General features: G+C 37.3%; 56 protein-coding genes and 1 other annotated feature (1 of these 57 running past the window's edge). Of the genes, 7 read left to right on the forward strand and 49 right to left on the reverse strand.

The window, feature by feature from the left end; genetic code table 11:
- Positions 1–138: 138 nt before the first annotated feature.
- From BCR24_RS05240 to BCR24_RS05265, 6 genes are all read right to left on the reverse strand, one after another.
- Complete coding sequence (locus tag BCR24_RS05240) at positions 139–888, reverse strand: class I SAM-dependent methyltransferase (RefSeq protein WP_069639520.1); 750 nt, start codon at positions 886–888, stop codon at positions 139–141.
- 229 nt (positions 889–1,117) lie between these two features.
- Positions 1,118–1,705 (reverse strand): 3-isopropylmalate dehydratase small subunit, encoded by a 588-nt coding sequence (gene leuD, locus BCR24_RS05245; RefSeq protein ID WP_069639521.1) that lies wholly within the window; start codon positions 1,703–1,705, stop codon positions 1,118–1,120.
- Positions 1,705–3,081, reverse strand: a complete 1,377-nt coding sequence (gene leuC / locus BCR24_RS05250; RefSeq protein ID WP_069639522.1) for a 3-isopropylmalate dehydratase large subunit — start codon at positions 3,079–3,081, stop codon at positions 1,705–1,707. Before leuC ends, leuD begins: the two co-directional genes overlap by 1 nt.
- A gap of 1 nt (position 3,082) precedes the next feature.
- Positions 3,083–4,129, reverse strand: coding sequence for a 3-isopropylmalate dehydrogenase (gene leuB / locus BCR24_RS05255; RefSeq protein WP_069639523.1), 1,047 nt, complete (start codon positions 4,127–4,129; stop codon positions 3,083–3,085).
- A complete protein-coding gene (locus BCR24_RS05260; RefSeq protein WP_069639524.1) occupies positions 4,129–5,652 on the reverse strand; it encodes a 2-isopropylmalate synthase in 1,524 nt (507 codons plus the stop codon). The genes leuB and BCR24_RS05260 overlap by 1 nt, the downstream gene beginning before the upstream one ends.
- Before the next feature lie 671 nt (positions 5,653–6,323).
- Positions 6,324–7,604, reverse strand: a complete 1,281-nt coding sequence (locus BCR24_RS05265; RefSeq protein WP_069639525.1) for an O-acetylhomoserine aminocarboxypropyltransferase/cysteine synthase family protein — start codon at positions 7,602–7,604, stop codon at positions 6,324–6,326.
- A 145-nt stretch (positions 7,605–7,749) separates the two neighbouring features.
- Positions 7,750–8,009 (reverse strand) — a binding site (T-box leader).
- A 151-nt stretch (positions 8,010–8,160) separates the two neighbouring features.
- On the opposite strand from BCR24_RS05265, the gene BCR24_RS05270 reads away from it, so the two are divergent.
- A complete protein-coding gene (locus BCR24_RS05270; protein ID WP_069639526.1) occupies positions 8,161–8,517 on the forward strand; it encodes a hypothetical protein in 357 nt (118 codons plus the stop codon).
- Between the two features lie 32 nt (positions 8,518–8,549).
- Positions 8,550–8,711, forward strand: coding sequence for a hypothetical protein (locus BCR24_RS16820; RefSeq protein ID WP_167351665.1), 162 nt, complete (start codon positions 8,550–8,552; stop codon positions 8,709–8,711).
- Between the two features lie 378 nt (positions 8,712–9,089).
- On the opposite strand, the gene BCR24_RS05275 is transcribed toward BCR24_RS16820, so the two are convergent.
- From BCR24_RS05275 to BCR24_RS16660, 12 genes are all read right to left on the reverse strand, one after another.
- Complete coding sequence (locus BCR24_RS05275) at positions 9,090–9,524, reverse strand: hypothetical protein (RefSeq protein WP_069639527.1); 435 nt, start codon at positions 9,522–9,524, stop codon at positions 9,090–9,092.
- Between the two features lie 147 nt (positions 9,525–9,671).
- Positions 9,672–10,259, reverse strand: a complete 588-nt coding sequence (locus BCR24_RS05280) for an ATP-dependent Clp protease proteolytic subunit (RefSeq protein ID WP_069639528.1) — start codon at positions 10,257–10,259, stop codon at positions 9,672–9,674.
- Between the two features lie 382 nt (positions 10,260–10,641).
- Positions 10,642–12,126: a BglG family transcription antiterminator gene (locus BCR24_RS05285; RefSeq protein WP_069639529.1), complete on the reverse strand. Its 1,485-nt coding sequence runs from the start codon at positions 12,124–12,126 to the stop codon at positions 10,642–10,644.
- A 349-nt stretch (positions 12,127–12,475) separates the two neighbouring features.
- Positions 12,476–13,939, reverse strand: coding sequence for an MDR family MFS transporter (locus BCR24_RS05290; RefSeq protein ID WP_069639530.1), 1,464 nt, complete (start codon positions 13,937–13,939; stop codon positions 12,476–12,478).
- Between the two features lie 170 nt (positions 13,940–14,109).
- Positions 14,110–14,811 (reverse strand): YoaK family protein, encoded by a 702-nt coding sequence (locus BCR24_RS05295; RefSeq protein WP_069639531.1) that lies wholly within the window; start codon positions 14,809–14,811, stop codon positions 14,110–14,112.
- Between the two features lie 76 nt (positions 14,812–14,887).
- The gene (locus tag BCR24_RS05300; protein WP_069639532.1) at positions 14,888–16,054 is read right to left on the reverse strand and encodes an oxalate decarboxylase family bicupin; all 1,167 of its coding nucleotides are present in this window, start codon (positions 16,052–16,054) and stop codon (positions 14,888–14,890) included.
- A 506-nt stretch (positions 16,055–16,560) separates the two neighbouring features.
- Positions 16,561–19,272 carry a cation-translocating P-type ATPase gene (locus BCR24_RS05305; RefSeq protein WP_069639533.1) on the reverse strand — a complete coding sequence of 904 codons (2,712 nt, stop codon included), beginning with the start codon at positions 19,270–19,272 and terminating at the stop codon, positions 16,561–16,563.
- A 359-nt stretch (positions 19,273–19,631) separates the two neighbouring features.
- Positions 19,632–20,999 (reverse strand): bacteriocin secretion accessory protein, encoded by a 1,368-nt coding sequence (locus BCR24_RS05310; protein WP_069639534.1) that lies wholly within the window; start codon positions 20,997–20,999, stop codon positions 19,632–19,634.
- 17 nt (positions 21,000–21,016) lie between these two features.
- A complete protein-coding gene (locus BCR24_RS05315) occupies positions 21,017–23,167 on the reverse strand; it encodes a peptide cleavage/export ABC transporter (RefSeq protein ID WP_069639535.1) in 2,151 nt (716 codons plus the stop codon).
- A 26-nt stretch (positions 23,168–23,193) separates the two neighbouring features.
- Positions 23,194–23,946 carry a response regulator transcription factor gene (locus tag BCR24_RS05320; RefSeq protein WP_069639536.1) on the reverse strand — a complete coding sequence of 251 codons (753 nt, stop codon included), beginning with the start codon at positions 23,944–23,946 and terminating at the stop codon, positions 23,194–23,196.
- 10 nt (positions 23,947–23,956) lie between these two features.
- Positions 23,957–25,249 (reverse strand): sensor histidine kinase, encoded by a 1,293-nt coding sequence (locus BCR24_RS05325; protein ID WP_069639537.1) that lies wholly within the window; start codon positions 25,247–25,249, stop codon positions 23,957–23,959.
- A 42-nt stretch (positions 25,250–25,291) separates the two neighbouring features.
- Positions 25,292–25,432 carry an EntF family bacteriocin induction factor gene (locus BCR24_RS16660; protein ID WP_157804658.1) on the reverse strand — a complete coding sequence of 47 codons (141 nt, stop codon included), beginning with the start codon at positions 25,430–25,432 and terminating at the stop codon, positions 25,292–25,294.
- Between the two features lie 269 nt (positions 25,433–25,701).
- Between BCR24_RS16660 and BCR24_RS05330 the strand changes: the two genes are divergently transcribed.
- Genes BCR24_RS05330 through BCR24_RS05340 form a run of 3 tightly spaced genes read left to right on the forward strand, consistent with a single transcriptional unit; the run spans position 25,702 to position 26,325 of the window.
- Positions 25,702–25,950, forward strand: coding sequence for a hypothetical protein (locus BCR24_RS05330; protein ID WP_069639538.1), 249 nt, complete (start codon positions 25,702–25,704; stop codon positions 25,948–25,950).
- 17 nt (positions 25,951–25,967) lie between these two features.
- Positions 25,968–26,147, forward strand: a complete 180-nt coding sequence (locus BCR24_RS05335) for a hypothetical protein (protein WP_069639588.1) — start codon at positions 25,968–25,970, stop codon at positions 26,145–26,147.
- Positions 26,128–26,325, forward strand: a complete 198-nt coding sequence (locus tag BCR24_RS05340; protein WP_239574228.1) for a bacteriocin — start codon at positions 26,128–26,130, stop codon at positions 26,323–26,325. The genes BCR24_RS05335 and BCR24_RS05340 overlap by 20 nt, the downstream gene beginning before the upstream one ends.
- A gap of 73 nt (positions 26,326–26,398) precedes the next feature.
- Here the strand turns inward: BCR24_RS05340 and BCR24_RS05345 are convergent, their stop codons facing one another.
- Positions 26,399–27,607 carry a helix-turn-helix transcriptional regulator gene (locus BCR24_RS05345; RefSeq protein WP_069639539.1) on the reverse strand — a complete coding sequence of 403 codons (1,209 nt, stop codon included), beginning with the start codon at positions 27,605–27,607 and terminating at the stop codon, positions 26,399–26,401.
- A 128-nt stretch (positions 27,608–27,735) separates the two neighbouring features.
- Between BCR24_RS05345 and BCR24_RS05350 the strand changes: the two genes are divergently transcribed.
- Complete coding sequence (locus tag BCR24_RS05350; protein WP_069639540.1) at positions 27,736–28,710, forward strand: NAD-dependent epimerase/dehydratase family protein; 975 nt, start codon at positions 27,736–27,738, stop codon at positions 28,708–28,710.
- A gap of 66 nt (positions 28,711–28,776) precedes the next feature.
- Here the strand turns inward: BCR24_RS05350 and BCR24_RS05355 are convergent, their stop codons facing one another.
- The 29 genes from BCR24_RS05355 to BCR24_RS05485 form a co-directional block, all read right to left on the reverse strand.
- Positions 28,777–29,184 carry a hypothetical protein gene (locus BCR24_RS05355; RefSeq protein WP_069639541.1) on the reverse strand — a complete coding sequence of 136 codons (408 nt, stop codon included), beginning with the start codon at positions 29,182–29,184 and terminating at the stop codon, positions 28,777–28,779.
- A 13-nt stretch (positions 29,185–29,197) separates the two neighbouring features.
- Complete coding sequence (locus BCR24_RS05360) at positions 29,198–29,953, reverse strand: tRNA 2-thiocytidine biosynthesis TtcA family protein (protein WP_069639542.1); 756 nt, start codon at positions 29,951–29,953, stop codon at positions 29,198–29,200.
- Positions 29,954–29,980: 27 nt separating this feature from the next.
- Complete coding sequence (locus BCR24_RS05365; protein WP_069639543.1) at positions 29,981–31,816, reverse strand: LTA synthase family protein; 1,836 nt, start codon at positions 31,814–31,816, stop codon at positions 29,981–29,983.
- A 124-nt stretch (positions 31,817–31,940) separates the two neighbouring features.
- Positions 31,941–32,975: a Gfo/Idh/MocA family protein gene (locus BCR24_RS05370; protein ID WP_069639544.1), complete on the reverse strand. Its 1,035-nt coding sequence runs from the start codon at positions 32,973–32,975 to the stop codon at positions 31,941–31,943.
- A gap of 447 nt (positions 32,976–33,422) precedes the next feature.
- Positions 33,423–34,391, reverse strand: coding sequence for a sugar phosphate isomerase/epimerase family protein (locus tag BCR24_RS05375; RefSeq protein ID WP_069639545.1), 969 nt, complete (start codon positions 34,389–34,391; stop codon positions 33,423–33,425).
- The gene (locus tag BCR24_RS05380) at positions 34,388–35,125 is read right to left on the reverse strand and encodes a ThuA domain-containing protein (RefSeq protein WP_069639546.1); all 738 of its coding nucleotides are present in this window, start codon (positions 35,123–35,125) and stop codon (positions 34,388–34,390) included. The genes BCR24_RS05375 and BCR24_RS05380 overlap by 4 nt, the downstream gene beginning before the upstream one ends.
- Positions 35,126–35,267: 142 nt before the next feature.
- Positions 35,268–36,347 (reverse strand): Gfo/Idh/MocA family protein, encoded by a 1,080-nt coding sequence (locus tag BCR24_RS05385; protein ID WP_069639547.1) that lies wholly within the window; start codon positions 36,345–36,347, stop codon positions 35,268–35,270.
- 406 nt (positions 36,348–36,753) lie between these two features.
- The gene (locus tag BCR24_RS16825; protein ID WP_167351666.1) at positions 36,754–36,894 is read right to left on the reverse strand and encodes a putative metal homeostasis protein; all 141 of its coding nucleotides are present in this window, start codon (positions 36,892–36,894) and stop codon (positions 36,754–36,756) included.
- A 34-nt stretch (positions 36,895–36,928) separates the two neighbouring features.
- A complete protein-coding gene (gene rpsN, locus BCR24_RS05390) occupies positions 36,929–37,198 on the reverse strand; it encodes a 30S ribosomal protein S14 (protein ID WP_069639548.1) in 270 nt (89 codons plus the stop codon).
- Positions 37,199–37,348: 150 nt separating this feature from the next.
- Positions 37,349–38,218, reverse strand: a complete 870-nt coding sequence (locus BCR24_RS05395) for an AraC family transcriptional regulator (protein ID WP_069639549.1) — start codon at positions 38,216–38,218, stop codon at positions 37,349–37,351.
- A gap of 162 nt (positions 38,219–38,380) precedes the next feature.
- Positions 38,381–38,536: a hypothetical protein gene (locus BCR24_RS16830; protein WP_167351667.1), complete on the reverse strand. Its 156-nt coding sequence runs from the start codon at positions 38,534–38,536 to the stop codon at positions 38,381–38,383.
- Positions 38,537–38,558: 22 nt separating this feature from the next.
- The gene (locus BCR24_RS05400; protein ID WP_069639550.1) at positions 38,559–39,683 is read right to left on the reverse strand and encodes an ABC transporter permease; all 1,125 of its coding nucleotides are present in this window, start codon (positions 39,681–39,683) and stop codon (positions 38,559–38,561) included.
- Positions 39,680–40,828 (reverse strand): ABC transporter permease subunit, encoded by a 1,149-nt coding sequence (locus BCR24_RS05405; RefSeq protein ID WP_069639551.1) that lies wholly within the window; start codon positions 40,826–40,828, stop codon positions 39,680–39,682. Before BCR24_RS05405 ends, BCR24_RS05400 begins: the two co-directional genes overlap by 4 nt.
- On the reverse strand, positions 40,818–41,720 hold the full coding sequence (locus tag BCR24_RS05410) for an ABC transporter ATP-binding protein (protein ID WP_069639552.1): 903 nt from the start codon (positions 41,718–41,720) through the stop codon (positions 40,818–40,820). Before BCR24_RS05410 ends, BCR24_RS05405 begins: the two co-directional genes overlap by 11 nt.
- Positions 41,721–41,944: 224 nt before the next feature.
- The gene (locus BCR24_RS05415; RefSeq protein ID WP_069639553.1) at positions 41,945–42,946 is read right to left on the reverse strand and encodes a sulfate/molybdate ABC transporter ATP-binding protein; all 1,002 of its coding nucleotides are present in this window, start codon (positions 42,944–42,946) and stop codon (positions 41,945–41,947) included.
- Entirely contained in the window at positions 42,943–43,614 is a 672-nt protein-coding gene (gene modB / locus BCR24_RS05420; protein ID WP_069639554.1) for a molybdate ABC transporter permease subunit, read from the reverse strand. The genes BCR24_RS05415 and modB overlap by 4 nt, the downstream gene beginning before the upstream one ends.
- A gap of 9 nt (positions 43,615–43,623) precedes the next feature.
- On the reverse strand, positions 43,624–44,442 hold the full coding sequence (modA, locus tag BCR24_RS05425; RefSeq protein WP_069639555.1) for a molybdate ABC transporter substrate-binding protein: 819 nt from the start codon (positions 44,440–44,442) through the stop codon (positions 43,624–43,626).
- A gap of 25 nt (positions 44,443–44,467) precedes the next feature.
- Positions 44,468–45,442 carry a molybdopterin-binding protein gene (locus tag BCR24_RS05430; RefSeq protein WP_069639556.1) on the reverse strand — a complete coding sequence of 325 codons (975 nt, stop codon included), beginning with the start codon at positions 45,440–45,442 and terminating at the stop codon, positions 44,468–44,470.
- 15 nt (positions 45,443–45,457) lie between these two features.
- Positions 45,458–45,931, reverse strand: coding sequence for a MogA/MoaB family molybdenum cofactor biosynthesis protein (locus BCR24_RS05435; protein ID WP_069639557.1), 474 nt, complete (start codon positions 45,929–45,931; stop codon positions 45,458–45,460).
- Complete coding sequence (locus tag BCR24_RS05440; RefSeq protein ID WP_069639558.1) at positions 45,924–46,358, reverse strand: MOSC domain-containing protein; 435 nt, start codon at positions 46,356–46,358, stop codon at positions 45,924–45,926. Before BCR24_RS05440 ends, BCR24_RS05435 begins: the two co-directional genes overlap by 8 nt.
- Positions 46,359–46,363: 5 nt before the next feature.
- Entirely contained in the window at positions 46,364–47,329 is a 966-nt protein-coding gene (gene moaA / locus BCR24_RS05445; protein ID WP_069639559.1) for a GTP 3',8-cyclase MoaA, read from the reverse strand.
- 25 nt (positions 47,330–47,354) lie between these two features.
- Positions 47,355–47,855: a cyclic pyranopterin monophosphate synthase MoaC gene (moaC, locus tag BCR24_RS05450; protein ID WP_069639560.1), complete on the reverse strand. Its 501-nt coding sequence runs from the start codon at positions 47,853–47,855 to the stop codon at positions 47,355–47,357.
- A gap of 187 nt (positions 47,856–48,042) precedes the next feature.
- Complete coding sequence (locus tag BCR24_RS05455; RefSeq protein WP_069639561.1) at positions 48,043–49,245, reverse strand: molybdopterin molybdotransferase MoeA; 1,203 nt, start codon at positions 49,243–49,245, stop codon at positions 48,043–48,045.
- Positions 49,246–49,260: 15 nt separating this feature from the next.
- Positions 49,261–51,978, reverse strand: a complete 2,718-nt coding sequence (gene fdhF, locus BCR24_RS05460) for a formate dehydrogenase subunit alpha (protein ID WP_069639562.1) — start codon at positions 51,976–51,978, stop codon at positions 49,261–49,263.
- Between the two features lies 1 nt (position 51,979).
- Positions 51,980–53,278, reverse strand: a complete 1,299-nt coding sequence (locus BCR24_RS05465; protein ID WP_069639563.1) for a complex I 51 kDa subunit family protein — start codon at positions 53,276–53,278, stop codon at positions 51,980–51,982.
- A gap of 11 nt (positions 53,279–53,289) precedes the next feature.
- A complete protein-coding gene (locus tag BCR24_RS05470; RefSeq protein WP_069639564.1) occupies positions 53,290–53,778 on the reverse strand; it encodes an NADH-quinone oxidoreductase subunit NuoE family protein in 489 nt (162 codons plus the stop codon).
- Positions 53,766–54,359, reverse strand: coding sequence for a hypothetical protein (locus BCR24_RS05475; protein WP_239574231.1), 594 nt, complete (start codon positions 54,357–54,359; stop codon positions 53,766–53,768). The genes BCR24_RS05470 and BCR24_RS05475 overlap by 13 nt, the downstream gene beginning before the upstream one ends.
- Positions 54,346–55,155, reverse strand: a complete 810-nt coding sequence (locus BCR24_RS05480; RefSeq protein WP_069639566.1) for a formate/nitrite transporter family protein — start codon at positions 55,153–55,155, stop codon at positions 54,346–54,348. The genes BCR24_RS05475 and BCR24_RS05480 overlap by 14 nt, the downstream gene beginning before the upstream one ends.
- A gap of 17 nt (positions 55,156–55,172) precedes the next feature.
- A complete protein-coding gene (locus BCR24_RS05485) occupies positions 55,173–55,712 on the reverse strand; it encodes a molybdenum cofactor guanylyltransferase (protein ID WP_275579447.1) in 540 nt (179 codons plus the stop codon).
- 270 nt (positions 55,713–55,982) lie between these two features.
- Here BCR24_RS05485 and BCR24_RS05490 point away from each other — a divergent pair, with 270 nt between their 5' ends.
- A complete protein-coding gene (locus BCR24_RS05490) occupies positions 55,983–56,681 on the forward strand; it encodes a TIGR00266 family protein (RefSeq protein ID WP_069639568.1) in 699 nt (232 codons plus the stop codon).
- A gap of 70 nt (positions 56,682–56,751) precedes the next feature.
- Here the strand turns inward: BCR24_RS05490 and BCR24_RS05495 are convergent, their stop codons facing one another.
- Positions 56,752–57,671 carry the 3' portion of a DUF975 family protein gene (locus BCR24_RS05495; RefSeq protein ID WP_069639569.1) on the reverse strand. 25 nt of this gene lie beyond the right edge of the window, so only the last 920 of its 945 coding nucleotides appear in the window; its start codon lies beyond the right edge, outside the window — the gene reads right to left on this strand; its stop codon occupies positions 56,752–56,754.

Genomic DNA, 57,671 nt, shown 5'->3' on the forward strand with positions numbered 1-57,671 from the left:
GCTGCAGTCCCGTTCAATATCGCAAACGGATGACCGCATAAAAACCCGACCAAATTTCTTCGGTCGGGTTATGGTCTAACTATTGGGTCTCACTTCAGACGTAAGTCCTAAGCTCTTTATTGTTCTGTGTATCTTCTATTAAGGATGTTTATATGCCGTTATTCTAAGCCTACGATAATCAGCCTCCCAGTGATCGAATTTCCATAAGCTTGATTTCAACGCTCGCTCCAAATTTTTAAGAACCTGCTCTTTCTGCTCTTCAGATAATTCTCCTAACTCCGTAGCGTAAAATTGCTCCATCCATTCTCTCAAACCAGACCAACCGCCTTTTAGTGGTGTTGGTCGTTCATATTCCAAAATCTCTACAACTTCAAAATGATTTTTTTCAAGCAAAAGTTGATAATCTGCAATTGATGTAAAACAGAAAGGCTCCTCAAAAGGAATACTCAAAGCCTTTAACTCGCGCCCAAAAGCTCCTCTGATCGCCTGCACATTCCCAACTGCACCGAACTCACAAATCAACTGACCATTCGTATTTAAGTGTCGATTGATATTTTTTAATAACAAATCTTGATCAGGTATCCAATGAAAAACTGCATTTGAAAAAGCGACATCATACAGACCAATTTGATCGGAAGGATTTAAGATATCTTCCTGTAAAAAATTCAAATTAGGATAACTTTTTTTTGCTTGATCGATCATATTTACTGATTGATCGATTCCCGTCACTTCATGCCCCAGGTCCGCAATTTGACTCGTTAATGCGCCAGTCCCACAGCCAATATCCAACACTTTTTTCGGCTCTTTCGGTACTAACTCCAACAATCCTGCGCCATACTTAAAAACAAAATCATGTGTCGTATTATATTTTTTTGCATCCCATTCCATGGTTTTCACCCTCCTAACGATTTAATGAAAAGCAGGGTGTGGGACAAAAGTAAAAAGCACTTTTGTTTCACACCCTAAATATGAATAAACGGTGGGAGCAGAAGCAACCCTTTCGGAAATAAGCTGAAATTACTGTAAAACACAGTAAATATCATAAACTGATGTTGCATAGTACCTACGTGGTTCTCGGGGTTAAACACTCCTGTCCCAACCTCACTCTTACTATTTCTTATTGCCAATATGCTGGAATCTTCGCTTCATAAGCCGCAATCTCAGAATCATGCGTCAAGCTGATCGCAATCTCATCTAACCCATTCACTAATTTATGCTTCCAAGTGCTGTCAATTTCAAAAGAATACGTACCAATCGACGTCACCACTTGTTGAGCAGGTAAATCGATTGTAATCATTTCATCTGCTTGAAGCCCCGCCAATGCATCCAATTCTTCTCGCTTCAATACAATTGGCAATAGTCCATTTTTCGTCGCATTCATATAAAAAATATCACTGAAACTTCCTGCAATAACCGCTCTAAAACCATAATCATCCAACGCCCAAGCCGCATGCTCTCGTGATGAACCTGATCCAAAGTTGTCACCAGAAATCAGAATCGTCGCGCCTTTGTATTGTGGTTCATTCAAAGTGAATTCTGGATTTGGTGTACGGTCCGGCAAATAACGCCATTCATCAAATAAAAACTCGCCAAACCCTGTTTTTTCGATTCGTTTTAGAAATGATTTTGGAATGATTTGATCGGTGTCGATATTGTCATTCATTAGTGGAACCGCAGTTCCTGTATGTTGTGTAAATGCCTCCATTATGCACCAAGCTCCTCTCTAATGTCTCTAAACGTTCCTTCAATCGCAGCTGTTGCCGCCATCGCTGGGCTGCAAAGATGGGTTCTTGCCCCTTTGCCTTGGCGTCCCTCAAAGTTTCGGTTCGAGGTTGAAGCACAGTGAACACCCGCTGGTACTTGGTCTGGATTCATGCCTAGACACATGGAGCAGCCTGGTTCACGCCATTCAAAGCCTGCTTCGATGAAGATTCTATCCAAGCCGATTTTCTCTGCTGCTTTACGAACAGGTCTTGAGCCTGGTACTACGATTGCGGTAATGCCTTCTTTGACTTTTTTGCCTCTTACGATACGAGCCGCTTCTTCTAAATCGGATAGTCGGCCGTTGGTACATGAGCCGATAAAAACGTAGCCGATTTCGATATCTGATGGGCGTTGTCCTGGTTTTAGATCCATGTAGTTATAGGCACGTTCGTCGTTCATGTCTTTGATTTCTGGAAATGTCCCTGTGATTGGGATGCCCATTTCTGGATTCGTTCCCCATGTAATGAAGGGAACCAGTTCATCTGCGTTTAATTCTAGATCCACATCATAAGTTGCGTCTGGATCACTTGGCAGTTTTTTCCAATCAGCGATTGCCGCTTCCATATCTTCTGGTGCATATTCTCTGCCACGTACATAGTCAAAGGTTTTTTCATCTGGCGCCATCATCCCCATTTTTGCGCCGCCTTCGATGGCCATGTTACAGATGGTCATGCGTTCTTCCATCGTTAGATTTTCAATCGTTTCACCGTAAAATTCAACCGCATGTCCAACACCAAAATCAACCCCATATTTTGCGATCAAGGCAAGAATAATATCTTTGGCATACACGCCTTTGGCTAGTTTTCCAGTAATTTTAACACCCATTGATTTTGGCTTATTTTGCCAAATGCATTGTGTGGCAAAAACATGTTCCACTTCACTGGTTCCAATACCGAATGCCAAGGCTCCAAATGCGCCGTGAGTTGCTGTATGTGAATCCCCACAAACGATGATTTTCCCTGGTTGTGTCAAGCCTGTTTCGGGTCCCACCATATGCACGATTCCCTGACGGTCACTGCCGTTATCACAGAGCGTTACACCGAATTCTTCACAGTTTTTCTGCAAGGCTTCGATTTGTTTTTTTGCCACCAAATCTGTGATGTTAAAAATATCTTGTGTTGGTACGTTATGATCCATCGTCCCAAAGGTTCTATCTGGTCGGCGGACTTTTCGGCCTGCTTCTCTTAGTCCTTCAAAGGCTTGTGGTGAAGTGACCTCGTGGATCAGATGCAGATTGACGTATAGTAGTTGTGGTTCTCCGGCAACGCCCGATACCACATGTTGTTCCCAAAGTTTATCAAATAGAGTTTTTCCCATATTAAGCACCTCTCAATTCTGTTATTATAGCTTCTGTAAAGTCTGTTGTTGTCGCTTTACCACCTAGGTCAGTGGTTAGGATTCCTTGATTCATGACACGATCGCAAGCCTCTTCGATTTTCTTTGCTGAATTTTCTAAGCCAAATGATTGACGTAACATCATCGCTACTGACAAGATCATCGACATTGGATTGGCGATATTTTGATTAGCAATATCTGGTGCTGAACCATGGATTGGTTCGTATAATGAGGGACCAGATTCGCTGTGACTGGCGCTTGGCATCATCCCTAGTGAGCCTGGAATCACCGATGCTTCATCACTTAAGATATCGCCGAATAGATTTTCTGTTACAAGTACGTCAAAGGCTTTTGGCTTTTGGATCATGACCATCGCCGCTGAATCGACTAATTGATGTTCTAAGGTACAATCTGGAAATTCTCGTGCGACTTCTTCGGCTGTTTGACGCCACAATTTGCTGGTCGCTAGTACATTGGCTTTATCAACAGATGTGACTTTTTTATTTCTCGTTTGGGCGATTTCAAAGGCTTTTCTGATAATACGTTGGATCTCAGCTTTTGAATAGGTGCATAGGTCTGAGGCTTCTGTTTCCCCTAGCTTTTTTTCACCAAAGTAGATACCACCTGTTAGTTCACGAACGACCACAAAATCAACGCCTCGAACGTTTTCTTCTTTTAATGGCGATAAATGAACGACTGCATCTGGCACAGAAATCGGACGGATATTTGCAAAAAGTCCTAAAGCTTTTCTTAACCCAAGCAAGCCTTGTTCGGGACGTTTTGGTGCATTGTCCCATTTTGGACCGCCAATGGCACCTAGTAAGATCGCATCAGCTTTTTCACAAGCGTTTAGGGTTCCTGCTGGTAAGGGATCACCTTGTTCATCAATACCAGCGCCGCCAAAGGCAAAACGTTCAATATCAAAATCCAGATTATCTTGCACCATGATTTCGGCTAAAATTTTTAGTGCGCTATCCATGATTTCTGCTCCGATGCCGTCACCCGGCAATGCTACAATTCGTTTGCTCATTAGGCTTTCCCCACTTCTTTTTGAAATTGTTCACTGGCTTTGACGTAAGCTTTCGCTGATGCTTGTAAGACATCGAAATCGATGCCGATACCGTTGAATTGCTTGTTGTTTTCAGTATCTGCTAAGGTTACATGCACTTCTGCTTGGGCATCTTCACCGCCTGTGATGGCTTTAATGTAATACTCTTGTAGTTCTGGTTTTTGGTCGAATATTTTATCGATCGAATTATAGATCGCTTGGATACTACCAGAGCCGATCGCCGATTCTGTTTTACTTTCGTTTTCACCTGTATTGATGGACACGATTGCTCCTTGACTGCCGTCAGAAACGTATTGTAATTGGACACGTTCTAAGCGATAATCTTCGCTACATTCTTGCGATTGTCCAACCATTAGCGCGATCAAATCGTCTTCTGTGACTTGTTTCTTTTTGTCTGCCAATGATTTGAAGCGTTTGAAGGCGTCTTTTAGTTCGTCATCTGTTAGTTGGTAGCCTAGTGCTTCCATTTTTGTGGCAAATGCATGACGCCCGGAAAGTTTCCCTAGTGGCAATGAGTTTTCATTTACCCCAACAAGTGATGGTGTAATGATTTCGTAGGTATCTGGATTTTTCAATACGCCATCTTGATGGATACCTGATTCGTGAGCGTAAGCGTTCGCTCCGATGATTGCTTTATTTCTTGGCACTGCCACGCCTGATAGACGGCTGACGAGATCGCTGGTCCTTTTGGTTTCATTCAATGTGATGTTGCTTTGGGCTTCGTAGAAATCTTTTCTGATGTATAGCGCCAACGCTACTTCTTCAAGCGCCGTATTGCCAGCTCGTTCGCCGATGCCATTGATTGTTCCTTCTACTCGACGAGCGCCATTTTCGATCGCTGCTAAGGCATTGGCCGTCGCCATTCCTAAGTCATCGTGGCAATGAGAAGAGAAAATAATTTCTTCATCGCTTTGGATATTTCCGATCAGAAATTTAAATAGTGCGCCGTATTCTGTTGGATTGGAATAACCAACCGTATCAGGAACGTTGATGATTGTTGCACCTGCATCAATGGCTGTTTGAACTGCTTTTAGTAGAAATTGTTTGTCTGTTCTGGTTGCATCTTCTGGTGAAAACTGAACTTTCTCAAATTTGGTTCTAGCGTAGCTAACGTGTTCTTTAATAGAAGCGATTACTTCGTCTGGTGTCATTTTTAGTTTAAATTCCATATGAACCGGGCTAGTTGCTAGAAATACATGGATTTGTGAGTGCTTGGCATTTTGCAACGCTTCATGAGCGCGATCGATGTCAGCTTTTTGGCACCGTGCCAAACCTGCGACGGTCATTTTTTCAGCATTTTCTGCGATGGCTTTAACTGCTTCAAAATCACCAACTGATGCGATCGGAAATCCTGCTTCGATCGTATCGATACCCCATTTTTCTAGTTGTTTGGCGATTTGAACTTTTTCTTTGGTGTTGAAATTTACACCTGGTGTTTGTTCGCCGTCTCTTAGAGTGGTGTCAAAGAATTGGATAGTGTTCATTTTTCATACTTCCCTTCTGAATTGAGTTAATGGTTTTCTTCATTTTTTTAGGTTAGGGGACACGAATAAAACTTCTCTCGCTTCGCTCGCCAAGTATTGTGCATCATCAGCTCTGCAAGCAGTCGCTGTGTTTTAGACGAATGAAACTTCTCTCGCTTCGCTCGCCAAGTATTGTGCATCATCAACTCTGCAAGCAGTCGCTGTGTTTTAGACGAATGAAACTTCTCTCGCTTTGCTCGCCAAGTATTGTGCATCATCAACTCTGCAAGCAGTCGCTGTGTTTTACAATAAAAAAGCACCCCACGATATGGGATGCTTGTCATCCCGTTCATGCAATGCGAAAACAGGACTCTCAACGTCTGATAAGAAAAAGCTGTGCTGCAGCTGGTTTCTAGAAATCAGTGTGATGAGTCCTTCAGTAATAATAAGAATGTAATTGTCGTTGTCTGCTTGTTCATCTTCCTCAACATCCTTTATTGTCAGAATTTTTGAATAATTCAAACTATAATATTAAAGATACAAAAGTTTTTAATCAAAGTCAACAGTTTTATGAGATTTTTTTAAGAAAGTGAACGGGACATAACTCTTTGAATCATATCCCACTCACATGGAATCCGTATGAACGGTAGGGATGGAGCAGAAGCACTTCCTGTCCCAACCTTTTCATTTTTTTATAGTTTATTCAATGCTTGCCCCAAGTCAGCAATAATATCTTCAATATTTTCAATTCCAATGGATAGACGAATCAATTCTGGCGCTGTTCCTGAAGCTTTTAATTCATCTTCACTCAACTGTGAATGTGTTGTTGAAGCTGGATGAATGATCAATGATTTCGCATCACCGACATTTGCTAATAGTGAGAACAGCTCAACATGATCAATCAAATTTTTTCCAGCTTCGGCCCCACCTTTTACTCCAAAAGTAAAGACTGAGCCTGCTCCTTTTGGTAAGTATTTTTCTGCTAGTTGATGATATTGATTGTTCGGTAAGCCTGGATAATTAACCCACTCAACTTTCGGGTGCTTATTTAAAAATTCCGCTACAGTCTGCGCATTTTTTACATGTCGCTCTATGCGCAAAGATAATGTTTCTAGACCTAGAATCAATAAAAAACTATTGAAGGGTGAAATCGCTGCCCCTGTATCTCTTAATAAAGAAACGCGTAAGCGTGTGATATAAGCTGGTGCACCAACATCTTTTGTATAGGATAAACCATGATAGCTTGGGTCTGGATCAACAAGTTTAGGGAATTTACCATTTGCCCAGTTGAATTTGCCAGAATCAATGATAACACCTCCCAAAGCAACACCGTGCCCACCAATGAATTTTGTTGCGGAATATACGACGATATCAGCGCCAAAATCAAAAGGACGATTCAAATAGGCCGTTGCAAAAGTATTATCCACGATCAATGGTAACTCATGTTTATGTGCAATTTCTGCAATGGCTTCTAAATCTGCAACATTCGTAATTGGATTACCAATCGTTTCTACAAAAATCGCTTTGGTATTTTCTTTGATGGCTTCTTCAAAATTACTTAACTGATCTGGCTCAACAAAGGTTGTCGTGATCCCAAATTCTGGCAATGTATGAGCAAATAAGTTAAATGTTCCACCATATAATGTTGAAGCTGAGACAATATGATCACCGCTGCTTGCAAGGTTTTGAATGGCATAAGTGACAGCCGCTGTTCCTGAAGCTACTGCTACCGCTCCAACACCGCCTTCTAATTCATTCAACCGGTCTTCCAATACTGCTGTTGTCGGATTTGTGATGCGTGTATAGATATTTCCTGCTTTAGATAGTGCAAATTTCTCGGCTGCATCTTGTGTGTCGTCAAAGGTATAAGATGTTGTTTGGTAAATAGGTACGGCTCTAGAATTCGTCTCTTTGTCGGGTTTGTGTCCTCCATGGATTTGGATCGTTTCAAATTGATAGTTAGAGTTTGTCATTATGCGTCATTCCTTTTCTATTTTTTATTTTATTGATTTTTTTTATATCGCCAATCCACATATCACCTTCTTGCATAATGACCGCCTCTTTCTGTTTATTCTCATTAAAAGGAACAAAAAAGCCGTCCCTACTAGCTTTATACTAGTAAAGGGCGACTGTCGCGGTACCACCTTTATTGGAAATCACTTCCATCTCAACCCAAACGTCGAATCACTTCTTGATTTGGTGCCTTGTTAACGGTAGCTGCCGTAAAAATCAAATTGATTTTTCCTCTCCAAGATCATTTTCGACAAGGGATCATTACTTTCTTGCACCAAACGAAAGCTCTCTCGCTCCAATAACTGATCACATTAATTCACTGGATATAATGTCTGCTTGTGTACTCTTCTTTTCAATGAGTTTTAGTATTGGTCATAATATTAGAGCATTCTCATTTTTTTGTCAACGTTTTTTTCTTTATTTTTCATTTTTTATAAATATTACTCTTCTATTGAGTGTCCTATTTCTCTTTCTTCTACTTTTTTATTATAATTAAGAAAATTGGAGGTCGATTTAATGTCAGCAAGTAATGAAAAAGTGGAAATACTCTTATCTTATTTATCTGAAATCCATACAAAGAGCTTAACTTTATACGATTTAGTCACCAGCCGCCCACGCCCTGAAGATACTCGAATTCTTTTAAATATCAATGAAGTCTTCACCTATTATCATAGTGTACGTGTTTTTTACTACAGTAATAGTGAACTAACGGCCTCAGAGGTTCACCCCTTTTTTAAAGCCTTTGAAGATTTCTATTTTGAATTGAAGCAGGTCTTTTTTCTTGAAGAGGATGATAGCATCCTACTTTATAATAAGTTAACGGCTATGAAAGATTCTTTTGAACAGTTGACGAATGATTTTAATGTTCTATAATAGAGTAGACAACAGGTAAAGAAGGTGCCCAAATGGATCAAAGTGAAGTCGTAGAGCGCTTGCGCGAAGAGTTGGAGATTCCATTTTTTAATGGAACGATTGAAGAACGTGAATACACAGAAGCTGAATATCAGAAGATCAAATCTGATCTGATTCAGTATTTTGATGATTATGTGCGTAATGTAGAAAATTAATACGGAATAGTCACATGAAAATCTAAAGATCTAAAACAGACTGTAATGTTTCTGTTTTAGATCTTTTTCTATGTCTTTAAAAGCAAGTCTCTTTTCTTTGCTTAAAACAGACAAAAAATAACATTATGTATGTTAAAATTAAAAAGATAAAGATATATTATTAATATGATATTTATTTTCAAAAACGTATAAATAAAAAACCATCGGCGGAAAAGGCCGATGGAAAAGGAGTATTACTCAATAAGAGTAAAATGAAAAATAAAAAGGTTGTTGTTGGTATGATCATATAATACAACAGTTTTTTTCTTTTGTCTACTAAAAATAACATTAAATTAAAATGAAATCTTACTATTTTTTGTCATTTTTCCATTTATTTTTTTATTTATTTAATAAAAGGTTGCTCATTCGTGTGATAGCAAATGAAATGTCATCTGTTGCTTTATCTTGCTTTTCTTCTGAATGATTGAACAAATCAACATCGATCCCTTTTTCCGGATCTAAAGATAAAATCATTTCGTTACAACCAGCTAAATATTCGATGTATGAACGTTCGAATTTCTTATGGATTCCCATAACACGGGCAGGTGGACGCAATTGAGTTACTTTTTCAAGCATAATTGTATATTCCTTGGTGCCATCTTGGAAAATGCGTTGAATCTCAGCAATTCTTTCTGGAGCCAACTCCGTTACTTTGCCGTTATCGATTGCTTTACGAACTTCCTCGTAATAGTCGTTCATTTTTTCTCCGACTTCTTCTGTTTCTTTAACAATATCATTGATGTTTTGAACATAATAGCCTAAATTTGGTTTCACAATCTTTCCTACTTTCTTTTAGTAATCACTCAATTTTACCCTGTTTGATAGGCAGATGACAAGAAGAATCTGCAAAAATACAATTTTACCCTGATTCTTCTTATAAAAAAACTGCAAACAGATTTTTTGTTTGCAGTTTTTATGTTTTTATTGAATTTCGTCACTTGTTTTGATGATTTTAGAAATCATGCCATACTCTTTGGCTTCGTCAGCTGACATCCAGAAGTTACGGTCTGTATCTTTTGCGATTTTTTCGTAAGTTTGACCTGTCGCTTCAGCGATCAAGCGATTGACACGTTCACGCATACGGATGATTTCTTTGGCTTCAATTTGAATCTCTGTACTTTGTCCTTGCACACCGCCAGCAGGTTGATGGATCATATAGCGTGTATTTGGTAAGCTATAACGATTCTTCGCTTCAGCAGCTAAGTAAATCGTAATACCAGCACTTGCAACCCAACCAGTTCCGATCACGATCACTTCTGGTTTTACAAATTTGATCATGTCATGAATCGTATCTCCCGCTTCAACATGTCCGCCTTGGCTATTGATAAAGATTTTGATAGGCTCATCACCCATTGCAGCTAGCAACAATAATTGAGATGTTACTTCTCGTGCTAAATCTTGATTGATTTCTCCGTAAATCAAAATTGTTCGCTCTTCAAACAATTTTTTCATAAACGCATTTGGTTGTTGTTTTTCTTCTGTTTCTTCATTTTCATCTAAATAGTTCATCACGACTAACCTCCATATTTTAAAGCTAAATCTCTATATTAATAATACCGCAATATGAAAATTTGTCCACTTTTTTGACTTGTTTTGACCTTAAAAACTATTTTTCAAACATCAAGGATCCATCGATACTTAAAAGTAATCTATTGTTTATTTTTATCTGAGACATAACACTACGAGTCACATCCCCTACTCCAGGAATTCGAATTACTAGTGAAATCAGAAGTAACTTCGCGAGAATTGCTGAGAAACCCAGTGAGGTACAGGGCGACGTCACACTGGATCTATTTGATTCTCATCTGTCATAAACCATACAAAACTTATGCTGCATTCTTTGCCTTAACATTCTTCGTCTTTTTGCCAACTAATAAGTAAAAATAGATTATCACTTTACCCCATTAATATAGGAAGTATTATGAACTTCCATAAAGTGTTGATAAGGCTTCATACACACTAACAAAAAAGAATGATCTAATAACATATCTACAGAGATTGGAATGATATGAGGATGATCTTCTAACACCGATGGAATCAGGGCCTCTTCACAAAAGATATATTCATTACGAATCGATTGGTCATATCCTTCAACTTCGTATATGGAACGGTAAAATTTATTCTCTACCACTATATCGAAAACATTAAATTCAGAGAATTTACTTTGATACAGTAAAAATTTTGAATCAGAATCGGTTACGATTTTCAAATGGAAGAACAGTTTTTCTTGCATTAAAATAGGGCCCGCTTCTTCAATAAAACGATAGATTAAATTTGTATCAATTACAAGAAGATTTTTAATTCCTTGTCCCCATTTAAATAAAACTTTGACGATTCGTTGAAACAGCTCTTTATTTTTAGGATGCAGCGTATAAAAAGAACCGTGGACTAAAACTTGATGATTATACCAAGCATTCCTTGTTAAACGGATAACCCCTTCTTCAAAACTAAAATCCCCTAATAAAATTTGATCAAATTCTTCTTCAAAATATTGGATTAGTCGAATAATATCTGGACGACCAACTAAAAACGTACTACGTAATTTCTCATGGTCTTCAAATAAATTCTCTAATTGACTAAAAGAATACTCACAAGAATTAAAAAGAGACACCACATAAACAATTTCATGTTCTGGTAAAAAGCGCTCCATATTCAAACTTTTCCATGCTTGTTCGACTAACTTGAAAATGGGGCGTTTTTTTAAATCGACGATGACCTTTTCTTCTAATTCAAGCTTTTCTTTATCTTGACGTGAATAGGCAATATTCATTCCTTGTAAAATAAAATAACGACTTTCTTCCGTATAAACTCTGGTTGAAAACTCGTGTTCAATCAAATCGAGCATGTCCTCGCACGCTTCTTCAAATTCAATCGTCTGATTTGTTTCATAATTGATGTCAATTTTTGTTAGATAGTATAAATATAAGAACCTCGTTTCAAATTCTGAACTATTCAACCGTTCATTTTCACAGTCCAGATGACAAGCAGAAAAAAAAGCTTCCGCTTTTTTCTTCAAATTATAAGCTTTACTAACTGAAATAAATTCTTCTTCTACTAAATCCAAGTAATTAAACTGTTGTTCCAAAAATTTGGTACACGTCTTTAGAAATAATGATTGCTGATAGATGATTTTGCGAATTTCAAATAATGGAATATCTTTATTAAATTCTACATAAAAGTATTTTTTTTGTTTCTCATAACTTAATATGTACATATCTAGTATCTGAACTAAATCTTCCAAATCATTTTGTACTGTTGTTGGAAATGCTTCGAATATTTCTATATAATGCGTAATGTCAATTTTTTCATATTTGTATAGTGCTTCAAGAAGAACAATTTTTCTATAAATATTTTTTTCTAAATACTTTTCTAACATCTATTCCCACTCTTTGCATAGTTGATTTCTCAATTATTTTATCAGTAATTGAGTTTAAAAATAGATGCGATGACTTACTCTACTAAACTTTTTTATTAAGTAGCCTATCGTTATAGATATTTCATAAACATAGCTAACTTAATTATTGCCGAGTGGAAGTCATCACACTATCAATAAATATACTCCATTTCAATTTTTAATATACACGCAAATGAGTAGATAGAAAAGTAATAAGTATTTCTATAAAAAAACTTAATTTTTTCACTAGATATCTGTTTAACCGGTAATTCATTTTTGAAAGAGTGGGGATTATCACTTCCTTATAAACGTCTATAAATAATTCAAATGATTACTCTTTCTTTTCTCTCTTTTTAGTATTCGATCCTTTTTTACGAAAAATAATTAAGGAACTAATTAAAGCAACGATACAAAAAACAAAAGCCATCGCAAACGCATGACGATAATCGGTAACCTCCAATGATTCTTTTATAGCAAGTGTGGAGCTTCCAATTGCCAATGATTGTGTAGGAGTAGCTTGGGCATGACTAGATAGAAACGTAACTAATACAGCAGTCCCAAAGGAGCTAGCAATTTGCCTTAATGTATTATTCGTTGCGGTCCCATTACTGATCATGTCATTGGGTAAAGCATTCATTCCCGTTGTTGTCACTGGCATCAAGACCATTGATATTCCCAATAAACGAATAGCATAGAAAATAGCTATGAAAAGAATTGGGGTTGTCTCAGTAATAAATAGAAATGGAAATGTCCCTAAAGACAATAACGTCAAACCAATCGGGATTAAAAAACGTCCACCAAATCGATCAAATAATTTTCCTGTAACTGGATTCATTAATCCCATCACAATACTTCCAGGCAATAAAATCAACCCCGAATCAATTGGACTTTCTAGATGAACCTTTTGAATATAGTCTGGTAAAATAGATTCAAATCCAAGCAAGGCTATATAAGAAATGGCACTTAGAAACACAGAAACTGAAAAAGTTGAGTAGCTAAACACTTTTAAGTTCAATAGTGGATTTGAAATTTTCAACTCTCGTACAATGAAAGAAATAATCACAGCACATCCTATAAACAAAAGAACAATCACTTCTTTAGACAACCAGCCTTTAGTACTGGCTAAACTAATGCTGTATAACAAACTACCAAATCCAATGATCGATAAAAAAACAGAAGGAATGTCTAACTTACTCTGTTTTAAGGGTATGCTGACTTTAAAAAACAGCAAAGCCCCTATTTCAGATAGAAGAATCAACGGTATTGTAATAAGAAATAATGTTTTCCAATTAAAATAGGTAATAATATATCCAGATAGCGTTGGCCCTATCGCGGGAGCTAACGCAACTACTAAACCAACAAACCCCATAGCAGTTCCACGCTCGTTTTTTTGGAACAGCGTTAATACAATCGTCTGAATCAAAGGAAGCATAATTCCAGAAGCAATTCCCTGTAATAATCGTCCAAAAAGCAAATACTTGAATGTTGGACCGAAATAACAAATAAGCACGCCCATTAAAAATAAATTCAAGGCAGTTAAAAATAGATATTTAGACTTGATTTGTTTCATTAAATAAGCAGACAAAGGAATAGTAATACCTGATACTAAGAGAAACAACGTTGTTAACCATTGAACGGTGCTTAAACTTATATTCAGGTCTTTCATAATCGTTGGGTAGGCTGTGATCAACAGCGTCTGATTCATAATAATACAAAATGCGCCCAGTAGAATAACAACCATAAGAGCACTTCGATTATAGCGTACCCCATCATAGGTTTCTTTGTTTTTATTCATCCATTCACGTCCTTAAATAATTACACCGATTTTCCCATTTACCAATCTGGAATAACACAGAAAAGAAACACTCATTGAGCTATTTCGTTTTCTGCGCGACTGAATCTTCCTCTACAGTTCCTTACTGTCTAGTCTTTGAAAACTGATTCAAGTTCACTAATTATTTACTACTAAACAGGATCAATTTTAATTGCTTTCTCCTCTACTTTGATCATTTTTGAATAGAAGGCAATTCCCACTAAAACAATTGCTGTAAACCATAAAGATTTTTCACCATAAGCTTTTGTCAAAATAGTCCCGATTAGTCCGCCACCTGCAAAACCAATTAATACAGAAAAATATAACCAACTATTTTTCCATGCATCTTTTGCTCCGGTAAAAGCTTGAATAATATAATTGAACGCTAATTGTACCACTAATGTCACGGCAACATTTCCATAAAGCATGCCATCTATTTTATGAAATGCATTCCCTTGCATTCCAGCTAGAAAAGAAACAAGCATACATATCTGTAGGATGGTAAAAACACTATTAATTGATGAAAAACCTAAGCCAACTAAAACGACTGCTTCTATAAGTAAAATTTCAAATGCCCAGATTTTCTTCATTTTAATGCCCAACACTTCAATAATTCCTGTCGTCATCGCACCTAATCCAAAACATAAGATGGTTAGTGCCACTGTAGCTAAATGCTGCCAGTCTTTTGTTGCAATTGTTTGTCCTAATAAAATGATATTTCCTGATTGTACTGTGCTAAATGCTTTTCCTACAAAGTAGGTATACCCGTCCATTGAGCCAGCCGCAATCGCTAGAAAAAAAGCAATCCAAGGTAGTTCCATTACAGGATAAGTCGGTACTTTACGATTATTCACTCTCTATTCCTCCAATTTTTGATAGTAAAAAGCCTAGAAAATTTTCCTATTTATTTTCTAGGCATTGAAACAAAAACTATTCTGGTTTTTTAAACCAAACAACAGGTTGTGGCTTTTCTGGATTTGGTAGTGACTCCGCAAATTGTTTCGTAACGTTTAAATGATCCGCTACCATTTGCGATGGGGAAGAGCCTAACCATTTATTTAATGAAATATCAGAATACTCACCATGCTTGAAGACTTCTACAAAAATCAAGGGTTCATCACCAATATTTTGTACGTAGTGTCCAGCTACGATTGGAACGACACCTACGTCACCTGCTTGGAAATCAAACGTTCTAGAAACACCAGCAGAGTTAAAAACTGTCATGCGAGCTTTCCCTTGAATGTAGTATTGCCATTCTGCAGCTTTAGGATGCCAGTGAAGTTCGCGCATTCCACCTGGCTCTACTTCCACAAAAGCAGCCGAAATTGTTTTCGCTACAGGAAAAACGTTTTGATCGACGATTCGTACACGACCAGCTTCTGATTCAATCGGTTTAATTGTATCCATATGAAATGTAAATGGCGATGGAACTTTCCCATTCACATTTGGACGTTCGACTTCTTCAATAGAACCAGGAATATTTGCTTTAAAAATATATTTTTCTTTAGCAGGGAAACTTTCAATTTCCTCTGTTGATTTTTTAAAGTTTGCCGCAACCACTTCAGGTGGCGTATGTGCCAACCAATCCGATAATAAGAATGTATTGTTTTCAGAAAAATCAGCTTCACTGAAAACTAATAAAAATTCACAGCCTTCGTCTAACGCTTGAATAGAGTGAGGAACTCCCGCTTCAAAGTTCCATAAATCTCCGGCTTTAATGTCATCAATGAAGGAGCGTCCGTATTCATCAATACCCGTCACACGAGCATTTCCATAGAGCATCAAGCCCCATTCAGCTTCCTTATGCCAATGCATTTCTCGATAAGCACCGGGTTCTAAGCTCATGTCTACGCCAGCAACATCTTGTGAAATGGGAAAATCACGGTTTGTGATTTCTCTTGTCCATCCGCCTTCTTCCAAGCGTTGATGTGAATCAGAATAACTAAATCTTAAATTCGCCATCGTTCCATGGTCAGTAGCAGGTGGCACTAGAATATCTGGATTTTCTTCATCACGACTAGTATTTCTAGGTCCATGATCAATCCACCCTTTCCCATCGGTGTGTCTGTAAGGCTCAAGTTTTTTTTCTTCTGACATATCCAATCACTCCTTAAATTTAATATGTATTGATTGTCTCATGAAAATCGATTTTTAGACAATGATATACTTATGATTGACTTTTTACAAAAAAATTAGAATTTTATTGATTTCTATCCCTTTAAATGCTGATCCACCGATTCTTTATACGTTTATGCCCATAATTCTTTTCTTCCTTTCCTATCGCAGCAAGTGACAACTGTTCATCAAAGTTTCCTGTTTACTCTTTGATAATAGATAATATACAGCAAATAAGTATTCACTTTTTTTTTATTATTCAAAAATAAGAGCTGTTTTTTTTTGAAAAAAAAATAAAAGCCTCTAAAATAAGCTTAATCCCTGTTTCTCTTTTCAGTAAAACTAAATCGAAATAGTTTGAGAGTCTTTTTACATTGATTTAATTAAAAAAAATACAAAGACCAAAAATCTTTTTCATGATTTTTGGTCTTCGTATTTAGTTGACTTTAAACTTATTTATAAGTCTATTCATTTTTTTCGATTTGTTGTTAACTTTTTCCCATTCTACGTTGAACAAATTTTACAATTTCAACGATTGGGATAATCGCAAATGACGTTCCAGCAACGATTGCCCATTGGTAAGCATCTAATGACGTTACGCTGAACAAGTCATTGAATCCTGGAATTAGAATCGTTGCTGCTAGTAACAAGAACGATACTAAGATAGCCCAGTTAAATGATTTGTTTCTGAACAACCCAACTTTAAAGACAGATTGGTAAATAGATTTCACGTTGAATGCGTGGAACAATTGAATCAATCCTAATGTTGCAAATGCCATTGTCAACGCATCACCATGTTGTAAATCATATAAGGCTGCTGCTGATAAGTTTGGCATATTCGCTGCTGTGTGCGCTGGGAATTCGATCGCCATTTTATACACGATCAGCGTCAACGCACCTTGTGTGATCCCTTGATAAATTACACTACTCAAGACACCGCCAGAGAAGAAGTTTGATTTCTTCCCACGAGGCGCATGGCTCATCACGTCACGCTCAGCAGGCTCTACGCCCAAAGCAATTGCTGGGAATGTGTCGGTTACTAAGTTGATCCACAATAAGTGAACTGGTAGTAAGGTATCCCACGCTAACATTGTTGCAATAAAGAGTGTCAATACTTCCCCTAAGTTAGCAGAAAGGAGATATTGAATCGTTTTTTGGATATTTGAGAAGACTTTACGTCCTTCTTCAACGGCTACGATAATAGTAGAGAAATTATCATCCGCTAAGACCATATCAGAGGCACCTTTTGATACTTCTGTACCAGTAATCCCCATGCCGATACCGATGTCAGCTGCTTTCAAGGCTGGTGCATCATTCACACCGTCACCTGTCATAGCAACGACTTTACCTTCTTGTTGCCACGCTTTCACGATACGAACTTTATGTTCAGGTGAAACACGAGCATAAACGGAATAATGTTCAACGACTTTTGCAAATGCTTCATCCGATAATTCATTTAATTCAGCACCTGTAATTACAGCATCGTCGTCACCTTCTTTAATGATACCAAGACGTGCAGCAATTGCTTCGGCTGTGTCTTTGTGGTCACCTGTGATCATGATTGGACGAATGCCAGCTTCTTTGGCTACTTTTACCGCTTCGGCTGCTTCTTTACGTTCTGGATCGATCATGCCGACAAGACCTGCAAATACTAAGTCTTTTTCAACTAAATCAGAATCCATTTCCGCTGGAACCGCATCTACGATTTTATAAGCCATTCCTAAAACACGTAATGCTTGTTTGGCTAATTTTGTATTAGTCGCTAAAATTTCTTGACGTTGTTTGTCATCCATTGCTGGTGTTTGACCCTTTAATAATGCTTGATTACAACGTTTTAGTAATTCGTCTGGTGCACCTTTGACAGCAACTAAGAATTTACCATCTGCTAATTGGTGAACAGTTGTCATCAATTTACGATCTGAATCAAATGGAATTTCAGCAACACGAGGTTCAGCAGCAACTTTTTCCGTTACGTTAAAATCGTGATCTAAACCGTATTGAACAAGTGCTGTTTCAGTTGGATCACCAATCAATGAACCGTCTTGTGCAATTTTTGTATCGTTTGTGTAGTTCATGATTTTTAAGGCCATATTATCCATAGCAACAGCATCTGTTGCAGGTTTTACTTCATTATCTGTGTAAAGAGCTTCAACCGTCATTTGGTTTAATGTTAACGTCCCAGTTTTATCTGAACAGATAATATCTGTGCTTCCTAATGTTTCAACCGCTGGTAATTTGCGGACGATGGCATTTTTCTTCGCCATTTTTTGTGTACCTAAAGCTAAAATAATTGTAACGATAGCTGGCAATCCTTCTGGAATCGCTGCAACGGCTAATGAAATTGATGTTAATAACATATCGATCCATGTACGGCCGTTCATCATACCAACAACAAACATCACTGCTGCAATCACTAAAATAGCGATCGTCAACATTTTACCTAATTGGTTTAAGTTTTGTTTCAATGGTGTTTCAGTTTCTTTTTCGTTGGCTAACATCCCTGCAATCTTACCGACTTCGGTGTTCATCCCTGTGCCGACAACCACACCGATTCCGCGGCCATAAGTCACGTTACTGTTAGAATACGCCATATTGATCCGATCACCGATTCCGATGTCATCAGATTTACCTTCTAAAACAATAGCTTCTTTTTCAACTGGTACAGATTCACCTGTCAAAGCTGCTTCTTCGATTTTAAGACTCGCAGCTTCCAATAAACGTAAGTCTGCAGGAACAACATCTCCTGCTTCTAATAAAACGATATCTCCTGGTACTAGTTCATCACTTTTCACTGTGATCACGTGACCATCACGACGGATATTCGCATTCGGCGAAGACATTTCTTTTAAAGCTTCAATCGCTTGTTCTGCTTTGGCTTCTTGAATCACACCGAAGATCGCGTTTAAAATAACCACGAGTAGAATGATGATGGAATCAACAAAATCACCTGAGAAGACTGCGGAAATTACTGCAGCAAATAGTAAGACAATGATCATAAAATCTTTAAACTGTTCAAAGAATTTTACAACGATTGATTTCTTTTTCCCTTCATCTAAAGCATTAGCCCCATAGCTTTCTAATCTTTTCTTGGCTTCTTGATTGGATAGTCCTTCGACTGTCGTATCAAACTTTTGTAAGACTTCTTCATCTGACTGCGTATAAAATGCTTCAGATAATTGAACCTTTTTCTCTTCTGACATGTTCTTCCTCCTCTGTAATGTGCAGCTACTTAAATCTATTTTACTTCATATTAGCGAAACGAACACGCTTTTGGACTTAATGTTCGTAGCAAAAACGAAAAAAAATAGACCTCTGTATGCTAAATAGAACATACATAAGTCTCACCGTTTAAGACAACACCAGAAATTTCTTTCGGAGTTGGTGATGTTGCCGCAGCTAGCGCCGCCAGTTACTCCCTCATGAAATAATAGTGGTGACAGATCAATATCCTTCACCAATTATCATTGATGAACTAATTATACCTGTTCTTTTAGTGTTTTTCAAATGAAATCGTCTTGATTTTCAGAAAAATTTCTGTTTAGTTTGAAAAAGTTGTAGTTTATTCTTTGTTTAATAGGATCTCTTTAATTTGTTGCCAATATGTCTTAGTCCCAACAATGAGAGATAGCTCTCCTGTGAGCCCATACCGATTTTTGAATTTTCTTGGCAATCGTAATTCTCCTTTAATGGTAAAAAAAGTTCCTTGTTCACTTGTCGTACTTGTTTCTGAAATTTCTGTTAAAATGCCATCAACCGTTGTTGTTTCTCTGTTCTTATCTAATTTGAAGTGAACATTCATTCCTTTTTCTATACGATTAATTTCATTTGTAGGCAATAGTGCAGTGAACATCATATAATCGTCCTGCAAGATTGGATAAATCTCCGCTAAAAGCGTTCCTTGTTGAACAACTTTTTGCCCACTTACTTGTTCAGTTAAGTGAACCCTTCCATCGATCGAAGCCCTTAGAGTACCTTGTTCGATTTGTTCATTCAGCGTCTTGAGTGCAGTCGTATTTTTCTGTTGAGTATTCGTTAATTCAAGCAAACTTTGTCTGGTAGTTGCTACCGTCTGTTCTATCTTTTGTTTGGCTTTTTTATGATAACTATTGACTTCATTATCAGAGTTAGCTGGTATAACCAGTTTAGCTAGTTCTCCTTGTACTTGCTCTATTTCCTTATTTAGTTGTGCAATCTGCTCTTCGATTTCAACTAAGACAGTTGTCCGTACTTGATTATTTAGTTCTTCTGAAGTATTTGATAACTGAGATTGCCAGAATTGATATTTAGCCATGATTTCTGTAGCAAAACCTTGGACTTCTTGCTGATTATTATTCCACGCAGAACGAACTTGCTCCCATTCATTCTTTTGGCTTTGTCTTTCATTCAGCTGTTGAGACATCTGCTCTTTGTTTTTCTGATACATCTCAAGATTCTTTTTAGTTATTTCTATACTTTGTTTGGACATATACTCATTGGATTCATTTTCTGCTACTAAGCTTTTCAATTGATTACTGTAACCATATATATCTTCGCTTTCAAAAAGATCACGCTCTTGAGTTAAACTATCAATAAACGTTTGAGCTGCTTTCTTTTGCTTTTCAATTGTTTTATTTTCTTGTTCAAGCAGTTTTTGTTCATTCGACAACACTTCTGTATCAAAAATTATTAAAGAATCACCTCTTTGTACTCGTTGGTTTTCATGTAACTTATTTTCTAGTATTTTAGCATCTATAGGAACCTGGACTTTCTCTGTTTCTGTGCCAATTAACTGTGCTGTCGTTTGTATGACTACTTCTTTTTTGGCGAAAAATAAAAAGAGTCCTAACAACAAAAATAGGATGATAACTGGATACACTATCCAACGATAAAAGGTATTGTGTTGTTGACTATAAATACTGGAGTGGTCAAGCCAATCATTCTTTGCCATTGTCAATCCTCCTTTTACTATATTTCCCACAACTGCTGGTAAATTCCTTGGTTAAATCGTAATTTATCATGAGTTCCTTGCTCAACTAATTGTCCTTCATGAAGAACAAGAATTTGATCACATTCTTTCGCAATTGATAGATGGTGAGCGATAAAAAGAAGTGTCTTATTCTCAAGTTGTAGTAAATACTCTAAAATTTTATGTTCTAATATAGTATCTAATCCACTGGTTGCTTCGTCTAAAATCAGAATGTCTGCATCTTTTAATAACGCTCGAGCAATAGCTAGACGCTGACGTTGTCCGCCCGAAAGATTCACCCCACCTTCTTCCAAAACTGTTTCCAAGCGCAAAGGTTGCTGGTTAATAAATTCATTTAATTGGACAGCTTTACAAACTTCTAAAATACGTTCAAAACTTGGTATTATAGATAAACCAAAAGTCAAGTTCTCTAAAATTGTTCCACTGAAAAAAAAAGAGTCTTGCGGGATATACGTCACATTTTCTCTTAGCTGTTTGTATTCAATATCTAGATGGTTTACCTGTCCATAACTGATTGTTCCTTCTGAAGGAGAATAAAAATTTACTAGTAATTTTGCTAAAGTAGATTTTCCCGACCCGCTAACGCCTACTAATGCAACTTTACTATGAGCAGGAATCCAACAGGAAATCGCATTTAGCGTAGGTGCTTTCATATGATAGGAGAATGAAACCCGCTCTAAAGAAATGCCTTGCTGAAAGTTTTCTACAGAAATAGTTTTTTCTATTGAGGTATTCACTTGTTCAGGTTCAATGTCAAAAATTTCATTTAGTCGTTTATTGGCCACTTGAGCTGTTTGCATTTTTACTTGAAGGTTTATGATATTTTGTAAAGGATCCGTAAAAAACACAAGTAATGCGTTATATGCAATTAATTGACCTAAGCTAATGGTTCCATCCATCACAAAATATGAACCTAGCCACAGAATCAAAGCACTACTGATCAATTGAATGGTATGTTTTATTCCTTGTTGTACATTATCCAAGGTTACAGTCTGAAATGATTTTTTCATAAGTTTGATAAATTCTCTATCAACGCGATCATACACCTGATTTTCTCCACTATAAGCTTTAATTGTTTCTATCCCTTTCAGACTTTCGATAATATTGGCGTTTAGCGTAGCTCCAGCAGTCATTTCTTCTTGATTCGCTTTTTCGTAGCTTTTAACAAATGCTAAAATTGCTATGAGGTAAAATGGTAATGATGCCAGTGTGATTAAAAAGAGTGTGCTATTTTGAATGGCTAAGGTAATTCCCACTAATAGCACCATTCCAATATCTAAAAAAACAGAAAGTGTGGCGCTAGCAAGAGCATCAATAATCTTATTCGCATCTAAAAAACGAGAGATAATCTCTCCTGATTTACGTGTTGCAAAAAAAGTCATTGGGAGTGTTAACACATGTTTAAAGTAAGTCAACATAATTGCAATACTCATTCGTTGCCCTAATATAATTAATAAATAACTGCGACTATATTCAAAAAACACCCGAAAAAGATAGACAATAATCAATCCACTAGACACAATATTAAGCGCCGAATGTGCTTGATATGGAATAAAATAATCTAGGAGACCCTGAAAATAATAGGAACTTCCAATGCCAAATAAAGTAATAAAAAATGAGGCTAATACAATATGAAAAACCAATTTTTTCTGTTGCCAAATTATTGGTAAAAACGAACTTAATCCATTAACTTTTTCCTTAATCGGTCGATAGGATTTCTTTGGTGTAGGTAAGATCAAAATACCTGTCCATTCTGCTGAAAATGCTTCAATTGACTTTTTTACTTTTCCTTTGGCTGGATCTGCAAGTGATAACGAGGCTCCTTTTTTATCGTACACAACGACATAATGCATAAAACTATTGTCGACTAACACATGAGCAATTAAGGGAAATGGCAATTCTTTTTCCTGCCAAATTTCATTATCTGCTTGAATAGCTAAACACTCAAAATCTAAATTTTCCAATGTTTTTTTTAAGCCAAAGGCAGAAGTTCCTTCCAAATCGGTCCCTGATAATTCTCGTAATTTATGGATAGGGATTTCTGTTTTATAATAGTTTAGAATCATGGCTAGACAAGCCACACCACAATCTTTTTCATCTTGTTGTTGAATATAAGGAAATGGTTTCATATATTATTTGATATCCTTTCCAAAAATTAGTTAAGAATTTTTTGAAACCGTTCTTTAATCCTATTGGTTTTTCCAATAGCAAATGTCCTTGTTAATTCTGCATTAAAATAAATCAAACGTTTTTTGAACTCTATTTCTCTAACGTTTTTAGGATTAATCAAACAAGAACGATTGATTTTAAATAATACCGGGTATTTCTTTTCTATATCTGTTAATTTCCCATAAAATTCATATTGACCGTTTTTTGTGTAAAGTGTCACTCTATGAGGTAGCGCTGAAGGTTCTAGTAAGTATATTTCTTGTAGATCAAGTAGAAACGTTTGTGAACCAATCGAAAAAACAAACGCATTATTTTGCTCTATTTTCAAAGAGTCAATTCTGTGCTGGGCAAGAGCTAACAACTCTACGATTTCGGCTCGGTAACTTTCTAATGATTGATCCTTTACCACAAAACCCAATGTTTCTATCCGACGTTTTATCGTTAAAGGAATCATTTCATCGTGAGTTGTAATAAAAATAATCTTTGCCTGTACATCATGTGATCGTATCTCCTCTGCAAGTTCGATCCCATTCATTTTATGATTTAAATCAATATCCAGAAAATAAATTCCCTGCTTTGGTTTAAATTTATGCAGGTATTTTTTTACTTCTTCTGGACTCTGTGTTTTTAATGTAATTTGAAAAAGATTATTATGAAAGAGAATAAAATTCTGAATAATAGTCTCAATTTGATTTAATTGGATAATTTGATCTTCACAAATAATAATCGGATAACTCATACTGCCTCCCTTACTCCCAAATCAAGATGATCTGAGTGGAAAATTTATATTGATCTTTTTGGTATTGAACAAACATATTCTTATTCTTTTTGTTTATATCCTTAATTGTACTCAATCCTAAACCTTGATGATTTCCTTTAGTTGTAAAGCCTTTTTTTAGTAGAGAGTTTAGAGGAATATCTAGATCTTGAAAAGAATTTTCAATATAAAATTCCAGTTGATAATTATCTTGATGAATCATAAACGATATTGTACGTTCTTCATTTTCACTTGTCGCTTCGATTGCATTATCAAGAACAATACCTAAAACACGAATACAATCAAAAATCGGCATCGGAATTTTTTCGACTACTTCATAGCACTCAAATTTAAAGTAAACTTGTTGTTTCTTTGCTTCATGAAACTTAGAGATAATCAGACTTTTCAAATACATATTTTTAATATTTTGGCAGTGACCGTAGTTCAAATCCGATGTTGAAATGTAATGATTCGAATAGTTTTCCAACTCTTGCACTTGCTCAAAGAACACCTGATTTTCACTATTCGCTGAAGCCTCTTTTAGACTTAGTAAAATATTTTTATAGTCATGTTTGAATTTTGATAATTGTTCTTGATTCTGTTCTAATTGGTCTGTATAATTTTTTAAATTAATCAATTCTTGTTTTTCTAATTGTTGTTCGTATTTCTCTTTTTGCCTTAATGTGATTCGGATAAAAAATAAGATAACAAATATAGTTTGAACAATAATGAAACCCGTCACTCCCATAATAAATTGATCAAATGCCTCATAATAATGAGCCGCATATGAGACAAGTAAAGAAACTGCAAATAGATAAATCATCAGAACTGATGTTAATTCGGAGCTATAATGCTCAATTACTGAGTTAACATGTAATTTTTTGTATAACATGATAAAAAGTGATAGTAGAAACAATTTCAAAATCAATTGAATAAAAATATACGTGTACCCTTTTATTCCACCATGTGAAAACCCAAAATACATAATAATTGAGCTTACGATTGATGAAACGTCATTTATAAGCATACATAAAGTAAGCTTGTTTAAAAGAATATGATTAAATTTCCCGTTTCTTTTTAATAAAAAATAACTGCTCAAAATAGGAATCATATCTGCCAGACCACTAAATAATTGGAAAATAAAGGTTATTGGTAGGAAAATAAAGATGATCGCTAATTTTTTCTTAGTGTAGTCATTTTTATTAATATAAAAAAGTAACCCGTATAAATAAAAAAGATCCACAATCATCCTTAATATGTAAGCTTTTGTATTAATATTAATCAAGTGATCCCCTCCTGATTAAATTATATCAAAAAGAATCACTATTTAACATTTCTTGAAAAAAGAAAACACACACTGTGCAACATTAGAAATTGGTTTTCCATTATATAAATTAGTTCCTCCTCTTACAACCAATAATTGTTTATCGGAACATTTTTTTACATTCTTAATTTTTTTGATATCCATTTGTTTTCCCTCCCTATATGAATTTACTAAATTTAGTATGACACAATTTCTATATAACATAAAAAAACTTCCTGAACCACGGTTAAATCGTTCTCGAATGAATGAAAAGTGCTATTTAGCTCATTCAAGAATGAAATCAATAGTATTCAGGATCTTTTTAACACAAATTAAATAAGCCACTATATAATCAAGTATGTAGTAAGGTCTCGCAAAAAAAAGGGTCGTACCAGTATGAAGAATCAACGATCGTCGAAAGGAGAACAAAACAATTGAAAAAGACTTCTAACGAAAGGATCAGGATAATAAAAATAGTTGAAAAAGGAATTGACATAGCTTCTATTACTGAAAAAACAATAAGTGTCATAATCAGTTACATTATTGCGGATTGGATTAATGATACAGTATCGATTTATTTTAGAATCGATAGCTTTTTATTAACGAATTTTATCGGAATTACAATAATCGTTTTAACTTTGACTCTCTACTTTTATTGGAGAGGAAGTAAAAATAAAAAATGAAAGAAAGAGGTAAGAAAATGATCAAAAAAGAATTGAACGAGCAAGAATTAAAAAAGATTTGTGGTGGAAGTAATGATGGTTTTTGGGAACGTTATGGCGTTGGCCTAGGAGCCTATACGAAATGTTCATTATCTTCTTTAAATTTTGCGAATCCTGTTTGTACTGCAAAAGGAATCTATGGAGCAATCAAAGGATAATTTGAAAGGAATGATTATTTTGAAAAAAGTGATTTCAGAAAAAAAACTAAAAGATATTAAAGGTGGCATTGGGCCAGCAGCTTTATTAATTCCTATCGGTGGTTATCTTGCCAAACAAGCCTTTGAACACTCCGACCAAATTGCCAAAGGCTTCCTAAAAGGTTGGAACGGAAAATAAATTCGTTCATTTAATGTGAAAAAGACAGAGTAAGTAGTTGATTTTTAGAAACTAGTTATTCTGTCTTTTTCTTCTATTTATTAGTCAGCAGTTCTTTATATTTTTTCGGCGTATTGCCCCAAAAAGTTAAAAAATTCCGGTTGAAGGTGCGAATCGACTGATAGCCACAGGCTTCAGCGATCTCACTGATCTTTTTAGATGAGCTCAATAAAAGAGAACGGGCAAATAACATTCGATTATATTCTACCAACGCATTAAAGGTCATTGAAAACTCATCCAAGACGATTTGATCGATTTTAGTTGGGCTAGAATAAAAATATTTAGCTGCGGTTTGAATTGAAATTGGTTCACTATAGTGTTGATTAATATACGTATAGATTTCAAAGGGGAGACTGTTTTGAAAACGAAACGAATTCATTTTCTTATCAGTTGCTCTAATTTTTCTAACTTCTGTAGGTGAATAACCTGTCATAGCCTTAAATTGTTTATTAAAACTAGGAACTGACCGATAGCCGATAAAATCAGCAATAAAAGCGATATCTAGCTCCTCAAACTTTAACATTGCTAAAGCATTATTGATGCGAACGTCAATCAGATTTTCTACAAATGTTTTTCCCGTTAATTTCTTTAGTCCTCGATTGATCGTTTGCGGTGTACTTTTAAATTTATCCGCTATTTCGTTGAGTAGCAACTCTTCTCTATAATGAAAATGAACATATAACAAAATTTTGGAGCTGATCTCACGAATTGGTTTTTCACGAGTCCATTGATGTCTTGCCGTTCGTTCAAACCAGACAATTACTTGATATAAATCCGCAAGCAACGATAGATCGTAGAGTCGCTCTTGTTGCTCATATTCTTGCAGTCCATGGGTAAAAATCGTTAATAAATACGTAAAGTCCTTCTCTTCACATTTAAGAACAGGTGTGTCCCAATATTCAAAAAAACTCATATGCTGTTCAACCGAACGGGTAGTCAAGGAGGACAACATTAAAACATTTAAAGAAAGGTCAAAAGTGATGGCTTGGATTTCTTCATAAATTTCAACAAAATGATACACATGATATGAAAATAGCCAAAGTACACTCCCCTTTTCCACTAGGTATTCTTGATTATTGATCTGAACTTTTCCAGAACCGTTTTTTATAAAAAGAAATTGAACAGTCATACGGCTCGTCTTAGCCGTTGCAGTTTTGTACCGTTCGTTTCTTACAATAAAATCAGCTTTTGTTAATTCAAAACCATAGTAACTAGTTCCAGTATAAGGAAGACTTGCTTTCATAACACCACTCCTTTGTTCATTTAGGATAAGAATTGTATTTCTCGCGTCCAACATTTCCTCTTCATTACGATTATACTATAGTTGTACATGTGATTCATATCACAAATAGATTTTAGGAGGTTTTACTCATGAGTAAAAAAGTTTTTGTGTTAGGTGGAACTGGTTTTTTAGGGTATTATACAACGGAAGAATTATTGAAAAAAGGCTATGAAGTCGCTACGATTTCTTTACCGCCAATGCCAGCTGAGGATTTATTTTCTAGTGATGTTTCAGTCACTCTGGGAAATATCAATGATATGACGGATGAAGCAATCTTAGCCATGCTTGAAGGTTGTGTTGGTTTTATTTATGCAGCTGGAGCAGACGAACGTGTCGTTCCGAAAAAACCTGCGTCTAAATTTTTCTACGAAGCAAATGTATTGCCTACTCAACGTTTAGCTTACTTGGCTAAAGAAGCTGGTGTGAAAGATTTTGTTGTTTTTGGCTCTTACTTTGCTGAATTCGCTGAGCGTTTGCCTGAATCAAATTTAACACTTGAGGCTTACCCAATGATGCGCTTATTACAAGAACAAGTAGCTTTTGCAGAAGGTGACGGCAGCATGACTGTAACCTCTTTACGTCTGCCTTATATTTTCGGTACAATGCCAGGCCGTGAACCGCTATGGAAAATGTTTACAGAACAAATCAAAGGTCAAGATGTTTTCCCAGCACTAAAAGGCGGCACTGCAATGGTAACTGTTGAACAAGTTGCTGAGGCCGCCGTTGGTGCCATGGAAAACGGGACACACCGCAGCACGTATGCAATTGGTGATACCAATATGAAATATCAAGAATTTTATCAAATGATGGTCGACGCTTTAGGACAAGATACAGCAGTCCCAGTCGTTTCTTATAATGATGTCAAAGCCATTTACGAAGGTATTGATGCTGAAGCGGCAAAAGCTGGTTTGGAACATGGTATTCATTCGACAAAATCAGCGATGATGCAGGAATATGATTTGTATCTAGATCCTAATGATACCTTCCCTACGTTGAATGTGAAACATTATGATGTGGTTGCCTCTATTAAGGAAACACTAGCAAAATGCGTCGATCCCTCATAAACACAAAAAGGCCATCTGATAGATATTCAGGTGGTCTTTTTGTGTTTCAATAGTTTGCAGTTCCTGCTATTCTTTGTAGATCAGCTCTTTTTCATATTGGTTTGTTTCATCACCAGTTTCAAAGGTATAAACAACTGTCACTTTGATTTTATTGGTACCAATTTCCGACAGTTCTTTGGTAAGATCGTATTCGTACACTTCTTTACTTAACACATTGTACGTAATTGAAAGCGAACCTGAAATTTGATCGATCGTCTGCCATTTTCCCTTTTCTTCTATAGAATAGGTTGTATCAGTTTCTATCAATGTCATAATCTTTTCCGAGTGATTCGTAATGAGCAATTTTTTCCCTTTAAATTCAAATTCGACTTGTTTGCTTTCAATTGCTTTAGGGTTTACTTCTTCAGTTTTCGATGGCTCTATTTTCGAACAACCACCAAGTACCAACAAAAACAACACAATAATTTTTTTCATAGTACTCCTTTTTTCACTCAGGTGATAGCAGTGACTTTGTCCAAAAATTTTCAGATGTCCCTTGCTCCAACCCCATGATAAATTTCTCTCGAATATCAGGGTAACTTTGGGCTAACCCACTTACAAGATGTTTGATTTCTTCCCGTTTGGTTTTCTTATCAACAGGACATGGATTGAAAATCACAGGGAGCTCTTCTCTTTGAACAAACTGAATGATCTGTTTTTCTTCTAGATAAAGTAAAGGGCGAATCAAGGTGATATCTGTTTTGGATAAATAGCTCATCGGATCAAAGCTAGCCATTTGACCGTGAAATAGAAAATTCATAAAATACGTTTCGATAGCATCATCTAGGTGATGACCTAAAGCCACTTTATTGCAGCCAACTTCTTTGGCACGCTTATACAAAATTCCTCGACGTAATTTGGCGCAAAGCGAACACGGTGAGCGTTCTTCTCGGATATCAAAGACAACTTGGGCAATATTAGTCGGCACAATGTCCAGCTCATACCCTAATCCTTCCACAAATTCCTGCAAAGGGCTGATATCCATATCAAACCCCATAGCTAATGTGATCGGCACGATTTCAAATTCAAAGCCTAAGCGTTTTTGCTTGCTGATCATATCTAGAAAATACAACAAGCTTGTGCTGTCTTTGCCACCACTCATCCCAATTGCAACTTTATCACCTGGTTGAATCATTTGGTGGTTCAACACGGCACGACGAATCGGATTATAATACGTTTGATTATCTTTCTTTTTAAAGCTCATCGTTTACTCCTTTTCACCTCATTTGTTTCATTTAAAAAAATCTGTTTTTAAGCTATAATTTTCTCCAGAAACAATATCATATTGAATCAAGCGATAGTCTTCGTATAATTCTTCTTGTGCTTTATTTAGAGCAAGTGTTTTATTCCATTGTTTATCCTTATAATAGAAGCTTTTCTCAAAAGCTGGAACTTGTTTTTCTAATTCAGATAGCAATTGATAAAAACCAGTCATTTGCATGCCGCTTTGTTCAAATAATGAAGGCGTAAAGTAAAAAGGACTTGTAACTGCATCATGTATGTTTCTCTCGCTAAGTTTTCCTTGATTGTCATACATTAAGAATTCCGTTTGGTGTATTTTTACTTCATCGTTAGCCGATTTGATCTCATCTGAGTAAATACTAGGCAAATGATCACCCCAAAAAACAACTAATGTCCGTCTTTTGAGCTCCTTCAATGAACTTGTAAATTGTTTCAATGCTTCACTGCTATAGGCAACATCTTGCATGTAGCTATCGATTGCTTTTTTGTTTCCTAAACTTTGTGAAGAGTAATCTGAGCTCTTGTATTTATCGCTATATGGCATATGCGTTTGCATCGTTACCAAATGAACGAATTGCGGCTTTTGATCCTCTTTTAATAAATCGAATACTTCTTTATATGCCGACTCATCAGAAATATAAGGATTATTTTCAAGTGTTTCTGTGTATTTCATCGTATCTTCACTGATAAACTGATCGAAGCCCATCGTCTGATAGACATCTTTACGCTTATACATCGATGTATTATAAGGATGAATCGCGGTTGTTTGATAGTCCTGCTGATTCAATAACGAAACAATCGACGGAACTTCCTTCATTTTAGGGATCAGCATTGTGTATGGCGTTGTCAGTTGAGGATTGAATAATTCCATGGAGAAACTGGTCAGTGCCTCAAATTCAATATTCGCTGTTCCCCCACCATAATTCTGCGAGAGCATTTGACCACTATAGGTTGTTTTTGCAATATCATAATACTCTTTTAAAGGATCTTTATTGACGGTCACACCGTTTAAATTTTGCGGATTTGAAAAACTTTCACTCATCACAAAAATAATATTTGGCTTTTCTTCAGATAAACTGTTTGTTGCTTGAGCTGTTTTTGTGTATTTAGTCGTGATGTCTTCAATGGTCTTTTTTGAGTAGTTTTTTGGTTTATCCATGGCATCAACTTTTAAGTTATACAAAAATCCACCCATAAATCCAGTATTGTAATAATTCATTTTTTGACTATAGGGAATCCATAACGCTGTTTTGTTATAGGCTTTCCTTAATAAATTATTTGGGTTGTTAAAATCGCTGACATACAGCAATAGTGCTGCTGTGATAACTATGCCTGAGATTCGTATGATCTGCCATTTTTTCGATAACAGACGGCTTTTATAAATGGCTCTGCCGAAAAAGAATAAACCGATTGCTGCAATCAATATAATAATAACAAAAGGAATCGTTCCAATCATTTCTCTTAATAAACCAAATTCCGTAATCATTTTTAAATCATCTGGATAAATCGGCTCAGTTCGGTAAAACATTTTTTGATAATCTGCAAAGCCTAAAATTCCGATCGTAATTACATACAGGACACTTCCAAGTATTAGTGAACCTGCTACACTACATAGAAATAATAAAAATAGCAACAAGACTAGACTACCTAAAATAAATTTTTCAGTATGCCAAGAAAAAGCAAATTTAGCTACTAAATCAAATGATAATTCGTTTTGACACCACTGTAAGTATAAGTTGCTGATAAAAACCAACAAAATCATTCCAACTATGATCAATGAATACTTAATTGGTTTCTTTTTAAATAATTGTAATTTTTTTTTCACAAATACTCTCCCTTTTCTTCTTCCTAAATCCGCTCTTTAATATTTTATGCTTAGTCTAAAAAAAAGTAAAGTACCCTATTTAGGGAACTTTACTTTTAGGATGAAGCTATTTCGTTCATTTGATTCATCTTTTTGCTGCTTTAAAGATTTCTTCGATCAGAACCATCACTTGACGGACTTCTTCATTTTTAACTACGGGTTCTGCTTGTTCCCTAACAACTTTGTAAAAATTTTTATAAAATGTGTCATATTCTGCAGTAATCTTGGGTAATGCTACCGTCTCGGTTGCTTCTTCTGATGGTGGCGCCATGGTTTTAGTCAAACCAACGCCTGCTTGAATTGGTTTTGGTGCTTGGATATTTTTCTTGCCTGAATCAACGATCATCTCACCAGAAAGATCCCAATCTTGGATGACGGCTGTTCCTTGGGTTCCTTTTAAATACCAGCGAGGTAATTTTGTATAATTAGTTGTCCCAACTTCGATAATTGCTCGAATGCCATTTTCAAAAATAATATACGTGATAAAGCCATTATCCACCTCATCGCCAAGAATATAGCTTAAATCGGCAGATACTTTTTCGATTCGGCTATCCACTAAAAATAATAGTTGATCTAATAAATGGACACCCCAATCTAAAAGCATACCGCCGCCATGTTTTAACTCATGACGCCAATCACCCGGGATGCCATTTGCTCCTTGAACGCGTGATTCGATTTGGAATAATTCTCCGATTTGTTGTTTTTTGTATAATTCTCGTGTGATCAAAAAATCAGGGTCCCAGCGTCGGTTTTGATGAACCATAAAGGTTTGACCTGTCTCTTTAGCGACCTTTAGCACTTCGTCCAATTCTTCTACATTCATGGTGACTGGTTTTTCACAGACAACATGTTTTCCAACTTTCAAAGCTTGGATTGCTAGATCTTTATGTGAATCATTTGGCGTAGCGATCAACACTGCTTCGATCGTTTCATCGGTTAGGACTTCTTCTAGTGAATGGTAGATTTTATGCTTGTGTTGACTGGAAATTTTTTGACGTTCGCCTGAAATATCGTAAGTTCCAACGACATGGATTCGTTCGTTTTCATTAGGCATAATATTATGGATATGGTATGAACCCATCCCGCCATAGCCGATTACGGCAAAATTGATTGCTGTCATTTTTTGAGTCCTTTCTATTAAAGAAGGTAATTTTTGTAGGATGGGGAGAAAATTGATCAGAAACAGTCGCGTTCTTCTCTTTGACGTCTAGCTTTGCAGGCTAGACTTTTCGACAGTAGATAAGAAAAATCCGCGATAAAAAGCATCGCTATATTTTTCTCATTCTACTGCTCAAAGTCTGAGCAGCCTACTCAGCTTTTGTTTCATCCAGCTTCACGAAGCAGCTCTCCAGGAAAATAGACAATCTTCATATGGAACAAAAAGCGTTCCACATTCAGATTCCTAATTGCTGTAAAACACAGTGAATGCAATGAACTGATGTTGCTCAGTACCTACTTGGTTTCTTGAGAGCTAAACGCTTCGTTCAGCTTTGCTGTGAACCACGAGGAACACAGTGAGTCGATGTTGAACAGTACAAGGCTACTATATGGAGCGTTGTTTCCTTAATTATACCCACCACATTTCCGCAGGTTGTTCTTTAATCATAATACTTTTCAAATTAGTAATCGCTCTGTTTAAGCCTTCTTCTGTTGACATGATCGGGTCTTCATGTTCAATACTTAAAACATAATCGTATCCATAAATTCTAAGTGCGCTAATAATGTCTGACCAAACTTTTAAATCATGACCGCATCCAACTGAGCGGAACGTCCACGCACGGGTTTTGACATTCCCATATGGCTGCATATCCGTTAGTCCATGCATATTGATGTTGTCTTGATTTAAATACGTATCTTTCGCGTGGAAATGATGAATTGCACCCGCTTCTCCTAAAATTTTTACTGCAGCTACTGGATCGATGCCTTGCCACCATAAATGACTTGGATCTAAATTACAGCCGATTGCTTTGCCTGTGGCTTCACGGAGTTTTAACATCGTATAAGGTGTATGACATAAGAAACCGCCATGCAATTCGATGCCGATTTTCACTCCAGCATCTTCTGCGATGGTATTGATATTTTTCCAGTAAGGGATCAATTTCTTTTCCCATTGGTAATTGTAGTTATCATCGTATTCTGTTGGCCAAGGTAACACGGGCCAATTGACTTGGGTATCGGTAGCATTTCCTCCTGAGACACCAGAAAAGCCATTGACGACTGATACGTTCATTAAAGAAGCTAGTTTGATCGTTTTTTGCAATAGTTGATCTGCTTCTTGGGCCGTTTCTTTTAGTGGAGAAATAGGATTATTATGACAGCTTAATGCACTGATCGTTAAGCCTTTGTCAGCAAGTTTCGCTAAATACTCTTTTCTAGCCTCTGAACTTGCTAATAATTGATCGATATCTAAATGAGCATTTCCTGGCGAGCCGCCTGTGCCGATTTCAACTGCTTCTAGTCCTGCTTTTGAGACTGTATCGATCATTTCTTCAAAGCTTAAATTATTGAATAATGGAGTAAATACACCTAATTTCATTGTTCATTTCCTTTCTTGTTTGTAATAGATTCTAAAGGTTCATGGTGCCCGTAATTTGGATAAGCATTTTGCGTTGGTTGACAGCAGCGGATACCGTTTTTGATTACTTTTTGGATTTCTTTATTATAATAAGAAGGATACGTTTCATGACCTGGCTGAAAATAAAAGATCTTTCCGTTACCACGATGGTAGGTACAACCACTGCGAAAGACTTCTCCGCCTGGATACCAACTGATAAAAATCAAGTCATCTGGTGTTGGGATATCAAAATGTTCACCGTACATTTCTTCTTTTTCAAGCTCTATATACTCACCGATTCCTTCAACAATGGGGTGGCTTGGCGCTACAGTCCAGATGCGGCAATGTTCTTGTGCTTCTCGCCATTTTAAATCGCATGATGTGCCCATTAGTTTCATGAAAATTTTTGACATATGACCTGAATGAAGGACGACTAAGCCCATCCCTTCCAACACACATTGATAGACGCGTTGCACAATCTCGTCAGAAACTTCTTGGTGGGCAACATGTCCCCACCAAATCAAGACATCGGTATTTGCTAGAACTTCTTCTGTTAAGCCATGCTCTGGTTCATCTAAGGTAGCTGTTCGCACAGAAAAATCATCTTCCTTTAAAAATTGTGCGATTTGTTGATGAATGCCATCTGGGTAAACCTTTTTTACAGCTTCATCTGTTTTTTCATGACGGAATTCATTCCAGACTGTGACTTGGATCATCGTTTTTTCCCCCTAATTTAGAAGCTGAATGAGCCGTTTAGCATCGACGAAAAATAGGAAAATATGACTGTGATGTTTTTTGTCACATTCATATTTTATCTTTTTTACGAGATGCTAGCTCATGAAGCTAGATAATCTTGAGTTAATTGAAAAATACAGGTTGATTCGTTTCGGATGCTTTGTAAATTGCTTCAAGAATTTCTGTCACAACTAAAGCTTGCTCAGGTTTAACAACAGGTTCTGTATCATTGATGATTGCATCGATCCATGATTGTACTTCTAACACTTCCGGCTTGTCGCCAGCACCATCATAAAAATCAACGCCACCAGGTTCTAATTCAATTTTTTTCTCAAAAAGTGTACTGTGATCTTCTCCATTGATGGTTAATCCATCATTCATATCAGCCCCGCCTTTAGTGCCGTGAAGAGTAGTTTTAGCTTCTTTTACATCTAAACTATTCAATGCCCAGCTAGCTTCTAAAAAGATTGTTGCACCATTTTCCATCATAATAAAACCGAATGCCGAATCTTCAACAGTGAATTTTTCAGGGTCCCAAGCCCCCCACGCATTGGCTGCGTTTTCGGTCTCTGCAAGTTTATGATAGGCTTTTCCTACTACATATTTTGGTTTATAATTGTCCATCAGCCATAGCGTCAAATCCAGTGCATGCGTACCAATATCAATCAACGGGCCGCCACCTTGGGCTTCTTCATCAAGAAAAACACCCCAAGTGGGAACAGCACGACGGCGAATGGCATGGGCTTTAGCAAAGTAAATTTCGCCTAGTTCGCCTTCATCACAGATTTCATGTAAATAGGTCGAATCTTTTCGGAAACGATTTTGATAGCCAATCGTTAATTTTTTTCCTGTTTTTTCTGCCGCTTCGATCATGCTACGTGCTTCGGCTGATGTTTTAGCCATTGGCTTTTCACACATTACATGACAATCGGCTTCCATCGCTGCAATCGATAGTTCCGCATGCGTGCTGTTTGGCGTACAAATATGAACAACATCCAACTCCATTTCTTCAAGCATCTTCTGATAATTAGTAAATGTCTTCGCTGTTAATGTTCCATAGTGTATTTTTGCTTCTTCTGCTCGTTCACTGATCAGATCACAAAAAGCAACCAATTCTACTTCCTTAACCTGTGCAAGCGCTGGCAAATGTTTACCATTAGCAATCCCACCACAACCGATAATTCCTACTTTCAACAATGTCATCAAAAAACCTCCAATAATATACATCTATTATTCAGTGGACAATAAAACGGTTCCACTTCTACACTATTACTATACAAAAAAATGAAAGAGCTTTCTTCCTAGATTATGGTTGAAAAATTCCTGGATATTGCTGTGAATCACTGCGACTGGCTCCGCCAGAGCAGATGATGAACAGTACTTGGCGAACAACGTGAGCGAAGTTTCCTTACATATCAATCACCAAACACCTTACAACATACTGATGTTGAACAGGACAAGCCGTCTAAAATGAGTGTTATCTACCTACTTGCAAAACACCAACAATTAACAACAGCATGAAAACAAAACAGCCTAAATAAAACGAAAAAAGCTCTTCCTTTTATACTAAAAGGAAGAACTTTATTCTCTCATTTGTTCTGAAAAACACTTAGCCAGCACTACCAGAAGCCATCACTCGATGTCTTTGCTCCCGCTTATATTGCTGAACGATTTTCAATGCCCGTTTTCTGGTTTTTCGGTTTGTACACTTCAATCGTCTACGTGCACTTGAAAGGTCTTGTTTCTCCATCAAATCACCTCTTTGCATCTATTGGTCGGTCTCATTACCAGCTTGCTTTGTGTACGCCTGGAATTTGTCCTTGGTGTGCTAACGTTCTAAAATTGATCCGTGACATGCCAAATTTACGCATATAGGCTCTTGGTCGTCCATCAATCAAATCGCGATTTTTCAAGCGATTTGGATTAGAATCTTTTGGTAATTTTGCAAGAGCCACGTAGTCATTATTTGCTTTTAACTCGTTACGTTGTTCAGCGTATTTTTCGATCAATGCTTGTTGACGTTTCGCTTTGGCAATTTTTGATTTTTTAGCCACTTTTCTTTCATCCTTTCTAAATCGTAATGATTACTTTTTAAGAGGGTTAAGAGTAACATCAAACAAAAGAAAATGCAAGTTTTTTATTATAAAAAAAGCCCACGATTTAGGCTCTTCTTTTCATTCAATTTATAGTTAACTTGTTTTCTTTTATTCTATAATCATCTTTTGATATTTCAACGGTGAAACGCCTACTTGCTCTTTAAACACATGATGGAACGTCTTCACACTAGCAAATCCTGACTTTTCAGCTACTTCGATCATCGGTACTTTTTCATTTGCCAAAATAAACTTCGCTTGATTGATGCGGTATTCCGTCAAAAAACGCATGAAAGTCATTCCAGTATTCGCCTTAAAAAATCGGGTGAAATAATAAGAGCTAAAGCCGCTATATTTTGCTACCTCTTCCAATGTCAGCGATTCTTCATAATGATTCTCAACATAGCTAAAGATCCGATCTAACAGTTCCAAGTTCTCTTTGTATTTGATTGTGGAAGCTTTTGCACCTTTTTTAACTTCTAGTTGTGTTTGAGGTAGTCTTCTATAAAAAGTTGTGATCAATTGAAATAGTAAACTAAAGAGCGCATACTTTTTCCCCTGATTATTTTTTTCGTATTCTTCAAATAACTGTTGCAATAGCTGTTTGATATCTGACACTAAGGACTTCGACCATTTTGAACTGTGTTTTTCTCCTGTTTCAAATAATTCAATCAACGAGCCGTCCCCTACTGATTTTAACTGCTTCTCATTAAATAAGCTTAAATCAAACTGATAAACGATTCGTTCACTGTTTGGTGACGCTAAAAAATAATGAGGTTCGCCACTGGCAAAAAAATAGATTTCTCCTTCAGATAAGTGGACAATTTCATCGCCTACACCGATATTGACAGTTCCATGGATTGAGTATATCAATTCAATTTCTTTATGCCAATGCGGGTAAACGATTGTCATGCCGTCATTGATAAACGCTCTAAAAAGAAGCTTTTCTTCGAATTCGGGTCTTTCTAAATATACGCTCATTTTCTGCCTCCAACTCTGTCTCTTCCTCTTTACTTTATCAAAGTTTTGATTATTTACAACCGCTTTTATGCAAAAAAATGACCGAGATATAACTCTAGGAGTTACAACTCAGTCACCTGTCAGCTGGCCGAACGTTTGTGTCTCAGCCTCATTAAAAGTTTCCTATTTCATTTGTGCTAGTTTAGACTTTATCTCTTCAACTGAATAAGTTTTAAGCAGCCTTTTCACTTCTCCTTCTACGTTGAAGACCCCAGCTTTGGTAAATCCTAAATTTTTAAGTGCAACCGTTAAATAATCAATAAACTCATCGTCTTTCAAACCAGTTCACTTCTTTCTATTTTTATATTTTCCATCGATGAACATTTTTCTTAAAACAAACATAGCCCAGCGTTAGCAAAATGACTGTCCCTAAGCTCAAAACAATGACACCATTCAAACTATTGATTTGTTCATTATGCATCGTTCTAGGCAGACACCAATTTGCATAATATTCTTGGTTTTCAATTGAAAATAATTCAAAGGGATGAAAATCGTAACCGACAAATAGTTTACTCACATTCAAGTAGGTAAATGGATTCACATGTGCGTACTTCCTTGCAAGCGCATTGTTTAAAGTACTTATTGTGTGCCCTTCAAACAAAATCAATAAGGTCACAATGATACTAAAACTCGTTTTTTTCACTAAAATACTGACCAAAAAGTGAAGCGCCAAAACAAATGCCAAGACAAAAGCAAATACAAACAACAACTGTCCAATATATTGACTAATCGGGATGAATTTCATCGACGTTTTTGTAAAAACAATCACTGGGTAAAAAAATGAGCTTTTACCCGAAAATAGACTCGCTATTATAAACCCAAAAAGTGATAGCCCTCCAATCATGAGCATCGACTGAACCCAAGCTAGGCTATATTTCATAAAAAATAAACGACTTCTCTTAATCGGTTGAGAAAAATAAAAATATAAACTCCGTTCTTCGATTTCTTTCGTTAGACTATCCCCAAACAAGAATAACAACAAAATGATCCCAAAGCCACTTACTAAGTAAGTCAATAAAATCGCCGTAAAAACAGTATTCTTTGTTCCATAACGCATCGATTGTGGAGGGATTTTCTGTTTTGCTAGCTCATTATTTAACATCGTCCGATAAAATGGATATGTTGGCAATGTCAACTCTCCAACTAATGATTTTCCCTGATCAGCGGCTGTGCGAAACCCTTCTTCCTGTGCTTCTATGTCTTGGTTTGTCTGTTTTAAGAAATGATCGATTTCATCACTATACTGACTTTGACCCATAACTGCTTTTTTACTACTTTCTAAAGAATTGATCAAACTATTTTCTTTTTGTCCCAGATAGCCATTCAATAGAAAGAGCATCACCGCCATAAGAAGACCAAGCACTAGAAATAAATACGTCTTACGTGTATGACCTATTTTCTTTAGCTCAAATAATAGTAGATTCATCGCTTCTTCTCCCTCCAATTCAGTCGCCAAACTAGAGCTAAAATTAGATTCCAGCTGATTAAAATAGCCAGTTGCGTAAGAAAAGAGCTTGAAACGTTACCACTGCCTCCAGCTATTTTAGGTGACAGATCCATATAGAAAAAAGGAAGATACGCATTGATTGCCTGAATCTTGGGCAGCAGTTTTTCTATAAGTATTGGAACAAACATAATGACTAGAAATATGCCTAATACCTCTAGAGCATTTTTTAGCCATTTAGACAACAATAATAAAAAGCTAAGTGTAAATGAAATAAAGAGTAATTGTAAACTGATGGTTTTAAGTAAAAAGAGCCATAATGGAATCAGTTTGACTGTTGTTCCCTGATAAATGGAGACAGGATAAATCAATGAGCCTGTTCCATGGAAAATACTTGCTACGACGAAGCCTAACACTAATAAAGTGATCAGACCACCAATAAAAATAGTGAGCGCAACAATATATTTACGTTTAAAAAATCGTTTTTGACTCACTGGTTGAACGGCCATAAATAAATAGTTTTTCCGTTCATATTCACTAGTCAGAAAATCAAAAAACAATAAACCAATCATGATGACGATCAGAAAATTCATCCAATGATTTAGTAAATAGTAAACAAAATAAAAACCTTGTTGTCCTATTTCTAACTCTACTACAGGGATTTTCCGCTCAAGGAGCCATTGATTACGAGCAAGTTGCTCTGCAATGTTTGTTTCACTACGCCAGGGCTCCCCGCCTAAATCTAGGTATTTTTGCTGTAATTTGAGGCGGTTCGTTTGGATCGTCGTTTTTTTAGTCCACTTTTTTTCTAACTGAGCGGTATGTTCATCTTCTAATAGATAAACAATATCGATCAAGATTTTTTGTAGTGCTCGTTCTTTGCTAGAAGGTAGCTCCCCATGTTCATCTAGGAGCAATAATAATTTATAGTTCTCTGACGGACCAGAATATCCTTGAGGAGGGTCGATCTCATCATTGATTGCTTTGAGATGCTCAAAAACAGCCTGATCTGCTTCTTGATTCTTATCATAAAGATTTGCTAAAGAAACAAAAACTGAGAGCAGTGCTAAACTCACCAATAAGATATTTTTAGGATTCTTACTCCATTTTTTCCATTCAAATATCATATTGAGCCTCGCTATTTTTTTCGTATAAATTGAAGTAAATTGTTTCAAGTTGACCGTGGGTTACCTGGCAATCAAATAATTCTATTTCCTGCTCTTTACAAAAGGATCGAAAAACAGAAAATTGCTGTTTGGAGAATGTTCCTACAAACTTATAGTCAGAAAGTTTGGTGCAAGTAACATCGATTCTTGATAAAAAGGACAGTGCTTTTTCAACTTCCTTTAAAACAATCGTATATTCTATCGCATCAATCATTACCTCTTCTTTTTCGATCAATTTCCCTTCGTACAAGAAGACTACGTTGTCTGTTACTTTTTCAATTTCGTCAAGGTTATGCGAAGAAATAATCATCGATACCCCCTTACTCGCTAATGAACGAATAATCGTTCGTACTTTTATGATACTATCTGGGTCTAGTCCATTTAACGGCTCGTCCATCAACAATAATGCGGGTTGATTGATCAAAGCGATTGCTAATAGTAGATGCTGCTTCATTCCTAATGAATAATGCTTTACTTTCTTTTTCATGTATGTGCCAATGTCCAAATCTAAAATCAACTGTTGTAGTTCTTCTTTTGATTTTCCCTGCTCTTTTCGAACAAATTCTAAATGATCCCATCCAGTCAAATGACCATATAAAATCGATGAATCTTGTAAATAAGACATTTTATAAAATAACTGATAGTCCGTATGTGGTTGGTCGAATACTCGAATCGTTCCTTCATCTATTTGATCGATATTTGCAATACTATTTAATAACGTTGTTTTTCCAGTACCATTCGGTGCTACTAAGGCCAAAACTTTGGGCTCATCCAACGAAAAATCAAGTTCATCTAAAACTTGCTGTTCACAAAAGTATTTCGTTACTCCTTTAATTTCTAAAATTTTCCCCATTTTTCATTTTTCTCCTAATTTTTCTTAATTGCTTTCTCTCTGCAATCGTACACTTACTATTCTATCATTAAGCAGTAGATAGAGCCTTGCATTTTCGATGAACAATATGTGAATAAAATAAGAAGGTCAGATTTGTTCAATTTAAATAAGCACCCAAAATATCCGCCATAACTGCGACTATTTGGATGCGTGACAAATTAGACTTTAAATAACAGATCACTCGCTTATTTTAATACCATGATTGCTTCTGGTGAAAGGCTGAATCGTTTAATTCTGGCCGCTTCGATCTGCTTGCTGCCTTTCCACCAAAGATTGGTTTCTTGGCAGTTGAACCAAGCATTTTGCTCAAATGGTGTTTGCTGGCTGCTGATATACTCTACATCTAACTGATTAATTGCCGTATCATCTAACACTAAATCATGTGATCGGATTCCAATATAACGACAATCTTTCGGGACCTCAGTTGCAACTGACAACGGTATTTTCCAGCCATCAACCTGAACGGAATGGGCATCTAGTGGCTTAACGGAAAAAATATTTTTGCACCCAGTCAAGCGTGCAGCTTCAACAGTTTGCGGTTGCTTAAATAAATCACTTGTGTTGCCTTTTATTAAGTCTGATTCAGTTAAGATCGCTAAAGTCGGACACAATCGATACAGTTCATCCAAGCTATGACTCACAATCAGCACATTGCCTTTGAAATCAGCTAAATGATCGTGTAATTCCAGTTGCAGTTCTTCTTTTAAAGCTGTATCTAGAGCCGAAAATGGTTCATCCAACAGTAACAATTCCGGCTCAAAAGCTAACATCCGCGCACAAGCCACGCGCTGTTTTTGTCCACCAGATAGTTGCCTAGGATAGCTGTTTCTTACATTTTCTAAATGAAACATGTGCAATAACTTTAAGATCAATCCTTGATCACTTGTCACACAACTTAAATTTTTATACACCGTTAAATGAGGAAACAAGGCATATTGCTGAAACAACAAGCCGACTTTACGCTTTTGCGGTGGCAAATTGATTCCTTTTTCCTGATCAAACAACACACGCTCCCCCAATTGAATCCGTCCTGAATCTGGAGTTTCGATTCCAGCAATACATTTAAGCAGCATACTCTTCCCACAACCTGATGCACCTAAAATGCCTAATGTTGTAGCTTCTATTTCAAAGGCGACTTGTAACGGATGATCCCGCAACTTTTTTTGAATGTCGACGAAAAGTTTCATAGTTGTCTCCTCCGGGCATTTCTACTGAAAAGCTCTGTCAAAAATAACATGAGCAAACAGATAACCACAATAACTGTCACGTAATTTTGAGCTAAGGACCAATCACCAGCCGCCACTGCCGAATAAATCGCTAATGGCAGCGTTCGGGTTTTGCCAGCGATATTTCCTGCTAACATGGTCGTTGCACCAAATTCTCCTAATCCTCTAGCAAAAGCCAATACCCCACCAGCCAAAAGTCCATTGAGCGCTAGAGGCAGCGCAATTTTAAAGAAGATTTTTTTCTCTGAGAATCCTAACGTTTGAGCTGCAGCGAACAAATCTGGTTCAATTTGCTCAAAAGCAGCGATTGCTGAACGATACATCAATGGAAACGACACCGCGACTGCTGCAATCACCGTAGCAGTCCAAGAAAAGACCACTTTGACAGCAAAAAAATCTAATAAGAATTTGCCAATCGGCTGTTGCACCCCAAAAATATCCAGTAAGAAGAAACCAAAAACCGTTGGTGGCAACACCAGCGGCAAGGTAAATAGACTGTTGAACAGAATTTTAAGCCCATGATTTTTTAATCGAAAAACAAAATAAGCAATCAGCGTCCCACTAAAGAAAGTCAAGACTATCGACAGCATCGCTGTCTGAAACGAAATAATGATCGGACTCAACTCCATTACACTCACCTACTTATTCATAATAAATCCAGTATCTTCAAAATATTTTGCAACTTCTTTGCTTTCTAAGAATGTCAAAAATTCCTCAGCTGCAGCTTTTTCTTGCGACTTTTCAACTAGAGCAACTGGATAGATAATGGGTTCATTCAACGTATCTTCTGGTAAAACTGCCACAACTTTTACTTTATCGCTCGAAGCGGCATCTGTCGCATAAACTAAACCAGCTTGCGCACTTCCTTCCGCCACCCAATTTAGTACTTCGGTTACATTGGTGCCAAAACTAGCATGATTCTTGACATAATCCCAATAGCCTAAGGCTTTTAGCCCTTTTTCAGCATATTGACCTGCTGGGACACTGGCTGGATCACCAACTGCAATCATTTCCGCTTTTTTCAAGTCACTAAAGTCCCGCCAATCAACCTCAGAGGCACTTGGAACGATCATCACTAATTGATTTTGCAGTAAGGGTACCACGCTCTTTTTATCGATCAACTTTTGCGAAACCAGAGCATCCATTTGTTTTGTAGCAGCCGAAAAGAAAATATCCGCTTCCAAACCTTTTTCAATTTGTGCTTGTAATTTTCCTGAACTGTCATAATTGCCTTCGACCGTTGTCTCAGGATGTTCTTTTTCAAAAGCTGGAATGATTTGTTTTTCCATCACTGACTCTAAACTTGCTGCCGCTGCAATCAATAAATGTTGTTCCTCCCTTTGACTGCTTGAACTGGATGAAGTTGCTGTCTTTTTATCATTAGCTGTACAAGCGGTTAGAAATAGAAAGGCTACTAGCAACAGCCGAATGACTTTTACCTTGTGATGTTGTTTCATTCTTATTCCTTCTTCCACTTTATTTTTATAAATAGCCGCCATACCCTAAAGCATTGATTTCACTTTTTGTTATGTTGTCTTGCGCAATAATTCTTGGTAACAATAAATCGAATACTGTCCGCTCAGAAAACATGACTCCACCTGGCAGTCCTACAATCGTTTTTCCGTTCAAATAAGCTAACAATAACATCGAACCTGGTAAAACAGGCGTCCCATGAGAAATAATTTTTGCACCAGTTTGCTTGATGGCTAAAGGCGTACGGTCATCTGGATCAACACTCATTCCACCTGTACAAAAAACAAGATCTGCACCTGCCAGCAGCATTTCTTCGATGGCTGCTGTAATCATGTTTGGATCATCATTGACGATTTTATGAAAGTCAATGGTACATGGCGGATACTGCGCTAGTTTTCCTTTCACAACTGGGGTAAAGGAATCGGCAATCAATCCGTTGAAAACTTCACTCCCTGTCGTAACAATTCCTGCCACTACAGACTTAAAGGGAATCAGCGATAAAAGGGCTGCTCCGCCAAGTAACTCTTCTGCTTGAAGTAAGGTTTCTGGTTCGATTTCCAAAGGAATGATCCGTGTACCAGCCAACTTTTGCCCAGCTTTGATCCTTTGGTTACTTTTCAATGTTGCAACGGCAATTTTTCCAATTGAATTCAGCTTAAATAATAAGTCTTGGTTGACTTTTAACAATCCATCTACTTCCGCTACAACCTCGATCTTTCCTTCTGAAATAGACGTCGGCCGCATAAAGTCTCCAGCGATTAAATGATATAAAAAGTCGGCAGCCTCATTTTCATGGATCAAATCGGACTCTTCTGATTTTAAAAATAAGTGCTCTTTACCTAGTGAAAGTAACACAGGGATATCTTCTGCTTTCACTTGATGTCCTCTTGAAAAGAGGGCTCCTTTAAAGCTTCCTTTGACGATTTTGGTAATATCCTGACATAAAATCAGTCCTTGTGCATCCACTGTTTTTACCACTTTCATTCTGCTTTCCTCCGCTCAATGCGCTGTTTTTCGATCGGTCAAAATATCTAAGGCATGAAGTAAAATCGGTCGTAAATAGGTTAAGTTTTCTGTCACGCCTTTAGGACTTCCCGGTAAATTGATGATCAGAGTCTTTCCACGTTGAACTGCAACACCTCGGCTTAACATGGCGAATGGCGTTTTTTGAATACTTAACATGCGCATTCCTTCACTAATACCCGGAATCTCTTTTTCTGCAATCCGTAATGTCGCTTCCGGTGTGATATCACGAACACCTAAACCTGTGCCGCCTGTTGTTAGTATCAAGTCACAGGTTGAACACCATTCGATTAGAAGTGGGCTTAATTGATCTGCTTCATCTGGTAGTATCACTTGTTTGATTACGTCAAATTGCTCTTGTATCAGGTGCCTTATGATAGGGCCTGATTCATCTGTACGAAGTCCCTGAAAACCTGTATCGCTTAAGGTAATGATGCCAGCTTTATACAACTTCAAGTTTGTCTCCTTTTTTGATGTGTCCTGCTGTTACTACAACCGCAAAAATTCCTTCTCTTGGCATAATACAGTCACCAACTCGAGCATAAATCTGACAATGTTTATGACATTCTTTCCCAATTTGAGTCACGACTAATTCTGCTTGACCAATACGAAGTTGGCTCCCTACAGGCAGTACCCGTAAATCGATTCCCGAAACAATAATATTTTCACCAAATGCACCATTGCCAACTCGAGCTCCTCGTTCATTAAATTCTGTGATTTTCTCAAACGACAAAAGACTAACTTGGCGATGCCAATTGCCACCATGGGCATCATTTTCTAAACCAAACCCTTTCACTAAATCAACTTCTGGAATTTCCTTTTTTTGTGTTCCTCGTCGTTCACTGATATTGATCCCAATAATTTCACCTATTGTCATAATATTTATCCTCCAATTTGAGACATTAGTCGAGAATCTCCCTGATTCTCTAAAAAATGATGTTTCTCAGGTTTTTGTTGAATTGCCGTAAAGACTTGTTCTAATAATAATTCTTTATTTTCTGTCCGTAGTGCTTCTTTGACATTACAACCATCTTCCATGTGTAGACACGTTTTTAAGCTCCCATCAGCCGTAAAACGAATGCGGTCGCATTCCGCGCAAAAACAGTGACCAAGCGCACTGATAAAGCCTATTTTCCCTTTAAAATGCGGGATAGAAAAGTAGCTGGCTGGTCCATTCCCTAAGCGCTGTTCAAATGGAGTCAGTACACCATAATTGTCTTGTAACACTGAAATAAGTTCTTCTTGTGTTTTCCCAGGACAACCTTTCCCTAAACCAATTGGCATCAGCTCAATAAAACGAACGTGAATGGGGCTTTCTTTTGCAAATTTGGCAATCGTACAGATTTCTTTTGCCGTTAGTTCGCCTCTTGCTACAGTGTTGACCTTGATATTAGGCAACTCCACTGCAACCGCTTTACGTAATCCATTCAATACTCTTTCTAACTCCCCAACTCTCGTGATTTTACGAAATTCATCTGGATCAAGTGTATCAATACTTATGTTGATTCCATCTAGTCCCGCTGTTTTTAACGCACTGGCATATTTATCTAATTGAATCCCGTTCGTTGTTAGAGTGACCTTTTCGATTCCTTGAATGGCTTTGATTGCTTTGATCAAAGGGATGGTATCTTTCCTCGTTAAAGGTTCGCCACCTGTTATTTTTACTTTTTTAATCCCTTGTGCTGCTAAGTTTTCAACTAAAAATAAGATCTCTTCCAGGCTCAATACTTCTTCTTTTTTCAAAAAACACATCCCTGTTGCCGGCATGCAGTATGTACAGCGAAGATCACAACGATCCGTTACTGATAGTCGAATATAATCAATTTCACGATTAAATGAATCTTTCATTTGAAGTCGCGTCCTTCCTACTCTTTCATTCGTCGCTTACTTGGTTTGTTGAGATAAAGTCACCACTTTTCCCACCAGATTTTTCTAACAGACAAACATTCGTGATTCTCATTTCACGATCCATTGCTTTACACATATCATAGATCGTCAATAGCGCAACATTCACACCAGTTAACGCTTCCATCTCTACCCCAGTTGGTCCAATTGTTTTGGTTAGACACTGAGCTGTCAAAAGCTGATCTGAGTTCCAGCTGAAGTCGATTTCACACTTGGTCAATGCTAGTACATGGCACAGAGGAATCAACTCGAACGTTTTTTTCGCTGCCATGATCCCAGCTATTCTTGCCACTTGCAGGACTTCGCCTTTTTTAATTGTTTGATTTTTGATACCGATGCCGACTGCTTTTTTCATATAGATCTCACCATATGCGAGCGCTGTTCTTTCACTTGCTTTCTTATCAGAAACATCGACCATCCGAGCCTTTCCTTGTTCATCGATATGGGTAAATTGTAGCTCTCTCTCCATTCAAACACCTCTCTTAAAACGCTTTCATCTTCTTGTTCTATCTGAAACTAATTCTCTTTGTTTTAAGTTTAGCACTACAACTAAAAAAAAACAATCTGATACAAATAATTTTTTTTAGCATATTTAACAAACAAAGATCAAGATAGAAAAGTACGCTTCATTTTCTACCTCAATCTTCTGTTAATGATTAGAATTCCCAGTAATACACGGTGACATGATCCCCTTTATTCAATGCCCGTTTAGCAGGCTGATCAATGAAGCAGTTTGTTTCTAATGTACTATGAAATACGGAAGAGTAGTGTAGTTTTGTCTTCAAAGAAACACTACCCTCTTCTTCATAAGCACGAACAAAACGCCGAATCTTCGATAATTTTAATTCTTCCGTTAATTGAGCGCTCCTTCTTTTTAAATTTAATTCTGGACAATTCATAAAGTGCGCCAGCGCTGACCAATAAAATAAATGGAGATTGACCACCGCAGCAAATGGATTTCCAGATAAGTGTAACATTACTGTTTGCTGGTACAGACTGGCCATCATCGGCGTGCCTGGCTTCATTTTCACAAAATGAAACAGCGACTTGCCTTTTAGCTGTTGGATCACTTGAGGCACATAGTCTTTTTCTCCTACAGAAACTCCTCCTGTGGTGATCAGTATATCGACTTCTTGTATTTTTTCTCTAATAACACTTGAAATACTGTCAATCTCATCTGCACAATGTTCCATGAAAATAATTTTGCTGCCACTGGCTTGAATGAAGGAAGCCAGAGTATAGAGATTGCTGTCATAAATTTTTCCTGAAGTTAAAGGTGTTTTTAAAGAAATCAATTCACTACCAGTAGCAAGTATTCCAACTGTCATCGGGGCTAAAACAGTGACCTCTTCAATTCCTTGTGCAGCCAAAATACCAATTGCCCGACTATTCAGTAATTGGTATTTTGATAGCACTTTTTGATCAGCAGAAACATCCTCCCCGATGCATCCATAGTTACTTCCTACTTTGACTTCTTGATAAATCAGCACAGTACTCTCGCCATAATCTGTGCGTTCTTGCTTGATCACAGCATCATATGGCTTTGGGATAGGCGCGCCTGTCATGATCTTAACAGCTGTTCCTTGTGCTTGCTCTAGATTGTCAAGCGCATCCCCAGCAAAAATCGAGCCGACTACCTTTAAACAAATTGGTCGATCACGACTTGCACCTTGTGTTTCTTTTGCAACCACTGCATAGCCATCCATTCCCGCTCTAGGAAAATGAGGAACGGCTACTTTTGCTAAAATATCTTCGCCACACACTCGTCCACAGGCTTCTATAAGCGGGACTGTTTCTACTTTCTTTTGCTGCGCTAAAACCTGTTTGATTTTATGTTGCGCTTCTTCGACTTCAATCATTACAAGCGCTCCTTTTTACTTGATTGGTGTAATAGACACTGCACAAACCTTGTATTCAGGAATAATCGCGATATCATCAAAGGCAGCATTCGTCAGCTCATTTACATTGGCATCTGGAAAATGAAACGTCATGAACACTTCTTGTGGAAAGACTCGATTCCCAACAGCTGCATACGTATCGATCGTCCCACGTCTAGAACTAACTCTGACTTTGTCCCCTTCTTCGATCCCCAAAAGTTTGGCATCTACTGCATTGATTTCAATATACGATCGATCCGCAATTTGATTGATTCCTTCGGTCCGTCCAGTCATAGCTCGAGTATTGTAATGATACAACATTCGACCCGTCGACATTAGATACGGATAGCGTTCATCTGGTAGTTCTCTAGCTTTCTTGTATGGAATTGCCATAAATAATCCTTTGCCCCGAGTGAATTCACCTACATGCATGATCGGTGTACCAGCATCTTCCAATGTGCGACAAGGCCATTGCAGTCCTTCTTTTTCCAACCGCTCATAAGTAATCCCACCAAATGTTGGTGTGACAGAAGCAATTTCTTCCATAATTTCTTGGGCTGAATCATAATGGCACGGATAACCTAGACGAGTCATCACGTCACAAAAAATGGCGAAATCTTCTCTTGCTTGCCCTTTTGGTTCCACTGCTTTTCGGACACGTTGCACCCGTCTTTCAGTGTTAGTAAAGGTGCCATCTTTTTCTGCATAACTGATTCCTGGCAACACGACATCTGCATAAGCGGCAGTTTCCGTCATGAATAGCTCTTGTACCACAAAGAACTCTAGATTTTCCAGCGCTTTGCGTACATGATTCGTATCTGGGTCTGTGACGATCGGATCTTCTCCAAATATATACAAGCCTTTGATTTTCCCTTCAGTTGCCGCAGGTAGTACCTGGGTTGAAGTCAAACCTGTTTTTCTATTTAATGATACTCCCCAAGCCTTTTCAAATTTTTCCATCACTTCTGGATTCGCAACTTTTTGATAACCAGGAAAATCATACGGCATGCAGCCCATATCACAAGCACCTTGTACATTATTTTGGCCACGTAATGGATTAACGCCACAGCCAGGCTTGCCGATTTTCCCAACTAACATAGCGAGATTGGACATACTCATCACGCCCTCTGTTCCTGTAGAATGCTCGGTCACTCCTAAACAATAAATGATTGGTGCTTTTTCTGCCGTTGCATATAGTTTAGCAGCTTTGATCAAATCTTCTGCTTCAATGTGACAGATTTCCGCCACTTTTTCTGGAGTATACTCTGCGACCAAGCGCTCTAATGCTTCAAACCCTTCTGTTTTTTCTTCAATAAAGGTTTGGTCAGCTAAGCCTTCTTTTAAGATCACGTGCATCATCCCATTCGCGAAAGCCACATTTGTTCCCGCTTGGATCTGTAGATGAAGTTCACTATTTTTCACTAAGTCGATTTTCCGTGGATCAACGACGATCACTTTTGTTCCATGTTGCATCGCTTGACGAATTTGAGAGCCGATTACAGGATGGGCTTCCTCTGGATTTGAACCTACTAGTAAAATCACATCAACATCTGTCGTGATATCTGCAATTGGATTAGTCATTGCACCTGATCCTAGTGTATGTGCTAAACCATGTACAGAGGCTGAATGACAAACGCGGGCACAGTTATCTACGTTGTTTGTTCCAAAAGCTGCTCTCATCATTTTTTGAAACACATAATTGTCTTCATTGATCGAACGAGAACAAGAAAATCCCGCTAAGGAATCTGCCCCGTGCTCGGCTTTTAATTGACTGAATTTGTCTGCAACTAAGCTCAGGGCCTCATCCCAAGTCGCTGGTTCGAAAATGCCATTGCGTTTAATTAATGGTTCTGTGAGTCGATCGCCTGAACCAACAAATTTATAAGAGGCGAATTTTCCTTTTACACAAAGAAGGTTTTTATTTGCTGCTCCATTGATTGGCTCTACTCCAACTAATTTATTGTCCTTCACCACTAAATTCATCTGACAACCAGTGCCACAATGCGGACAGGTCGTCGGGATTTTTTTTGTTTCCCATGCACGATACTTTTTGTGGTCTTTGCTGACTAACGCACCCGTTGGACAAGCAGAAACACAGTTTCCACACGATTCACATAATGACTGATCGAATGCTGCGCCATAGCTAGGGGTCATTTTTGTATCAAAACCACGCTTAGCAATACTAATCACATCTCGTCCTTGTCTTAATTGACACACTTTCGAACAACGTCGGCACATAATACATTTTTCTGGATCATAGTCAAAGAATGGATTGCTTGTATCTTCTTGATGACACGGCATGCGTTTCCCTTCTGTAAAGGTAGTCTCATCAATTCCATAATCGAGACAATAATCTTGTAGTTTGCACTCTCCATTTTTGCCACATGAAAAACAATCTAACTTATGATTGCTTAATAGAAGATCCAATACAAACCGACGAGAGTCATTCACTCTAGGCGATGCTGTATGAACCACCATTCCATCTTGGCAATGCGCTGTACAAGCAGTCGTCAAACCACCTTTGCGACCGCCTTGTATTTCGACTGTACACATTCGGCATGAGCCATCAGGAGCTAATTCTTTTAAATGGCAAAGCGTTGGTATTTCAATGCCCAGCTTTTCAGCAGCGGCTAAAACCGTTGTCCCTTTTGGAACTGTTACTTGATGATCATCAATCGACAATGTGACAGTCGCTGTTTTTAATGTTGTTTCCATCTTACCAAAGCCCTCCTTTTACTGATGTAACTGCGGTTTGAATGCCTGCTTCAAATTCTTCTGGAAAATAACGAAGGCCGCTTTTCATAGGATTCGCCACAGATTGACCTAGCCCACAAGCCGAAAGATTCGTGACATGCATCAGCATTTTTTCAAGACGTTCCAGATCTTCTGGAACTGCTGATCGAGTATTGAATTTTTCTAACAATTCTAATATCCGTGTTGTCCCTAAGCGACATGGGGTACATTTTCCACACGATTCATGAGCAAAAAACGCCGCTACATTCACTAAATAGTCAACGACATTTACTTGATCATCCATCACAACGATAGCACCTGAGCCAATGGCTAGATCATGATCCCACAATCCTTCATAGGAATAAATACACTCCTCAAGGTTGTGCACCGCACCAATCGGTCCTGATTGACCGCCGAAATGAATAAATTTCAACGGGCGACCCGTAGACGAGCCACCACCATATTCCTCGGAATACAAAATGTCTTTTAGAGGTGTCCCGAGATTTACTTCATATAATCCACGATTTTTGATATGACCAGACAAACAAATCAGTTTCGTCCCTCCGCCATCTTCCGTTCCTAAATCACGATAAGCTTGACCGCCTTCTCGTAAAATAACTGGAATACCAGCAAAAGATTCTACATTGTTTACTAAAGTTGGCTTCAAATACAACCCCACATCTGCTAAGTGAGGTGGTTTCACTCTAGGTCTGCCTGTTTTACCTTCAATTGAATTTAACAGTGCCGAATTTTCACCACAAACGTATGCTCCAGCCCCAGAAATAATTGTAATTTTGTAATTAAAGCCTTCAATTCCTAAAATATTTTCTCCTAAGAATCCTACTTTTTCAGCATTATCCAACGCTTCTTGAAAAATTTTTTGAATCCGCAGATATTCACCGCGCATATAAATATAACCAGCTTTAGCGGAAAAAAGAAATCCTGCAATGATCATTCCTTCGATCACACTCAAAGGATCATGCTCTAATAAAGCCTTGTCTTTAAACGTTCCAGGTTCACCTTCGTCTGCATTACAAACAATATACTTCGTATCTCCTTTGGCACCGTATAAATGGCGCCATTTCTTCCCTAATGGAAAAGCTGCTCCACCACGTCCACGTAAATGCGCAAGATCCAACTCAGCTAAAATTGTTTCTTTATCCATCTCGATAGCCTTCAACAAGCCTGCAAACCCCTGATATTGCTGGTATTCCTCCACATTTGTGGCTTGCTTCATTTTCATCGTACGTTCTAGTAAAACCGGTTGATTTCGTTGGATCATTTTTTTCCCTCCTATAGCTCCTGATAACATCCGTTTCGAAGATCATCGATCAATTGATACACCTTTGCCTCTGTCAAATCGCCAAAAACAGTGTCCTTGATTTTGATGACAGGACCTTGGTCGCAAGCCCCAATACAAGGAATACTGTGATACATAAACAAACCGTCCGGTGTCACTTGGTCTGCTGGCACTTCCAAAATTGTTTCTAGCACTTCTGCTAGCATTGCACTTCCTGTAAAAAGACAGGGCGTGCTATTACAAATTTTCAGTACATATCTTGCTTGTGGTTCCGTTTTCAAAATAGCGTAAAAACTTAAAATTTCATACACACGCGCTTGCGATAAATGAAGTCGTTCCGCTACTAATTTTGCTGTTTCTTCATCGATATAGCCTTCTTCTGACGCATATTGAATAGCGATCAGCATATTCAATATGCGCTGTGGATCTGCATCATGCGCTAAAATAATTGCTTCTTTTTCTGCCAAACTCAATGAACCCATACTTTTTCTCTCCTATCTTCCACGCTATTCTTAGAAAAATGTACACCCTCTTGATCCTTTATAAGCCTAATTGTTTCAGGTAATTCAGGCGTATTTAAAATTAGATCGGCATATTGAATCACATTCGCTGCTGTTTTCTTAATACTTTTTTGATTTGCCATCATCACAAAGATACCTGGTTTGACGACCTCACGAAGAGAATTCGACTCACAAACAATCACTGTATCTCTTGGAACAACCTGCAAAAACGTGAGAAATCCTTCTAACAGATGATCATGAAATACTTTTAATAAGTAGACTTTTTTACATCCGGCTTTTAATAACTGCATCGTATCCTTTGTTCCAATCCTATTTGTTTCTTCGATCAACTCATAACCTTCCTCAATACTTGTACAAATTCCACACCCTACTTCTCCTCGTTGACACTGACCACGACGACCACTAATTGTGATGATTTTCAATCCATAAATAGAAAAACGCTGATAATTTTCAGCAATCAACTTTTTAGCGAGCGTCGTTTTGCCACTGTTACGTCCAGTTGAGCCGATTTGAATCAAATCGAGAACCTCAATACTTTTCATAGACACCCTCTGTCTCATGGACTTCTTTCTTTTCCGTCGTTACAAACATCAATGGAACTGCTAAAAATAAACTACCACCAACTGCATTTCCCAAGAACACAAACAACGTATTGCTTAGATAATCAGACCATTGAATACCACTAACCGTTGAAAAAATTGCAGCTGGTATAATAAATGCATTTGCCACTACGTGCTGGAAACCGCAAACAACAAAAACCATTACAGGAAACCAAAGCCCAAACATTTTTCCAAGATACGTCTTGCCCATTGCTCCTAAATACACAGCTAAACAGACAAAAATATTACAACCAATCCCAGAGATAAACGCGACGAATGGCGGATCTGCCATTTTTGCTTGAGCAACTGAAAGTGTCTTTTCTAAAAATGCTCCTTCTGTCAAGCCCACGATATGGCCAAAGAAATAAGCGACGAGCATGCCACCGATACAGTTTGTGACCAAAACAATCAGCCAATTATAAAGTAGACTTTTACCACTGATTTTTCTTTGTAAAAGCCCCAATGTCATAACCATCATATTTCCTGTAGCTAATTCACCACCAACAAAAGTAAGCGCTACCAATCCGATTGGAAATAAACAGCCGCCTAAAAAAGTTGAAAATCCTCCCCAACTTTTTGGCACAGTTCCCGATATTCTGATAAAAGCTAAATAACCTAATGCAATAAAACAACCTGCCATGATTCCTAAAATGCTTAATCTAAAAAATGGTAACTTACTTTTTGCTAACGCTTTATCGCCTAAATTGCCAACGACCTCTTGACTACTCTCAAAATCCATCTCAAACTCCTTTCTTCTCACTGATTCCATAAGATTAATTCTTTTGGTGTATTAACATTTTTTAACTCAAAAGACGATTCTAAGGTCATCACTTTCACTGAAAACTGTCTGAATTCTTTTCTAATGCGCCAATCATTTGTCTTAAGTTGCTGTTGAAAAATCGGCTGACAAGAACGATGATAAAAAGCATAGAGTGGCTCAAAACGATGATCTTGCTTACAAATAACGATATCATACGCTTGAATATCTTTAGCCATTTTCCAAATCAACTCGCTGTGTAAGTTCGGAATATCACATGCTAATAGAAATAAATGATCCGTTTCTATATTTTCTAGCGCTGTCACTAGGCCACCCAAAGGTCCTTTTTCTGGATATTGGTCTTCTAACATATAAACTTGGGAAAAAATTGGTGGAAATTTAGCTCGTCTATCTGTCACAAACATGGTATGTGAGAAAATCTTTTTGAGCTGCTTTATTGTTTTTAGTAGCATAAATTCTCCATCAAGCTGCAACAATGCCTTATCAAACCCCATTCGTGAACTTTTCCCACCACACAAAACAACAGCCGTACAATTTATAGTTTGTTCGATGGTCCCACCTCCTAAAAAGATAAAACTAAAAAAATATGATGACTAAAAAATATTTTTTAGCAATAACTTTTATTCCATTATAAAACATCCTTGCGACAAGTCAATTATTATTTTACAATTTCATCCCAGCAACTAATGCTATTTGGTCTTATTTTTAGAAAAATCAAACAAATTAAGAAGTAACTCTGCTGCAAATACGGTATACTAGTATATGAAATACAGAAGGAGGTTTGTTTAATGGACTATAACATGACAGAAAATACTGTTTTCCCGTTAGTCGAAGTGGCTTTAAAAACAGGTGAAAGTATCCAATTAGAAAGTGGTGCCATGGTTTATCACAATGGTGAGATCAATCTTGAAGGCAAAATGAATAGCAATGGCAAAGCTGGTATAGGTGGCGCTATTCGCGCGTTAGGTCGTTCAATGTCCAGTGGCGAAAGTTTTTTTATCACGAAGGCTTCTGGCTTGACCGATACAGCGAAAGTTGCTTTAGCACCAGCAACTCCTGGCACAATCAAAGAACTCCAAGTAGGATCAGAGCATTGGCGTTTAAATACTGGTGCATTTCTAGCTTGTGATGCATCTGTTTCTTATAATATGAAACGTCAAAAACTTAGTGGCGCGATCTTTGGTGGCACAGGTGGTTTGTTCGTAATGGAAACGGCTGGTTCAGGTACTTTATTGATCAACAGCTACGGTGATATCGTTGAACTTCATTTGGATGGAACAAAACCGTTTGTTGTAGATAATCAGCATGTCGTTGCTTGGTCAGAATCACTGGATTACAACATTAAAATTGCCTCTGGTCTCTTTGGTTTTACAACTGGTGAAGGTGTAGTCAATGAATTTCACGGCACTGGGACAATCATGATCCAAACAAGAAATATTGAAGGCTTAGCTGGCTTGATCAGCCCTTTCGTTAGCAGCGGCTCATAAAAATAAATAAGTGTGAAACGCTCAAACGAGGGTTTCACACTTATTTTTTGTTTCAAAACGAATATCATTTCTAAAAATCAGCAAATCCAGCTTCTCTCTCTTGCGAAAATAAATGATGCTTTTCTGCAATAATCTGCTCAAAAAATAGTATTTCTGACACACCATAATATGGAATAACATAGATTCCGGCTAAACCAAAACTAAAGAAAGTTGCAAACTGCCACAATACAAATGAGTAAGAAAAAACCAGATATTCTAACTTGTAACCTTGCATGAGCGCTTGGCTTAACGCCATCGCTTCTTTTGGTGAGAGTTCAGAATCTTTTTTCAATAGATAATTTGTCATACTATAAGATAATTGCTTGATCACTCCAGGAATAACAAATAATAATGACCATAAAAATGTATAGAGTGTCACTAAAAGATTGGCTATCACTGTCCGTTTACCATTCTCTCTAATAAATGCTAGAAAAACTGTTTTAAGATTAAAACTGCGGTTTTCCACATTATCGACTGCTGCCCATTGCACCATTCCACGATACATTATTGTACCAAGACACAAAATTGTCCCAATTAAAAAAGCAAGAAAAGCAAAAAAGCCATTTGCTACCGTTGTAGTCTGAGTATACGTCACGGTGTGCGTACCATTTTTCCGTGAAACTGACGCAGGACTTGTTAATGAATGTAAATTTTTCTCAGTAAAATTGTCTTCCTCATAATAATCATCTTGATAAAAAGCTTCATCATATCCGTCATCATAGCCGTCTGAATAGCCATCATCATAGCCTTTTTCATAGTTAGAATAAGTGCGGTTCGATTTTTCAGTATACTCATCTTGCCAAGAGTGATAATCATTTGACGGATCACTAACGTGCGCTGACGATTGAAACAGGAAAATTATAGAAAAGAAATAGATAAATAATACTGCACAAGGTAAAATAGCAATCAAACTCCAGTTTCCGTAATGTCCATGTAGATGGGTTTGAGCTT

It is taken from the genome of Enterococcus ureilyticus (genome assembly GCF_001730315.1).
In the GTDB taxonomy this organism is placed as follows: Bacteria; Bacillota; Bacilli; order Lactobacillales; family Enterococcaceae; genus Enterococcus_L; species Enterococcus_L ureilyticus.

What these genes read in the sequence shown, in the direction of transcription:
- moaA (WP_069639559.1), bottom strand. Translation starts at nt 47,329, where the DNA reads ATGAAAGATTCATTTAATCGTGAAATTGATTATATTCGACTATCAGTA.
- BCR24_RS05415 (WP_069639553.1), bottom strand. Translation starts at nt 42,946, where the DNA reads ATGAAACTTTTCGTCGACATTCAAAAAAAGTTGCGGGATCATCCGTTA.
- BCR24_RS05405 (WP_069639551.1), bottom strand. Translation starts at nt 40,828, where the DNA reads ATGATATTTGAATGGAAAAAATGGAGTAAGAATCCTAAAAATATCTTA.
- BCR24_RS05355 (WP_069639541.1), bottom strand. Translation starts at nt 29,184, where the DNA reads ATGAAAAAAATTATTGTGTTGTTTTTGTTGGTACTTGGTGGTTGTTCG.
- BCR24_RS16820 (WP_167351665.1), top strand. Translation starts at nt 8,550, where the DNA reads ATGGATCAAAGTGAAGTCGTAGAGCGCTTGCGCGAAGAGTTGGAGATT.
- BCR24_RS05285 (WP_069639529.1), bottom strand. Translation starts at nt 12,126, where the DNA reads ATGTTAGAAAAGTATTTAGAAAAAAATATTTATAGAAAAATTGTTCTT.
- BCR24_RS05270 (WP_069639526.1), top strand. Translation starts at nt 8,161, where the DNA reads ATGTCAGCAAGTAATGAAAAAGTGGAAATACTCTTATCTTATTTATCT.
- BCR24_RS05465 (WP_069639563.1), bottom strand. Translation starts at nt 53,278, where the DNA reads ATGATCCAACGAAATCAACCGGTTTTACTAGAACGTACGATGAAAATG.
- BCR24_RS16660 (WP_157804658.1), bottom strand. Translation starts at nt 25,432, where the DNA reads ATGGATATCAAAAAAATTAAGAATGTAAAAAAATGTTCCGATAAACAA.
- fdhF (WP_069639562.1), bottom strand. Translation starts at nt 51,978, where the DNA reads ATGGAAACAACATTAAAAACAGCGACTGTCACATTGTCGATTGATGAT.
- modB (WP_069639554.1), bottom strand. Translation starts at nt 43,614, where the DNA reads ATGGAGTTGAGTCCGATCATTATTTCGTTTCAGACAGCGATGCTGTCG.
- BCR24_RS05475 (WP_239574231.1), bottom strand. Translation starts at nt 54,359, where the DNA reads ATGAAAAGTATTGAGGTTCTCGATTTGATTCAAATCGGCTCAACTGGA.
- moaC (WP_069639560.1), bottom strand. Translation starts at nt 47,855, where the DNA reads ATGGAGAGAGAGCTACAATTTACCCATATCGATGAACAAGGAAAGGCT.
- leuD (WP_069639521.1), bottom strand. Translation starts at nt 1,705, where the DNA reads ATGGAGGCATTTACACAACATACAGGAACTGCGGTTCCACTAATGAAT.
- BCR24_RS05280 (WP_069639528.1), bottom strand. Translation starts at nt 10,259, where the DNA reads ATGAACTATTTAGATGAAAATGAAGAAACAGAAGAAAAACAACAACCA.
- BCR24_RS05310 (WP_069639534.1), bottom strand. Translation starts at nt 20,999, where the DNA reads ATGGCAAAGAATGATTGGCTTGACCACTCCAGTATTTATAGTCAACAA.
- BCR24_RS05360 (WP_069639542.1), bottom strand. Translation starts at nt 29,953, where the DNA reads ATGAGCTTTAAAAAGAAAGATAATCAAACGTATTATAATCCGATTCGT.
- BCR24_RS05350 (WP_069639540.1), top strand. Translation starts at nt 27,736, where the DNA reads ATGAGTAAAAAAGTTTTTGTGTTAGGTGGAACTGGTTTTTTAGGGTAT.
- BCR24_RS05320 (WP_069639536.1), bottom strand. Translation starts at nt 23,946, where the DNA reads ATGAGTTATCCGATTATTATTTGTGAAGATCAAATTATCCAATTAAAT.
- BCR24_RS05395 (WP_069639549.1), bottom strand. Translation starts at nt 38,218, where the DNA reads ATGAGCGTATATTTAGAAAGACCCGAATTCGAAGAAAAGCTTCTTTTT.
- BCR24_RS05385 (WP_069639547.1), bottom strand. Translation starts at nt 36,347, where the DNA reads ATGACATTGTTGAAAGTAGGAATTATCGGTTGTGGTGGGATTGCTAAT.
- BCR24_RS05335 (WP_069639588.1), top strand. Translation starts at nt 25,968, where the DNA reads ATGATCAAAAAAGAATTGAACGAGCAAGAATTAAAAAAGATTTGTGGT.
- leuB (WP_069639523.1), bottom strand. Translation starts at nt 4,129, where the DNA reads ATGAGCAAACGAATTGTAGCATTGCCGGGTGACGGCATCGGAGCAGAA.
- BCR24_RS05340 (WP_239574228.1), top strand. Translation starts at nt 26,128, where the DNA reads ATGGAGCAATCAAAGGATAATTTGAAAGGAATGATTATTTTGAAAAAA.
- BCR24_RS05400 (WP_069639550.1), bottom strand. Translation starts at nt 39,683, where the DNA reads ATGAATCTACTATTATTTGAGCTAAAGAAAATAGGTCATACACGTAAG.
- BCR24_RS05370 (WP_069639544.1), bottom strand. Translation starts at nt 32,975, where the DNA reads ATGACAGCAATCAATTTTGCCGTAATCGGCTATGGCGGGATGGGTTCA.
- BCR24_RS05375 (WP_069639545.1), bottom strand. Translation starts at nt 34,391, where the DNA reads ATGAAATTAGGTGTATTTACTCCATTATTCAATAATTTAAGCTTTGAA.
- BCR24_RS05490 (WP_069639568.1), top strand. Translation starts at nt 55,983, where the DNA reads ATGGACTATAACATGACAGAAAATACTGTTTTCCCGTTAGTCGAAGTG.
- BCR24_RS05300 (WP_069639532.1), bottom strand. Translation starts at nt 16,054, where the DNA reads ATGTCAGAAGAAAAAAAACTTGAGCCTTACAGACACACCGATGGGAAA.
- BCR24_RS05265 (WP_069639525.1), bottom strand. Translation starts at nt 7,604, where the DNA reads ATGACAAACTCTAACTATCAATTTGAAACGATCCAAATCCATGGAGGA.
- BCR24_RS05410 (WP_069639552.1), bottom strand. Translation starts at nt 41,720, where the DNA reads ATGGGGAAAATTTTAGAAATTAAAGGAGTAACGAAATACTTTTGTGAA.
- leuC (WP_069639522.1), bottom strand. Translation starts at nt 3,081, where the DNA reads ATGGGAAAAACTCTATTTGATAAACTTTGGGAACAACATGTGGTATCG.
- BCR24_RS05380 (WP_069639546.1), bottom strand. Translation starts at nt 35,125, where the DNA reads ATGATCCAAGTCACAGTCTGGAATGAATTCCGTCATGAAAAAACAGAT.
- BCR24_RS05440 (WP_069639558.1), bottom strand. Translation starts at nt 46,358, where the DNA reads ATGACAATAGGTGAAATTATTGGGATCAATATCAGTGAACGACGAGGA.
- BCR24_RS05345 (WP_069639539.1), bottom strand. Translation starts at nt 27,607, where the DNA reads ATGAAAGCAAGTCTTCCTTATACTGGAACTAGTTACTATGGTTTTGAA.
- BCR24_RS05480 (WP_069639566.1), bottom strand. Translation starts at nt 55,155, where the DNA reads ATGGATTTTGAGAGTAGTCAAGAGGTCGTTGGCAATTTAGGCGATAAA.
- BCR24_RS16825 (WP_167351666.1), bottom strand. Translation starts at nt 36,894, where the DNA reads ATGGAGAAACAAGACCTTTCAAGTGCACGTAGACGATTGAAGTGTACA.
- BCR24_RS05240 (WP_069639520.1), bottom strand. Translation starts at nt 888, where the DNA reads ATGGAATGGGATGCAAAAAAATATAATACGACACATGATTTTGTTTTT.
- BCR24_RS05470 (WP_069639564.1), bottom strand. Translation starts at nt 53,778, where the DNA reads ATGGGTTCATTGAGTTTGGCAGAAAAAGAAGCAATTATTTTAGCGCAT.
- BCR24_RS05305 (WP_069639533.1), bottom strand. Translation starts at nt 19,272, where the DNA reads ATGTCAGAAGAGAAAAAGGTTCAATTATCTGAAGCATTTTATACGCAG.
- BCR24_RS05315 (WP_069639535.1), bottom strand. Translation starts at nt 23,167, where the DNA reads ATGAAACCATTTCCTTATATTCAACAACAAGATGAAAAAGATTGTGGT.
- BCR24_RS05260 (WP_069639524.1), bottom strand. Translation starts at nt 5,652, where the DNA reads ATGAACACTATCCAATTCTTTGACACCACTCTAAGAGACGGCGAACAA.
- BCR24_RS05290 (WP_069639530.1), bottom strand. Translation starts at nt 13,939, where the DNA reads ATGAATAAAAACAAAGAAACCTATGATGGGGTACGCTATAATCGAAGT.
- modA (WP_069639555.1), bottom strand. Translation starts at nt 44,442, where the DNA reads ATGAAACAACATCACAAGGTAAAAGTCATTCGGCTGTTGCTAGTAGCC.
- BCR24_RS05455 (WP_069639561.1), bottom strand. Translation starts at nt 49,245, where the DNA reads ATGATTGAAGTCGAAGAAGCGCAACATAAAATCAAACAGGTTTTAGCG.
- BCR24_RS05430 (WP_069639556.1), bottom strand. Translation starts at nt 45,442, where the DNA reads ATGAAAGTGGTAAAAACAGTGGATGCACAAGGACTGATTTTATGTCAG.